General features: G+C 66.7%; 52 protein-coding genes (2 of these 52 running past the window's edge). 20 read left to right on the top strand and 32 right to left on the bottom strand.

Annotated features, from left to right (window positions below; genetic code table 11):
- Positions 1-3,333, bottom strand: partial view of a type VII secretion protein EccC gene (locus tag GS4_RS15905; protein ID WP_007622336.1) — the 5' portion only. The gene continues 726 nt to the left of window position 1, outside the view; 3,333 of the gene's 4,059 nt are visible here — the first part of the coding sequence; it begins with the start codon at positions 3,331-3,333; its stop codon lies beyond the left edge, outside the window.
- Positions 3,334-3,461: 128 nt separating this feature from the next.
- Between GS4_RS15905 and eccD the strand changes: the two genes are divergently transcribed.
- Complete coding sequence (gene eccD, locus GS4_RS15900; protein ID WP_007622334.1) at positions 3,462-4,949, top strand: type VII secretion integral membrane protein EccD; 1,488 nt, start codon at positions 3,462-3,464, stop codon at positions 4,947-4,949.
- Positions 4,949-6,334 carry a type VII secretion-associated serine protease mycosin gene (gene mycP, locus GS4_RS15895; protein WP_007622333.1) on the top strand — a complete coding sequence of 462 codons (1,386 nt, stop codon included), beginning with the start codon at positions 4,949-4,951 and terminating at the stop codon, positions 6,332-6,334. Before eccD ends, mycP begins: the two co-directional genes overlap by 1 nt.
- A 16-nt stretch (positions 6,335-6,350) precedes the next feature.
- Here mycP and GS4_RS15890 read toward each other — a convergent pair whose 3' ends face one another.
- Complete coding sequence (locus GS4_RS15890) at positions 6,351-6,863, bottom strand: YbaB/EbfC family nucleoid-associated protein (protein ID WP_007622331.1); 513 nt, start codon at positions 6,861-6,863, stop codon at positions 6,351-6,353.
- Positions 6,864-6,870: 7 nt separating this feature from the next.
- Positions 6,871-7,665 carry a hypothetical protein gene (locus tag GS4_RS15885; RefSeq protein WP_007622329.1) on the bottom strand — a complete coding sequence of 265 codons (795 nt, stop codon included), beginning with the start codon at positions 7,663-7,665 and terminating at the stop codon, positions 6,871-6,873.
- 76 nt (positions 7,666-7,741) lie between these two features.
- On the opposite strand from GS4_RS15885, the gene GS4_RS24855 reads away from it, so the two are divergent.
- A complete protein-coding gene (locus GS4_RS24855) occupies positions 7,742-8,410 on the top strand; it encodes a hypothetical protein (RefSeq protein WP_007622326.1) in 669 nt (222 codons plus the stop codon).
- A gap of 12 nt (positions 8,411-8,422) precedes the next feature.
- Positions 8,423-9,499 carry a 3-oxoacyl-[acyl-carrier-protein] synthase III C-terminal domain-containing protein gene (locus tag GS4_RS15875; protein ID WP_007622325.1) on the top strand — a complete coding sequence of 359 codons (1,077 nt, stop codon included), beginning with the start codon at positions 8,423-8,425 and terminating at the stop codon, positions 9,497-9,499.
- 40 nt (positions 9,500-9,539) lie between these two features.
- Here the strand turns inward: GS4_RS15875 and GS4_RS15870 are convergent, their stop codons facing one another.
- The 3 genes from GS4_RS15870 to GS4_RS15860 all read right to left on the bottom strand — a co-directional run bounded on the left by GS4_RS15870 (position 9,540) and on the right by GS4_RS15860 (position 11,729).
- Positions 9,540-10,040, bottom strand: coding sequence for a hypothetical protein (locus GS4_RS15870; RefSeq protein ID WP_007622323.1), 501 nt, complete (start codon positions 10,038-10,040; stop codon positions 9,540-9,542).
- A gap of 67 nt (positions 10,041-10,107) precedes the next feature.
- Positions 10,108-10,830: a DUF3558 domain-containing protein gene (locus GS4_RS15865; protein WP_157226642.1), complete on the bottom strand. Its 723-nt coding sequence runs from the start codon at positions 10,828-10,830 to the stop codon at positions 10,108-10,110.
- Positions 10,831-10,952: 122 nt separating this feature from the next.
- Positions 10,953-11,729, bottom strand: a complete 777-nt coding sequence (locus tag GS4_RS15860; RefSeq protein WP_007622320.1) for a hypothetical protein — start codon at positions 11,727-11,729, stop codon at positions 10,953-10,955.
- A gap of 111 nt (positions 11,730-11,840) precedes the next feature.
- On the opposite strand from GS4_RS15860, the gene GS4_RS25645 reads away from it, so the two are divergent.
- A complete protein-coding gene (locus GS4_RS25645) occupies positions 11,841-13,385 on the top strand; it encodes a hypothetical protein (RefSeq protein WP_007622316.1) in 1,545 nt (514 codons plus the stop codon).
- A 112-nt stretch (positions 13,386-13,497) separates the two neighbouring features.
- Here GS4_RS25645 and eccB read toward each other — a convergent pair whose 3' ends face one another.
- Entirely contained in the window at positions 13,498-14,976 is a 1,479-nt protein-coding gene (gene eccB, locus GS4_RS15850; RefSeq protein WP_007622314.1) for a type VII secretion protein EccB, read from the bottom strand.
- 87 nt (positions 14,977-15,063) lie between these two features.
- Between eccB and eccE the strand changes: the two genes are divergently transcribed.
- Positions 15,064-16,764 carry a type VII secretion protein EccE gene (eccE, locus tag GS4_RS15845; protein WP_040510766.1) on the top strand — a complete coding sequence of 567 codons (1,701 nt, stop codon included), beginning with the start codon at positions 15,064-15,066 and terminating at the stop codon, positions 16,762-16,764.
- Positions 16,765-16,883: 119 nt separating this feature from the next.
- On the opposite strand, the gene GS4_RS15840 is transcribed toward eccE, so the two are convergent.
- From GS4_RS15840 to GS4_RS15800, 9 genes are all read right to left on the bottom strand, one after another.
- On the bottom strand, positions 16,884-17,180 hold the full coding sequence (locus tag GS4_RS15840) for a WXG100 family type VII secretion target (protein WP_007622310.1): 297 nt from the start codon (positions 17,178-17,180) through the stop codon (positions 16,884-16,886).
- A 28-nt stretch (positions 17,181-17,208) separates the two neighbouring features.
- The gene (locus GS4_RS15835) at positions 17,209-17,544 is read right to left on the bottom strand and encodes a WXG100 family type VII secretion target (protein WP_007622308.1); all 336 of its coding nucleotides are present in this window, start codon (positions 17,542-17,544) and stop codon (positions 17,209-17,211) included.
- 80 nt (positions 17,545-17,624) lie between these two features.
- Positions 17,625-18,419 (bottom strand): ESX secretion-associated protein EspG, encoded by a 795-nt coding sequence (locus GS4_RS15830; RefSeq protein WP_245555702.1) that lies wholly within the window; start codon positions 18,417-18,419, stop codon positions 17,625-17,627.
- 11 nt (positions 18,420-18,430) lie between these two features.
- Positions 18,431-19,528 carry a PPE domain-containing protein gene (locus tag GS4_RS15825; protein WP_007622305.1) on the bottom strand — a complete coding sequence of 366 codons (1,098 nt, stop codon included), beginning with the start codon at positions 19,526-19,528 and terminating at the stop codon, positions 18,431-18,433.
- A 35-nt stretch (positions 19,529-19,563) separates the two neighbouring features.
- On the bottom strand, positions 19,564-19,869 hold the full coding sequence (locus GS4_RS15820; protein WP_007622303.1) for a PE family protein: 306 nt from the start codon (positions 19,867-19,869) through the stop codon (positions 19,564-19,566).
- An 84-nt stretch (positions 19,870-19,953) separates the two neighbouring features.
- Positions 19,954-21,327, bottom strand: coding sequence for a hypothetical protein (locus GS4_RS25935; protein WP_040510704.1), 1,374 nt, complete (start codon positions 21,325-21,327; stop codon positions 19,954-19,956).
- A 29-nt stretch (positions 21,328-21,356) separates the two neighbouring features.
- Positions 21,357-21,674 (bottom strand): hypothetical protein, encoded by a 318-nt coding sequence (locus tag GS4_RS15810; RefSeq protein WP_007622297.1) that lies wholly within the window; start codon positions 21,672-21,674, stop codon positions 21,357-21,359.
- A 167-nt stretch (positions 21,675-21,841) separates the two neighbouring features.
- Positions 21,842-22,186: a YbaB/EbfC family nucleoid-associated protein gene (locus GS4_RS15805; RefSeq protein WP_051989742.1), complete on the bottom strand. Its 345-nt coding sequence runs from the start codon at positions 22,184-22,186 to the stop codon at positions 21,842-21,844.
- An 8-nt stretch (positions 22,187-22,194) separates the two neighbouring features.
- Positions 22,195-22,509 carry a YbaB/EbfC family nucleoid-associated protein gene (locus tag GS4_RS15800; protein WP_007622293.1) on the bottom strand — a complete coding sequence of 105 codons (315 nt, stop codon included), beginning with the start codon at positions 22,507-22,509 and terminating at the stop codon, positions 22,195-22,197.
- A gap of 179 nt (positions 22,510-22,688) precedes the next feature.
- Between GS4_RS15800 and GS4_RS25975 the strand changes: the two genes are divergently transcribed.
- Both GS4_RS25975 and eccA read left to right on the top strand, forming a co-directional pair.
- Entirely contained in the window at positions 22,689-24,398 is a 1,710-nt protein-coding gene (locus tag GS4_RS25975) for a MinD/ParA family ATP-binding protein (RefSeq protein ID WP_007622291.1), read from the top strand.
- A gap of 8 nt (positions 24,399-24,406) precedes the next feature.
- Complete coding sequence (gene eccA, locus GS4_RS15790; RefSeq protein WP_007622289.1) at positions 24,407-26,179, top strand: type VII secretion AAA-ATPase EccA; 1,773 nt, start codon at positions 24,407-24,409, stop codon at positions 26,177-26,179.
- Between the two features lie 53 nt (positions 26,180-26,232).
- Here the strand turns inward: eccA and GS4_RS15785 are convergent, their stop codons facing one another.
- The gene (locus GS4_RS15785; protein ID WP_007622287.1) at positions 26,233-26,541 is read right to left on the bottom strand and encodes a WXG100 family type VII secretion target; all 309 of its coding nucleotides are present in this window, start codon (positions 26,539-26,541) and stop codon (positions 26,233-26,235) included.
- A 143-nt stretch (positions 26,542-26,684) separates the two neighbouring features.
- On the opposite strand from GS4_RS15785, the gene GS4_RS24845 reads away from it, so the two are divergent.
- Positions 26,685-27,917, top strand: a complete 1,233-nt coding sequence (locus GS4_RS24845; protein WP_157226641.1) for a hypothetical protein — start codon at positions 26,685-26,687, stop codon at positions 27,915-27,917.
- Here GS4_RS24845 and GS4_RS15775 read toward each other — a convergent pair.
- Positions 27,905-28,816 carry a type 1 glutamine amidotransferase family protein gene (locus GS4_RS15775; RefSeq protein WP_157226640.1) on the bottom strand — a complete coding sequence of 304 codons (912 nt, stop codon included), beginning with the start codon at positions 28,814-28,816 and terminating at the stop codon, positions 27,905-27,907. The genes GS4_RS24845 and GS4_RS15775 overlap by 13 nt on opposite strands.
- A gap of 139 nt (positions 28,817-28,955) precedes the next feature.
- Here GS4_RS15775 and GS4_RS15770 point away from each other — a divergent pair, with 139 nt between their 5' ends.
- From GS4_RS15770 to GS4_RS15750, 5 genes are read left to right on the top strand one after another with little or no spacing between them, the layout of a single operon-like run.
- Positions 28,956-29,798 (top strand): hypothetical protein, encoded by an 843-nt coding sequence (locus GS4_RS15770; protein WP_007622281.1) that lies wholly within the window; start codon positions 28,956-28,958, stop codon positions 29,796-29,798.
- A complete protein-coding gene (locus GS4_RS15765) occupies positions 29,798-30,670 on the top strand; it encodes a hypothetical protein (protein WP_007622279.1) in 873 nt (290 codons plus the stop codon). The genes GS4_RS15770 and GS4_RS15765 overlap by 1 nt, the downstream gene beginning before the upstream one ends.
- A 2-nt stretch (positions 30,671-30,672) precedes the next feature.
- Positions 30,673-31,527, top strand: coding sequence for a hypothetical protein (locus tag GS4_RS15760; protein WP_007622277.1), 855 nt, complete (start codon positions 30,673-30,675; stop codon positions 31,525-31,527).
- Positions 31,524-37,244, top strand: a complete 5,721-nt coding sequence (locus GS4_RS15755; protein WP_007622275.1) for an alpha/beta hydrolase — start codon at positions 31,524-31,526, stop codon at positions 37,242-37,244. The genes GS4_RS15760 and GS4_RS15755 overlap by 4 nt, the downstream gene beginning before the upstream one ends.
- Positions 37,245-39,431, top strand: coding sequence for a hypothetical protein (locus GS4_RS15750; RefSeq protein WP_007622273.1), 2,187 nt, complete (start codon positions 37,245-37,247; stop codon positions 39,429-39,431).
- A 105-nt stretch (positions 39,432-39,536) separates the two neighbouring features.
- Here the strand turns inward: GS4_RS15750 and GS4_RS15745 are convergent, their stop codons facing one another.
- The 6 genes from GS4_RS15745 to GS4_RS15720 form a co-directional block, all read right to left on the bottom strand.
- Positions 39,537-40,193 carry a hypothetical protein gene (locus GS4_RS15745; protein ID WP_051989741.1) on the bottom strand — a complete coding sequence of 219 codons (657 nt, stop codon included), beginning with the start codon at positions 40,191-40,193 and terminating at the stop codon, positions 39,537-39,539.
- Positions 40,194-40,199: 6 nt separating this feature from the next.
- Positions 40,200-41,186, bottom strand: coding sequence for a DUF5926 family protein (locus GS4_RS15740; protein ID WP_007622269.1), 987 nt, complete (start codon positions 41,184-41,186; stop codon positions 40,200-40,202).
- 42 nt (positions 41,187-41,228) lie between these two features.
- The gene (locus GS4_RS15735; RefSeq protein WP_007622267.1) at positions 41,229-42,020 is read right to left on the bottom strand and encodes a glycerophosphodiester phosphodiesterase family protein; all 792 of its coding nucleotides are present in this window, start codon (positions 42,018-42,020) and stop codon (positions 41,229-41,231) included.
- Between the two features lie 120 nt (positions 42,021-42,140).
- Positions 42,141-43,028 carry a DUF4328 domain-containing protein gene (locus tag GS4_RS15730; RefSeq protein ID WP_369403312.1) on the bottom strand — a complete coding sequence of 296 codons (888 nt, stop codon included), beginning with the start codon at positions 43,026-43,028 and terminating at the stop codon, positions 42,141-42,143.
- Between the two features lie 83 nt (positions 43,029-43,111).
- A complete protein-coding gene (locus GS4_RS15725; RefSeq protein WP_007622248.1) occupies positions 43,112-43,444 on the bottom strand; it encodes a rhodanese-like domain-containing protein in 333 nt (110 codons plus the stop codon).
- 413 nt (positions 43,445-43,857) lie between these two features.
- Positions 43,858-44,733, bottom strand: a complete 876-nt coding sequence (locus tag GS4_RS15720; RefSeq protein WP_007622247.1) for a S49 family peptidase — start codon at positions 44,731-44,733, stop codon at positions 43,858-43,860.
- A gap of 121 nt (positions 44,734-44,854) precedes the next feature.
- Here GS4_RS15720 and GS4_RS15715 point away from each other — a divergent pair, with 121 nt between their 5' ends.
- The 3 genes from GS4_RS15715 to GS4_RS15705 all read left to right on the top strand — a co-directional run bounded on the left by GS4_RS15715 (position 44,855) and on the right by GS4_RS15705 (position 47,779).
- Positions 44,855-45,610, top strand: coding sequence for a VOC family protein (locus GS4_RS15715; RefSeq protein WP_007622246.1), 756 nt, complete (start codon positions 44,855-44,857; stop codon positions 45,608-45,610).
- A 47-nt stretch (positions 45,611-45,657) separates the two neighbouring features.
- A complete protein-coding gene (locus GS4_RS24840) occupies positions 45,658-46,512 on the top strand; it encodes an aminoglycoside phosphotransferase family protein (protein ID WP_051989740.1) in 855 nt (284 codons plus the stop codon).
- A 619-nt stretch (positions 46,513-47,131) separates the two neighbouring features.
- Entirely contained in the window at positions 47,132-47,779 is a 648-nt protein-coding gene (locus GS4_RS15705; protein ID WP_007622244.1) for a pentapeptide repeat-containing protein, read from the top strand.
- Between the two features lie 21 nt (positions 47,780-47,800).
- Here the strand turns inward: GS4_RS15705 and GS4_RS15700 are convergent, their stop codons facing one another.
- The 5 genes from GS4_RS15700 to GS4_RS15680 form a co-directional block, all read right to left on the bottom strand.
- A complete protein-coding gene (locus GS4_RS15700) occupies positions 47,801-48,205 on the bottom strand; it encodes a nuclear transport factor 2 family protein (RefSeq protein ID WP_007622243.1) in 405 nt (134 codons plus the stop codon).
- The gene (locus tag GS4_RS15695) at positions 48,202-49,272 is read right to left on the bottom strand and encodes a winged helix DNA-binding domain-containing protein (protein WP_007622242.1); all 1,071 of its coding nucleotides are present in this window, start codon (positions 49,270-49,272) and stop codon (positions 48,202-48,204) included. The genes GS4_RS15700 and GS4_RS15695 overlap by 4 nt, the downstream gene beginning before the upstream one ends.
- Positions 49,273-49,295: 23 nt before the next feature.
- Positions 49,296-50,000 carry a peptide-methionine (S)-S-oxide reductase MsrA gene (msrA, locus tag GS4_RS15690; protein ID WP_040510693.1) on the bottom strand — a complete coding sequence of 235 codons (705 nt, stop codon included), beginning with the start codon at positions 49,998-50,000 and terminating at the stop codon, positions 49,296-49,298.
- A gap of 107 nt (positions 50,001-50,107) precedes the next feature.
- Positions 50,108-50,578: a DUF5994 family protein gene (locus GS4_RS15685; RefSeq protein WP_007622240.1), complete on the bottom strand. Its 471-nt coding sequence runs from the start codon at positions 50,576-50,578 to the stop codon at positions 50,108-50,110.
- 118 nt (positions 50,579-50,696) lie between these two features.
- The gene (locus tag GS4_RS15680) at positions 50,697-51,023 is read right to left on the bottom strand and encodes a hypothetical protein (protein WP_245555698.1); all 327 of its coding nucleotides are present in this window, start codon (positions 51,021-51,023) and stop codon (positions 50,697-50,699) included.
- Positions 51,024-51,947: 924 nt separating this feature from the next.
- On the opposite strand from GS4_RS15680, the gene GS4_RS15675 reads away from it, so the two are divergent.
- On the top strand, positions 51,948-52,577 hold the full coding sequence (locus tag GS4_RS15675; protein WP_007622232.1) for a superoxide dismutase: 630 nt from the start codon (positions 51,948-51,950) through the stop codon (positions 52,575-52,577).
- 76 nt (positions 52,578-52,653) lie between these two features.
- Here GS4_RS15675 and GS4_RS15670 read toward each other — a convergent pair whose 3' ends face one another.
- From GS4_RS15670 to GS4_RS15660, 3 genes are all read right to left on the bottom strand, one after another.
- Positions 52,654-53,502: an LLM class F420-dependent oxidoreductase gene (locus GS4_RS15670; RefSeq protein WP_007622231.1), complete on the bottom strand. Its 849-nt coding sequence runs from the start codon at positions 53,500-53,502 to the stop codon at positions 52,654-52,656.
- A 157-nt stretch (positions 53,503-53,659) separates the two neighbouring features.
- Complete coding sequence (locus tag GS4_RS15665; protein WP_007622230.1) at positions 53,660-54,409, bottom strand: energy-coupling factor transporter transmembrane component T family protein; 750 nt, start codon at positions 54,407-54,409, stop codon at positions 53,660-53,662.
- Entirely contained in the window at positions 54,406-56,517 is a 2,112-nt protein-coding gene (locus GS4_RS15660; protein WP_245555696.1) for an ABC transporter ATP-binding protein, read from the bottom strand. Before GS4_RS15660 ends, GS4_RS15665 begins: the two co-directional genes overlap by 4 nt.
- Positions 56,518-56,682: 165 nt before the next feature.
- Between GS4_RS15660 and GS4_RS15655 the strand changes: the two genes are divergently transcribed.
- Together GS4_RS15655 and GS4_RS15650 are read left to right on the top strand one after the other, a co-directional pair.
- Positions 56,683-57,204, top strand: a complete 522-nt coding sequence (locus tag GS4_RS15655; protein WP_007622228.1) for a hypothetical protein — start codon at positions 56,683-56,685, stop codon at positions 57,202-57,204.
- A 112-nt stretch (positions 57,205-57,316) separates the two neighbouring features.
- Positions 57,317-57,671 carry the 5' end (the start) of a TMEM165/GDT1 family protein gene (locus tag GS4_RS15650; protein WP_007622227.1) on the top strand. Its footprint extends 374 nt past the window's final position, so 355 of the gene's 729 nt are visible here — the first part of the coding sequence; it begins with the start codon at positions 57,317-57,319; the stop codon falls past the right edge of the window.

Here is a 57,671-nt window from a genome sequence, read left to right as displayed (position 1 = left end):
CTGTGCCTGCGCGAACATCTCGGATCGGTCGAGTTCCAGGCTCAGCTTGCGCACCTTGCGTGCCGATCGTCCCTGATAGATCTCCTGGAGCTGACCGACCGACCACGCGACCGCCTCGGTCAACGTCTCCGGGTCGCTGTCGCCGTCCAGCCGCGGGAGTCCGACCAGCAGATGCAGCGCCTCGGCAGTGATGCCGCGCCCCGGGCGGTTCGTGGGGACCAGGGCGGCGATCTTACGAGCCATGTCGGATTCCATCGGGTCTCCGAGCCGCAGCTCCAGTCGTGAACCGATCAGATCCTTGATGGCCGGGCGGATCTCACCCCATCGCGATGCCGTCAACACGACGTGGATGCCATAGGTCAACCCCTGGTTGATCAGGGTCGTGACCGTCATCTCGAGCGGCTCGAAGTCCGCGCGGAACGCCGCCCAGCCGTCGATGACCAGGAAGACGTCACCGAAGGGATCGGCCGCGATCGGGTCGTCCGATGTCGGTCGGGCACCGGCGAACAGGGATGCCTTGCGCTTGCGGAAGTCCCGCATGCTCTCCAACCCGAGTGCCCGGAACCGCTCCTCACGCTCCCGAAGGAGGGTGGCGAGTTCGGCGACCGTGCGTCGGACTCCGTCGGCGTCGGAGCGGGTGGCGACCGAACCGACGTGCGGGAGGTCGGAGAGGCCGGCGAGTGTTCCGCCGCCGAGGTCGAGACAGTAGAACTGCACCTGCTCCGGCGTGTGGGTGGCGGCCGACGCCATGATCAGGGTCCGCACCGACGTCGACTTGCCCGACTGCGGGCCACCGACCACCGCGACATTGCCGGCCGCTCCCGCGACATCGAGCACCAACACGTCGCGGCGCTGGTCGTACGGTCGATCGACCACACCCAGCGGGATGTGCAGGTTTCCCAGGGTGTTCACGCTCTCGCGCCATCCCGCACCGGGCACCAGCATGTCGACGGTCGGCGACTCCTCCAGCGGCGGCAACCACACCTCGTGGGCGGCCCGACCGTGACCGGCGAGCTTGGAGACCACCACGTCGAGAAGCGTCGGACCGACCGACGGCTTCATCGGCGCCTCGAGCTCTTCCAGCGACGGCAGTCCGGCCAACACCGACGATCCGGCACCGTCCGGCTCGATCGGGTCCCGATCGACCGCGACCCGACCCGCGGTGAAGACCTTCATCCCGCTCTGCCCGTGCCGGGCGACGACCGTCGGTTCGACCGTGTCGGGCGTCGTGTACTTGCCCGACACGTAGCTGCCGTTGAATCGGATCGGGTCGGCCGAGTCGCATTTGAGGTAGGCCGAACCCGGGACACTGGGCAGGTGGTATGCGTCGGGCACACCGAGGACCGTGCGGGACTCGTTGGCCGAGAACGTCTTCAGACCGATACGATAGGAGAGGTGGCTGTCGAGACCACGGAGTTTGCCCTCCTCGAGGCGCTGCGACGCGAGGAGCAGATGCATGTGCAGCGATCGCCCGAGTCGCCCGATCGCCACGAAGAGTTCCGCGAAATCGGGTTTCTGCGAGAGCAGTTCGGAGAACTCGTCGACGACGATGAACAGCGCCGGGAGCGGATCCAGTGGCTGACCGGCCGCACGGGCGCGTTCATAGTCGCCGACGTTCGCGAAGTTGCCTGCCGAACGCAGCAGCTCCTGGCGCCGGTTCATCTCACCCGACAGCGCGTCCTTCATACGGTCGACCATCGAGAGTTCGTCCTCGAGGTTGGTGATGACCGCGGCGACGTGTGGCGCGTCGTCGAGACCGAGGAACGTTGCACCACCTTTGAAGTCGACGAGCACGAGGTTGAGGGCGTCGGGCGAGTGCGTGGCGACCAGCGACAGTACGAGCGTCCGCAGGAACTCTGACTTGCCCGAACCGGTGGCACCGATGCACAGGCCGTGCGGCCCCATGCCGTTCTCCGCGGCTTCCTTCAGATCGAGCTCGACCGGGTTCCCGTTCTGCGAGATGCCGACCGGCACACGCAGTCGTTCGCGCGGCGTCCGCGGACGCCACACCACGGCCGGATCGATGCGGTTGGCATCGGGGATCTTCAGCAGTGCCATGAGACCGGGGTCGACCGGAGAGCTGTCCTGCTCGAGGCTGACGATCTGGGCGGCGGTGGCGATCCGGTACCGAGACATCGCGCGACCGAACGCCTCCGCATCCGGCACCGAGACCGTGTCGATGTCGGCGAACGTCTCCACACCCATCGCACTGCGGGCGGCGATGGTCCCGTCGGACACCACCAGCTGGAGACCGCGACGGGCGGCGAGGCCGTCGGGGGCGGCGGTGAGATCGATGACCGAGACCCCGTCCATCCCGGCGTCGCTGATCAGCCGTTCGTCGCCGTTCACGTAACCGTCGTCGATGATCAGCACGTAGTGGACTCGACCTGGTGTCGGCGGCGTGGTCCGGGAGAAGCGGCCGCGATCGAGGAGATCGCCTGCGATGGCCTCCTCGAGTTCGGCGACCGATCCGTAGAGCATGCGCTCGGGGGCGACGGCATCGCGACGAGTCGGATGGTGGATGTGCGGTATCCATTTGGTCCACGACCAGGATTCGGACTCGGGGTCGGCGCACACGATCGCCACACGCAGGTGGTCGGGACCGTGGAATGCGCAGAGCTCCATCACCATCGAGCGAGCCAGGGACCGGGTCTCCTGGCGCATCCCCTCGACGCTGATGGCCGGGAAGCCGCGCAACGAGACCGCGGTGGGAAGTCGGTGCACCACCGAATAGGTGCGGACGAAACGCCGCAGCGCGACAGTCGAGACGGGCTCGAGGTCCTCGAGCGGTCCGGTCTCCGGAGGCATCAGCCGCGAGGCGAGGCGCTGACTACCGACCCCGACGCGGACGTGACCGAAGTCGTGATCACCTGGTCGGCGCTCCCACATCCGTCGACTGCCGATCACGCTCTGCAACGACTTCGGCTCGGGATGACTCCATTCCAGCGCCCGACGCTGCGCGGTCCCCGTTGCGGTGACGTCGTCGCGGAGCTGCGCGAGGTAGCGGAAGTAGTCCTTGCGTTCCTCGTTCAGTTCGGCGGACTTCTTGCCACCCGACCGACCGCCGCCCATGAACATGCCGACCGTGGAGAGGATCATGATCATCGGGAACATCATCATCATCGGGTTGGTCAGCAACGAGCGCCCACCGACGGTGAACATCACCGCGATCATGCCGATCACCGCCAGGATCATGATGACCGGCAACATCTTCATCATGATGCTGCCGGGGATGACCCGAGGGACGTCCGGCGGCGGCTGGACCGCGACCTCACCGCCTGGAGCACGCGGCGGAGAGATCCTCGGCTTGCGCACGAACCCGGTGGTCGCCATGTTCCCCCTTACGTCACCGGCGGCTCTACCTACCGCTGGGATGCTAGTCAGAATCCGGTAGATTGCCTACACGACCGGGGTCGGGGACCACGCCCCACGGATGCGCGCACCTTGGGGGTGAGGAGCACATGACGATCGAGGATCCACTCGCCGAACTCGATCAAGAAGCACGTACCGGCGAACCCGATCTGACACGGATATCGGTCATCGGCGGCAACACTCAGGTCGACGTCGCGTTGCCGTCGTCGACACCGCTGGCTGCCCTCCTCCCTGACCTGGTGCGATTGGTCGAATCCCGTACGCCGCGCCGGCCCGACGACGAGTCGTCCGACGAGGACAAGCGCGAGCACTGGACGCTGAGCAAGGTCGGCCAGGACCCGATCGACTCCCATCGCACCCTCAACGAGGCGCAGATCCTCGACGGCGATCTCCTCGTCCTGAAGTCGGTGGTCTCACGAGAGACGCCTGCGTTGTTCGACGATGTCCTCGATGCTGTCGGTCGATTGAATGAATCTCGTTTCGTCACCTGGTCTCCGCGCGCCGCCCGCGTGATGGGACATGTGGTGGCGATGATCGCGACCACCGTGGCCGCCGGGGTGCTGGCGACCTCCCGCCTCGAGTTCGACTCGTGGATTCCCGGTGCGGTCAGTGCACTGCTGGCGGTCGGGTTCGTGGTCGCCGCAGCAATCGTGGCGCGCTCCTACGACGACACCTCGACCGCCACCGTGCTGGCGTTCTGCGCCCAGCCGCTCGTCTTCGCCGGCGCGCTACTGCTGACACCGCACGGTTTCGGCGCCCCGCACCTCACCTTCGCCTGCGCGGCATCACTGGTGACGGCAGTGATCGTCTACCGGTTGACCGCAGTCGGCCCCCTGGTGCACAGCGCGGTCATCTTCGCCTCACTCGGCGGCGTGATCGCAGCCGGTGTCGTGACGATCTGGGGCAGCGACGTCGCCGATGTCGGTGCCGCGCTGGCCGCGATCGCCACCCTGTGCGTGCTCCTGGCGCCGCGTTTCACCATCGCACTGGCGCGGCTGCCCCTACCGCCGGTGCCGACATCTGGCGGGCCGATCGACCCCGTCGACGCCGACGTCCGGCCGACGATCGAGGGCATCGGTGCCATCGGCGCGATGGCATTGCCGTCCGCCGCGGCGCTCGAGCGTCGCGCCTACACCGCAAACCAGTACCTGACCGGCATCGTGCTCGGTACCGCGTCACTCGCAGTGGTGGGTGCCCTGCTCGCCGCAGCTCCGCTGAGCGGATTCGACTGGCGCAGTAGTGCCCTCGCCATCATCATTGCCGTCGTCCTCGCACTGCGTGGGCGTGCGCACAGCGACATCGCGCAGACCGGGACCCTCGTCGGTGCGGGCGCCGTGCTGTTCACCGCTCTGATGGCCGGTCTCGCCATCGACGACGGGGTGTGGGTGTTCATCGCGTTCGGCACCATCCTCGGGCTGGCCGTCCTCGCGCTGCTGTGTGGCGTCGTCGCACCGAGACAGGACTTCTCCCCGGTCATCAAGCGCACCGGCGAGATCCTCGAGTACCTGCTCGTCGGGATCATCGCCCCGTTGACGTTCTGGGTGATGGACGTCTACAGCACGGTGCGCAACCTCTGATGCGCCTCGGGCGCAGCACGGCGGTCGTGGCGACGATCTGCGCGCTCTGGGCTTCCGCGGGGCCGGCTGCAGCCGTGCAACCGCCCGCCCCCCGCCCGTCCGATCTGGTGCTCGACTTCCGAACCGCACCCCCACAGGCCACCGAGCAGACCGTCGAATGCGGTGTGCCGTCGGCATCCAGCGCCGCCGACGTCCGCGATCCGTCGGCAGCACAACAGTTGATGGACGTCGAGGCCGCGTGGCGGTACAGCACCGGTAAGGGGGTGACCGTCGCGGTCATCGACACCGGTGTGCAGCCATCGAAACGGTTCGCGCGCGTAATCGGCGGCGGCGACTTCGTCAGCACCGGCGACGGGTTGAGGGACTGCGACGGCCACGGCACCATGGTGGCCGGCATCATCGCGGGACGGCCCGGCCCCGACGACGGATTCGCCGGGGTGGCACCGGATGCCACCATCCTGTCGATCCGCCAGACCTCACTGTCGTACGACGTCAAGGACCGCAAGGACAAGGCCGGTGGCGGGGCCGCCGACATCGCCCTCAGCAGTTACGGCGACGTGCAGACCCTGGCCCATGCGGTGGTCACGGCGGTGCGCCGCGGTGCGGGCGTCATCAACATCTCCGAGATCGCCTGCGCATCGGCGGGCACCGACCTCCGCGACCGAGCCCTCGGTGCCGCGCTGCAGTACGCCCGCAGTCGCAACGTGGTCGTCGTCGCGGCCGCCGGCAACCTCGTCGACTCCTGCAAGGTGCAGAACACCGGGGTCAATCCCGCGAATCCCACCGCAGGCGGCTGGGATTCGCTCAACACCGTGGTGAGTCCGGCCTGGTACTCGCAGTACGTCCTCACCGTCGGGGGTGTCGACTCGACCAACGGCACCCCCTGGGCCAACAGCATCCACGGCCCTTGGGTGTCGGTGGCGGCACCGGCCACCGAGCTCGTCAGTGTCGGACTCCGCGGGCAGGCGGTCAACCGCCAAGAGGGCAAGGACGGACCGAACGCGTTGTACGGGACGAGTTTCGCCGCACCGTACGTCGCAGGTCTCGCCGCGCTGATCAAGTCGCGCTACCGCGGCATCTCGGCCGACGACGTCATCCGCCGGATCACCGCGACCGCGCACGGACCGGGTTCCGGTCGCGACGACGCGATCGGCTACGGCGTCATCGATCCGGTTGCGGCGCTGAGCGACACGGTGACCACGGCACAGCAGAGTTCGTCGGCGACCGCACGGGCCATCGCACCGCCGTCCGACGACCGCGCCGACACCACCGCTCGGACGGTGGCATTGAGCGGAGCCGGTGTATGCCTGCTCGTCGCAACGGTCTGGTGGTTGGTGACCATGCCTCGGCGTCGGTTGCGCAAGCTGGGCGAGGACGACTACTGACAGTCGGCCGGTCAGCTCACCAGGCCTGGTCCCAGGTACTCCTCCGGCCCGACCGTGGCTCCTCGACGTTCTCGTAGTGTTCCTCGCCGTCGGTCGCACCCGACGGTGACCGATCCGGCGAATCCGGTGGCGCGGTGGATGGTTCGACCGGCTGGGGGATGAAGTCGTCGATGGCCGGCAGTCCGGGGAAGATCTCCGCCATCTGCGGGAGCCCCTGCACCCGTTCCTTCGTGGGCGCCATGATCTCGTCCACCTGCGCCTGTGCCAGCTGGGCGGCTTTCTGCGTCGCCTCGGTGACGTGCCGACCCAGCCCGTCGAGTCCGCCGGCCCGCTCGACTGCCTCCGGGTGGAACTTCAACTGGATCAGGATGCCCTTCGTGTTGACCCACGCGGTGACGAGATCGTTGCTGGAGTTGGCGCTGGCCATGACCTCGGAGAGACGCTGTTGCAGCGTCGACATCTCGGTCTTCTGCTCCTCGAGTTCCGTCATCAGGTTCGCGAGCAGCTCTTTGATCTCATCGTTCGCCATCTGCGCCTCAGATCCGGAAGTGGACGTCGTCGGTGGCGGCGGTGGCGGCCGCCGGTTCTGCGGATGTCGATGCATCCGTTGCGGAAGCGATGCCGTCGACGGACTCTTCGGTTGTCGGCGAGACGTATGCGGCGGCCGGGACGACCGGTGCGGACTCGGTGTCTTCCGCCTCCAGACGGGCGACGGCGCTTGCGGCGACGACCAGGGCACGATGCTCGGGATCGACGAGACCCGGTGTCCAGAGCAGGGTCTCGAGGGTGTTCACGAGGTTCGCGACCTGTTCGTCGGTGCCTGCGCACCGATGCACCGCGGGCAGCAACAGGCTCAGGGCGCCGACGCGATCGGTGGAGACCAAGGCCTCGATGAGGGTGCCGAGATCCTCGGAGACGCCGCGCGGGACGAAGCCGGAGGCGACCAGGCCGGTGGTGATGGCCGCCCAGTCCGCTCCCCGCACCGGAGTCCCGGCCGACTCCAACGCGTCGGCGGTGTCGGCTGCTGTCAGGAAGTGTCGCTGCGCCGTCGCGTCGTCCCCCGCGCGGCGATAGGCATCGGCCAGCGTCGTGTACAAAGTCACCAGCTGATCCCGAACGGTTGCGTAGTCGGCATCAGACGCTGCGGCGACCGCCTGCCGGGCCCAGTCCAACCGTTCATCGTCGTCGGTCGAGAGGTCGGCCAGAGCGAGGGCGATCCGGGATCGATCTGCGGGCCCGGTCGAGGACTCCCACGCGGCAGCAGCGGCGGCACGATCGGCCCCGCGGTCCCCCGGCACCTGCGCCGCGGTGGGTGCGGCATCTCCGGACATGGTCCCCCCGCTTCGTCGTCGTCGCGTGGATAGACTACCGGCCAAGCGAGTCCGGGACGCGAGGGACGGGGCCAGAGTGGATCGATCCGATGACGTCGCCGCGTTGGTGGCGGACGGTGTGGAGGCCGAGCGTGTCGGCCTGTTCGCCGATGCCGAATCGGCCTATCGGGCCGCATGGGAAGCTGCCGAGGCAGCTCACGAACGTTGCATCGCCGCGCATCATCTGGCGCGGGCGCAACCCGATCCCGACACCCGGCTGGGATGGGACCGCGAGGCCCTCCGATGGGCCGCCGACTCCGACCGGGAACTGGTCGCCGACTTCCTGCCCACCGCACTGGTCGCGGCTGCGGCGTCGGCTCGGGCAGCCGACGATCCGCTCGCCGCCCGCGATTGGTACATCGATGCGGCACAACACATCCGCGCTGCAGATTCCTCTGGTGACCACGACGACGCGCTCCGGGCGGCCATTGCCGACGGGCTCATCGCCACCGCTGAGCCGACCACACTGACCGAGGCTCTCCGTTCCCTCGGCCGAGCCCGAAGGTACGCGGCACTCACCTCCGTGCTCCCCCGCTACATCGACTGGGTGCTCGACGACGACGTGACCGGGCTCGTCGAGGCAATCGACGCCGCGCTGGCGACCGACGGCATCAGCGCCGCTGACCACCGCGCGCTGGTGGCGGCATTGCCGACGCACGCCACAAATGACGTCGCCGGTGCCGACGATGTCGCCTTCCAGCTCTGACGACTCGTATCGATGCGCTACGCGGATGTGTACATCGACGGCCTGGGCGTCTACCTGCCGCGCAGCCGGGCACTGACCGAGGCGGTGTCGGTCGGTCAGCTGTCATCCGATGAGATGAATTCTTGGGGCTGGACCGGCGTCGCCGAAGCCGGCGACATCGCTCCCGCGGACATGGCCGTGGCGGCCGGTCGAGCCGCGATCGCGATGAGTTCCACCGACGCACGAACGATCGGCTCCGTCGTCCATGCGGCGGGATCGGTGCAGGGCAGCATCATGTGGCCGGGACACCACTATGTGCAGCGGCACACCATCGGCGACCACGGAAGTGCTTTCGAACTCCGCCAGGCCTGCAGCGGCGGGCTCGCCGCGCTCGGAGTCGCCGCCTCGACGGTGTCCGGCCGATCCGAGCCGACTGCAGTTCTCGTCACCGGCGCCGACAACCACTACTGGTACGACCGATTCGAATGGGTCCGCCATCATCTGGCGGCAGTCCGCGCGATGCCGCTACCCGGAGATGCCGGACATGCATTGGTGGTCAACAACTCCGGCGGTTTCGCCCGGGTCGATGCCGTGGTCTCTGCGGCGGTGCCCGAGTTCGAGGAGGCGTTCCGGCTGCCCGGCAGGCCCTTCCCCGTGCCGCTGTCGGTGCCGACGGTCGAGGAGGTGCATGCGATCACCGGTGCGGTTGCCGAGCACGCCCAGTGGTTGCGAGCACTGAGCTTTCAGATGGTGCGCACCGCGTTGCGCACCGCGACAGCGGCACTCGACGAGGCACACGTCTCGCCCGAGGACATCACCTGGTTCCTGCCGGGGTTCTCGACGACCCCGACTGCGGCGACGTTCATCACCAAGCATCTGCAGCTGGAGATCCCGGAGGATGTCGACACCTTCGGACGCTCGACCGGCCATCTGTCGGTGAGCGACCACGCCGCCGGCCTCGCCTACCTCGCGACACAGGGGCGGCTGAAGGTCGGCGACCGAATCCTGGTCGGCGCCACCGGACTTGCCGCGTCGCTCTGCTATGCGGTCGTCACGATCGTCGACGAGGTGCCCGAGGTCGGGCTGGATCGGGTGGAGAGGGTCGGCTAGATCTACAGATCGGCCTGTGAACTGGCCTGACCGGCCATCGTCAGGACCCGCTGGGTGCGGGAGCGACCACCGGGATGAAATTCCCCGATGGCTGGCCTGTCGTCGGGTCGACGGTTTGCACCGTCAAATTGTTGAAATCGATGGCGTCGAAATGCTTCTTGCCGTCGAAGTCGGTGTCCTGGTAGGCCTTTCCAGCCGCGATGTACAGGTCGCGGAGTGCCGTGATCGAGGCGATGTGCTCATCGAGAATCTTCTCGAGTGACCCCGGGCCCCCATGTGCCTTCTTCTCCAGTCGTTCAGTCCGGAGGCGCCGGTCCGAGTCATAGCCGTTGAGTCCAGGGATCTGAGAGATCCGATCGATGTTTCGCTTGGCTGCCTGAAGTGAATGGAGCAGAAGAGCGCTCGCCTTCGCCGCGTTGGCGGCGGCGTCGGGTTCGAGACGCAGGTCGCCGTCACGAGCGGCACCGGCCGCAGAGTTTGCCGCGTCGTTGATCTGCGTGAACTGGCTCGCCGAGTGGTCAGGCCTCTCGATGGTCGTCATGGTTCGGCTCCTGTCTGGTGGTCAGAGATGAAGAGTTTCGACGAGTCTGTTCAAGCGGCGGTGCTGATCATTTGGGGGCGTTTCGATACACCAGCCTCGCCCACTTCTCGACGAGGCCGCAGTTGTCGATCGCTCCGCTCACCGAACTCGATCTGGCTATCGTGACCCAGATCGACCCGAAGCTGGTGCCCCACGCGATGTCACACCGCTCGACGAAACCTTTGCCGACGGGGGTGTACTTCACTGCCCGTCGCCCGTCGACCACAGTGTCGGAGAAATCGGTGAAGTTGGGCATCCGGCGTACCTCGTCCAGCGAATAGCGGGTCGAATAGACATAGCCACCGTAACCGGCCGGCGCGGTCGGCACAGTCCCCCAGTCGCATGACCTCACTCCTGCCAGGAAGTCACAACGCTCGGTGACACGTCGCGCGAACTGCATCTCCGAGAAAACAGAGTCTGGTAGCTGACTGGGATTCCACAGTTGGTCCGCAGGCAGCGGATTCTGACTAGCTGGAACGGTGAGGGTCCCCTCGGGACCGAGTAGCGATGGCGAGGAACCAGATGCTGTGTCGGACTCGGAACCATCGGAGGCCGCGACAACCATGGCGACGACCGCCACGACGACGACCACGACGACAACACCGGCTAGAACAAACCAAGCCCAGCGGCGGCGCGGTGGCTCCGAGCTGCCTCCACCCCGCTGGTGAGGAACGTTCGGCTGCTGGAACGGACCGGCCGCGCTATCCGGCGGCGGGAAATACGGCCCTGGCGGCGGGGGCGGCCCGGTCACGACCCTGGCTCCCCCACCCGCACCCTTCCCGACTCTGGCTGCATACGACGACCGTACCCGCCCGCAGTTCGCGCTACCAGACGAGGATCGGTCGGGTGGGCGTGGCGGTCGACTCCGTGACGTCATCCACCGCGTCGTTGTCGAATCGCTTGAACCCGCTCGCCGATCATCGCGTCGATCAGACGCTTCAGTTCAGCGTCATCCACGGCGGTCATGCCTTGTCCTGTCAACACATATCGTCCGTGCTCGGCGAAATCGGCCCACAACAGGCGCGGAACACCTACGTCGAGGTGGCGTTCGGCGTCTCGACCGTCACGCACCTGCAGGAACCCCGAATGCAGTCCACGCGCGCCGTCCAGGGGAGACCTCCACGGGGGCGGCGACGGTGTGTCGTCGAGCACCGACCGCGATCTCGGGTCGACGGACGGTGGATTCACGTCCGCCAACGGCTTGCTCACGGCGACTTTCGGCAGCACGTCCACGATTGCACGACCCAGGTCCACGGCCTGCATCTGCCGAACCGTGATGTCGCTCGACTCGTCAGCAGACTCGTCGTACCGCTGAGTGGCAAGGAACCCGAAATCGTTCCGCCGCACAGCGTTGATGAGTAGGCCGGATTGGTTGTCTCCTGCCGGGTTCACATCGATGACCATCGCTTCGACCCGCAGGTCAGGCAGGATCGAAGTTCTGGCCCACTCCTCGAATACCAACGGCGGGAACGACTCGAAGCGATTCCTGATGTCGATTCGGCGGCGCTGCAGGGACTCGGTGGACACCCTGCGAGCAAGCGCCTCCAGCGGGTACGGCATCCACGGCTGCCCCCACATCTCGCAGAAGACCGAGACCTGTTGGGCTGTCACCGTGCCCAGTACGTCTGCGCGCCATCTCGAGTCGTTCATCGCGATTCACCTTCTCGAACGATCCCGGCCTACGGAAGTTGAAGTACTCTAACCTGCGAGCGAACTCTGTCCCGAAGACCAATATAAGCGACTCGCCCGGGGGGAAATGACGTGAGCGGTGGCGACGACATCAGCAGCGACGAGGCCGTCGCACAGAATCCGTTCAACCCTGAGCGCAGGGACCCACCACGGCGCACCCCTCAACAGATCCCGCAGGGGGTCAACCTCGACGATGGTCGCGTCCTCGATGTGCTCGATCCATGGGACGGCAAGAAGTGGTTCTGGATCTACGACAACTCGCTGGCCCTCGATCCGGGAAATGTCGGCGCTGTCGGCGAGGCGTGGGACACGATCCGGCGCGAGATGGACGCGGGTTTCAAAGGCATGCAGAACGGGATGGCGACCGTCCTGGCAAACCAATGGAGCGGGTCGGGCGCAGCGGCTGCGGATCAGGTGACCAAAGCGTATGTCGCCAAGGGCGAATCGCTGAACGCAGCGATAAGCACGATGAAGTCGAATCTTGCAGGTCTGTCGAGCACACTCGACAGCACCAAGTTCAGCCTGCCGACGCCGGAGGAAGTCCGCAAGTACGTCGAGGACATCATGAACAACCAGGACATCGACGGGACAGCATCCAACAAGCACGTGACCGTTACGTTGAACGGCGAGCACGGCAAGAACGGGCTCACCTGGCAGGTGGACACACGGACCGGGACACGCGCCGGGGTCTACTCGAGCGTGGACAGCAGTGAGGCGACACGAACGTTCTACGAGGGCATCTTCACGGCGGCAGAGAAAGCGGCTGATGAGCGGACCCAAGGCGTGATGAAGCAGACGTTCGACCCTGGCATCCAAGAGTCGGACCGGAACGTGCCGTTCTTCGTCGGTGCCAACGATCCAGCGCCGTCACTCCCACCCGGCGCTCCCGGTGGCGCCGGTCCGGGAGGTGGCGGAGGCGGCGGTGGCGCTCCCGGCGGCGGTGGCGGAGGTTCGTTCGGTGGGGCCAGCGGCGGCAGCGGCGCGGGAAAGGTCCCCGACATCGGCCAGTTCGCGGCGATGCCGGTGAAGGCCGGCGGTCAGTCGGCGGGCGGTGGCAGCAACCCCCTCGGCAACGCCGCATCGCAAGGCATGCAGCAGGTGTCAGGCCTCGGCCAGAGTGCGCTCTCGCAAGCGCAGAATGCCGCCAAGCAGGCCCAGAAGTCGATCACCGACGCGCAGAAGCGTGCACTGAGCAACAAGCCGGCCGGCCTCACGTCACTCCAGAAGGCAGTCGAGGACGCCAAGAAGAAAGCAGGCAACCTCGGTAAGGGTGGCGGCGGCGGAGGTGCAGGCGGGGGCGCCAAGGGTGGCGGCGGAGGCGGCGCGAGCGGTGGTTCCTCCCCACTCGGCGCCCGGGCCACCGAGTCCCTCGCCGGTCGCGAGACCTCGCTTGCCAAGGGCCTCAAGGAGGCCGGCGCACTGGAGCGCGCGATGGCCGGTCGTGGCGCTTCGGCGTCGTCGGGCATGCCGATGGGTGGCGGCGGCGCCGGCGGTGGACGCGGGGCCGGTGGCGAGGACAAGGAGCACAAGGCCAACAAGTTCCTGCAGACCACACGGAACGGTGAGGCGATCCTGGGCGTCCCGGTCAAGGCGGCGCCGGTCGTCATCAAGGAGTGACCCCGATCGTTGCACGTCACGATCAGCCGACCGCCTCGCGGCGATACCGCGACCTCATCTCCTTCCCGCGACCTCGACTGAGGTCGCGTCTTCGAGATGACGTCGCGTGAGATCAGCCGCCGGGTTGCTCCACCTGGATCACCGCACCCCGCTGATCCGACACCACCGAATCCCGCTCGACCAATGCATTGTGCTGTGAGAGTTCGGGTCCGGTGGGCAACAGGCCGACGATCGGCCACGGCGCGACCTGCGGCGACTCCCCCAGACCCAGCGCCTTGCCGGTCGAGGGATCGATGACGGCGTAGCGCACCCCCGCATCGCTGATGTACATCAGTGATGCCCGCCTCGGCGACGACGGATCACTACCCGTCGTGGTCACGTAGCTGCCGCTGCTCGGGGGGATGTACGCCTCGTCGACGCCCGGCCCGGAGCCGTCGCTGGTCGCGAGCGCGACCGGCTCCCGGTCATCGGGTAGCGGCAAAGCGGTCCCGGCCAGTACACGCAGCTTCGCCGGCTCGTTCTCCGCGCCCTTGTCCCACGCCAGACAGCCGACCGGTGCCGATTGCTGGCCGATGATCGTCGGGGCCACCGCCGGGAAATCGCGGACCGGAAGCACATCTCGCTGCGCGATGTCGTTGATGACGGCAGGCGCGACCGACCGTGTCTCGCCGCCCCCCGCCGTGTCCGAGTACCGGATCACGTCGGCCGCCAACTGGGTCACCGGCTGTATTCCGTCGCGCAGCACCACGTACAAGGTCGGGGCCGAATCGCCCACTCCCGGAACCTGGATGATCGATCCGATGGCGCCGAGTCCGGTTGTCGAGGTCGCACCGCGGCCGCTGATCTCCGGGGTCGTCAGCTCGTCCGCCTCAGGGAACGCGTTGAGCATTCCGGTACTCACCGGCCGCTCGTCGGCCTCTGAGAGTCCCAGCGCGCGGGTGACGGCCACATCGTCGGTGTCGACCAGGTACCGCCGTCCGTCGTCCAGCAGGTAGGTGGATTCACCACTGCGCACCAGGAGCCCCTCGGCCGCAGACAGCGCGCGGCTGCCGGTTCCGGTGTCCGGTTCGGTCGCCGACACCGCGGTCCGGACGCCACCCGCCAGCGAGCTGGAGCCGCTGGTGACCACCACCGTGTCACAGACCGTCCAGTACGAGTGGCCCGAGTCGGCTGGGCCCGGGAGACTCTGGGGCGCACCCGGAATGCCGACGAGCGGTCCGCGCTTGTACGACGAGAGCTTGCCGTCCGAGACCGATGTCGGCTTCTCGGGGCTGCCGATGATGAGGCGGGCGGATGCCAGATTCAGGACGGGGTGGAGGGTGTCGTCGATGAGCACGAACAGCCCACCGGAATCCTTGCCGACGATGATGTGGCCGTCACCGACCGACCCTGCGGGCTTGATCAGTCCGTAGACGGCGCATCCGCCCGTCAGCAAGAGCGACAGGGCGATTCCGACGATCACTGCGCGGAAGTGCGATCGCATCGGATCATGCAGCATCCGGACGTCGCGACGCATCAGCGCGTGCTCGAGTCGGCGCAACAGGAAGCGGTAGCCACTGACCTGCTGGCGAGTAGTCAACTGGGCCGGCACCACGACCTCCCCTCAGCCCGTGTCCTCGTGGTGCACGGTACCGTACTCATGGTCAACGCCGTCGATGCGTACGGGGGGAAACGCGCAGTGACACAGCCGGCAGCATTTCGCGTCCGCACTCCCGACACCTTCTGGGCCAACCGATGGATGCCCGTTCCCGCACTGGTCACCGCGGAGCTCGTGGTCCTCGTTGCCACGGTGGTGGCCGCGGTCTTCGGCAAACCCTGGTGGATCGGCGTCATCGTCGGTGCCGTACTCGCGGTCCCAGCGCTTGCGCGCCGGTCCGGAATGTCATTCGTTCGACTGACAGGCGCGCGAACCGGATATCTGCTTCGCAGGCTCCGCACACCGGAACTCGTGTTCGAGCCACCGTTCGACGTCCCCCTCGCCGAAGGTGGCAGTTGCGGCCTGCGATGGGATGGCGACCGCGTCATCACGATGATCCGGATCGAGTCGAATCCGCGTGCACTGACGCGATTCGCCCCCGGCCGGACCATCACCGACGACGTCGTCCCACTCGATCTGATCGCCGAATGCCTGCATCAGTTCGACATCGCGTTGGAGTCGGCCGACATCGTCAGTCACGGGTCGCGTGCGTACGGCACCAGCAACATCGCGCGCATCTACGGCAACATCCTGGGGCCACTACCGGCGACTGCGTTCCGTTCGGTGACAGTCGTTCTCCGCCTCGATCCGCTCGCCAACGCCGACGCCATCGAGCGGCGCGGCAGCGGGTCGACAGGCGTCATCAAGACCGCGGTGGTCGCCACCCGTCGGATCGCCAACCGACTGTCGGCCAAGGGGCATGCCGCCACCATCCTGACTGCGGCGGAGATCAACTCCGTGTTCGGTTCGTTGATGGAGGGCACCCAGCCCGGATCTCTCGCGGAGTCGTGGGATCACGTGGACGCGGGTCCGACGACCGCCCGGGTGTTCCGTCTCGATGCCGCGGCGCTCGCCGAGCCGGGACTGGGCGCACCATGGACGGTCCCGAGTCTGAGTACCTCGCTGACTCTCCACATCCGGCCTGCAGCAGGCGATACCGAAGACGTACACGTGAGCGGCCTCGCCCGTTTCACCACACTGTCGACCGACGAGGTGCCCGTACCGGACGGCTTCCATCCGTGCAACGGCCGCCAACTGGATGCTTTCCTCGCGGGCCTGCCGTTGGCCGACCCGTTCGCCGACCGAGCTTTCCTGGAGTACCTCACCGACCGTGATTCGTTGGCCACTCTGGCACTTCCGGCTGCAGGCTGTGGTCAGCTGATCGGTGCCGACGATCAAGGCCGGGCGGTGGCGCTCTCTCTGGTGGGATCCAACGTCCGAACGGTCGAGATCGCCGGGACACTGCATCTCTCCCAGCAGGTGGTGCTCCGGGCGATCGCGCTCGGGGCACGAGTGATGGTCTACACGGACCGTCCTGCGCACTGGATGCCGATGGCCCATTCGATCGGCGATCCCCAGGTGCTGTCGGTCGCCGGCGCAGCAGCGGGGTCCCAGATCGCCGGTAGACGCCAAGGCTATTCGGTACTGGTACACGACGGCGTCGCCAGTGAAGGTGTCAGCGCGGAGGTCACGATCATCACGGTCACCGCGGCAGGCCTGGCCACCACCCCGGGCGCCGACGTCTCCTTGATCCAGAACGCCGACGCCGGCCCGAGGGTCACGGTGCGCAGCGGCAGCGAGACCGATCAGATCGTGATGGTCGCGACCGAGGACGAGATGCAGTACATCGGTGCGTCTCTCAACGCTCCGGACCGTGTGCTCCGCGTCGCCCGCCGGCGCTGACACGCGGGCGCTGCAGGGTCAGCGTCTGTCCCAACCGCTCGTCACCATCACCCCGAGACGACGATGCGCCCGCCGACCTCGTGGTCGGCGGGCGCACCGGGCGTGACGAGACCTGTCGATCAGGCCGACTGGATGGCGTTGGCGTTCTGGCCATCCACGGTCTGCATGTGGTTGCCACCGTCACGGACGGCGGTGGCGATGCGGTGCAGGATGTCCTGGGTGTCGGACATCTCCGACTTCCATGCGGCGATCTTCGCGTCGTACGCCGCCTGAGCACCACCGGTGAAGGTGCCGCTCAGCTGCTTGACCGCGGACTCCAGGGTCTCGGTCTGGGTGATGAGGTTCTTGCCGTTCTGCTCGAGCGCATCGGCGAGCGCTGCGATCTGGGCGAAGCCGTACTGAATCGGTGCAGACATGTCGACGTCCTTTCTGGTTGGTGCGAGATCAGAGGTTCAGGCCACCGGCGTGGATGCCGGCGAAGCTGCTCGCGATGTCCTGGTTGGCCGAGTCCGAGCCCTTGAACACGGTGCCGCTCAGCGTCTCCCCGAGTTCGTTGAGCTTCTGATTGAGGCGGGTCGCCTCGCTGTCCCACTCGACCGAGGTGGAGTGGAACGAGGAGAACGCATCGCCCTTCCAGGACGCCTTGGCGGTCTCGACCTCGTTGGTGATGGTCCGGAGCGTCGACCGCAGCGAGTCGATGATCTCCGAGACCGTGTCGGTGTGCTTGTAACCGGCATCGAGATCGAGTTCGAAGTTGCTGCCGCCACCTGCATCTGACATCTTCATTCCTCCATCGTTCTAGTTGGTGTCTCCAGCCGCGCGACGCGACCGCAGTTGTGTTCCTCTTCCCCCGCCCACGGTCACGGCATCCACCGTCGGTTCGGCAAGGTTTCCACCAGCAGACCGATGGCCTGCTTGATGCGGTGCGCCGAACCTGCAGACAACGTGGTCCACATCTGCCCATCCGGCGACCAACTGGGACTGGCCACCACTCGACCGCGGACGGTCTCGTAGACGGCGACAGAACCAGACGACTGTTGGGTGCGCCCCTCGACGAACTCGGAGGCGACTATCTCGGCATAACCGTGACGCTCGGCGAATGCTGCGCCGTAGACGACCGCCTCCCGGCGATCGACACCGATCGCCGACAAGGTGTCGGCGAACTCTCCAGCGTCGGTGCAACTGTCGAGACGAGAGGCGAGTTCTGCGGTCGGCGCGCTCACCGCACCGACGTCCGCAGGTTCAGCCGGACCGAGACACGCGGCGATGCGCGCGGCCAGCGTTGCGGTGCCGTCGATCGAGACCGTCTCGATGGTGATCGACTCGTCCTTCCGGAGCACCAGAACATGGTCGAGTCCGCGTCGCGTGAGTGAGACCCGACGGATGCCATCCGCCCCGAAGATGCGTGCTTCACACTGGGATTCAGGATCGGCGACCGTGCGGACCGCCAGGGTCAGCGCATCGTCGACCGCGCCGTGGCGAACGAGTCCGGCGGCAGCGAGTTCCTGTTCGGCCCGGGTCGCGGCCGCATGATGGGCCTCGACGGTGTCGTGTCGGGCACGGAGATCCAGGACCGCCGGCCAGGTCTGGACGTCGAGCAACTCCCCGACCCGCCACAATGCGTCCACCGACAGTGCTGCTCGGACATCGGACATGGTGCCGTACATCATGATCCGCCGTCCCGGTCTGGAGCACCGAGCACAGCCGGGACGACGCGGTCGGCGTCGAGGTTGAGCACACCCTCGCCGGCGAGCATGGCCGGTTCGCCCGGAGTGGAGCCGTAACGACCCGCCACGTCGGCCCAGGTGACCTCGGAGTCCTGCTGACCGGCCTCCACCCATCCTGCGGGGAGGTTCACGTCACTGGCCGACGCTCCACTCGCCGTCGGCTCGGTGCGCCGGCGAGGCGCCTCGTCGTCACCATGCGCCCCCGCGGCGGCTCCGGCCGCGCCTGCGGCCGGTGCCATCGGGATGGTCGTCGACGGTCGCGTCGGCTCGACTACTCCGTTGCTGACCACCGAGGGCTGTTGTGACACACCGGCGAGGCCGGTGGTCGCGTACTTCGACTTCTCACGCGGCGCCACAGCGCCGCCGAAACCGCCGAGCCCGGTCATCGGGACCATTCCCGCCGATGCACCGGTGGAACCGCCGGGCTTGGCAGCAGCCTTCTCCGCTGCTTCCTTCGCTGCTGCCTCCTCCGCGCGCAGTGCGGCCGGCGAGACGATCTTCGGTGGAGCAGCGTGCTTCCACGGCGTCGACACCGGCGTGGTGGCCCGCTCGTAACTCTCCATCACCCGAGAGGCTCGCTGCATCTGATCCTGCTGCGCGCGTTCGGTGTTGGCGGCCGCCGCGACGAGCGGCGAACCGGCGGCGATGTGCACCTTCGACAGCGCCTCGCTCACATCCTTGGTCGCCTGGATCTCAATCGGATTGGGCATCGCGGTCAGCGCAACCGTGGTCGCCGCCGCCTGCTGTTCGGCGCGTGCCGCAGTCTGCACGGCGTGACCGGCGGCATCGGCGAACCAGGGCACCAGCTGGGTGAGCTTCTCGAACGCGTGGTTGTAGGTCGGCGAGTCCCAGTGCACACCCAGGCCGGCCAGGATCTTGCCGTACTCGACACCGACCTCGGCGATCTCGGCGGCCACAGTGCCCCAGGCCAAACCACTCTCGGCCAGTTGCACGGGCCCCCGGCCGTCATGCAGGTCATGCGCGAGCCGCTCAGCGGTTCGCGCCTCCCAGATGACACCGGTGAAACCGACGATCATGTCCTACTCCCCAACCCGTTCGTCCGGCTGCGTCCTCAGGCGAGGAACGTCTCCGTGTTCGAATCCTCGGCGCGCCCGTAGTTGGCGGCCTGCAGGCGCAGCACCGCCGCGATCTTGCGCAGTTCCTGCGCCGCCTGGCCGCCGTCGGCGGTGAAGTCGCCGGCGACTGCATTGAAGCTGTCCGCAGCCCGCACCGACACCTCATCGGTGCCCGAGGCGGTCACCGTGAGATTGTGCGACTGGTTGGCCAGGGTCGTCTCGAGCCGATGTGCCAGTGCATCGAGTTTAGCTGCCGACGAACGCAGTTCGCCCGGTTCGACCGATAGCTGGTTCTCACTCATCGTCGTGCCCTCCGTGGTGTCGTTGACGTCGATCGTTTCGTGTCGTGGCCGTCGTGTCACGCTGTTGTCCGCCGAACGGATGAGTCAGAGCCGCAGGTCCACGTCCGGTGGATCGCCATCCGACGTCACCCGTGTGTCCTCGCCGAGAACGGCCGGAGCCGTCCCCGGCATCTCCCCGACGACTTCGCTTCCGTGGTCGGCGGTGACCAGGAAGTCCGGTGATCCGTGTCCGTCGTCGATGCCGGCACCACGCGCGGCCCCGGCAGCTCCGGCGGCTCCCGCGCCCATCGGCATCATGCCGCCACTCGACGTCGAGGTCGCGCGTCCACCGTTTCCGGAGGACTGCGGCGACGAAGCGGACGTGGGTTCCGCCGAGGCCACATTGAGACCTGCGACCGCAGATCGTGGTTGCAACGGAGTCGACGAGCCGCCGAAACCTCCGCCTCCACCGCCGCCGGCTCCTCCGCCGCCACCGCCCTTGGCGCCGCCGCCACCACTGTGTTTGGCGTCGCCCTTGCCGCCGTGCGCGCCTCCGTGAGCGCCGGGGCCGATCGCAGGCGAATCCTTCGAGCCGTGATGTGCGCCCGGCGTGTTGCCGGCAGCCGCGGTGAGCTGCTTGGTCATCGTCCCCATCATCGAGAGCCCCTGCCCGGCAAAGCTGCTGAGCGGCTGGCCGACTGCCTGCAGGACCTGCGTGGCGACACCGAACGGCGACGGACTGGTCGGCGCGCCCGTGATCGGGATCTGTTGACCGTTGACACCTTGCTTCACCGTCTCCGGCGCGAGGGCGGCCTTGGTGTCGGTGATCACCGTGATCGCCTCCGCCAATGCGGTTGTCGCGGCAGCGATCAGGGCGCCTTGCCCGATGGGGGTCCAGATGCCGGCCATGGCGGCACTGGCCGACGCGATGAACTTGGCGATCACCGCTTCCATTGCGGTATTACCGGTCATCACCACGCCCGCACCGATCTGGGTGTTGAGTGCGATGTCGGCGGACTTCGCACCGACTGCCGCCCCCTCGGCCGCGACCGTCGTCGACTTCGCCGTGTTCGCAGTCGCTGCCTGGCCCTGCCACATCTGGTCCGCGGCGCTGAGCGCACCTGTGGCCATCTGGATGCTCATCTGCATGATCTGCGACAGACCGCTGAAGAGTTGGGTGGGATCGAACCCACTCGCCGCGAGGTTGCCGCTGCCCAGCGAATTGGCCAGATCCGCAAGCGGTTTGAACAGATCCTCGATGTTGATTGCCGGAAAAGGCGGCAATCCGGGCATAGGCGGCATCGGCGGTGGCGGCTGCGGCAACGGTGGCAGGTTCATCCGATCCAGCACCTGGCTGACCGGCGTGTCCAGGATCGGCCCCAGGGGCGAGTTCTGGAGCATGTCGATCAACGATTGGTCGATCGGTGCGGGCACCAGCGAATTGGTGCTCTCGAACGGAGGGCTACCGGATTCAGACATCGGGATGCGCTACGTGCGGAGCGACCACGTCAGAGGTTGAGGCCGATGGCGCCGAACTCGGCCGCGTCGCCGAGGTCGGTTGCGGTGTAGGCAGCGGCGGATCCGTATGCGGCTGCCGCCTGACCGGCGTGCACTGCGGAGACCTGACCCGTCTCGAACAGATTGGTCGACATCGCGATCAAGGTCGCGATCAGATGTTCGGTGCCGAGGGCCCCGAACACAGGGGTCAAGATCCCGGCGACCGCCGCGACATTGATCCCGCCCGCACTTGCGATCTGAGCTGCAACCGCCGCCTCGGTACTTCCGTATGCCGAGATCCCGGCTGCATCTGCAACAACGTTACTCATGAAGCCCCCGTTCGTTCATGGCCTGACCGAACCGAACCGTATCCCACGATTCGACCACATCGCTCGGGCTGTCATTCGAACGAGCGACACGGATTGTCAACCACGGGACGGCTTCGCGATCCCCACGAACCCGGATCACCATCCCGGTGCGTTGCCGAGAGATGACCTTACCCCTCAGCGCCTTCCGCCGCAGAGTGGTTGTGGCCGGTTCCGGGCGGCGCGACCAAGCCGGCGAATTCCTCGGTGAATTCTTGGAGAATTCGTGCGCGCTCGGTGAAGGCTTTCTGACACGCCACATTGGCGGTTGCGATCACCAGTTGCGAGACCTGCTTGCCGGACAACCGGGAGAGCCGATCGGAAAAGGTGAGGTCGACCAGCGCGCCGTTCCCGTCGACCTCGGCCGTGACCTCCCCGTCAGGTGAGGTCTCCGACACCCGAATCCCGCTGAGTCTTTCGTTGACATCGGACAGCTTGTCGAGCTGCCGCCGCGCACGGGCTTCCAGCTCGTCCATCGCCCAACTCATGACGACCTCATCCAGCTGCCGGTCTCGTAGTCGTCCTCGACTTCGCCGACGATCTCCTCGCGCGCGACGTCCTCCGGGGTCGGCAGTCCGAACAGATCGATGACATGCGTGGGAACCCCGTCTGCGACCATCTGCGCGCGTCGTTCCAGACCGGCACGCTGCGCAGCCTGACGGCACAGTTTCAGGACGTCCCTGGCCAGGATCGCGGGATCCCGACGGAGCTGGGAGTCGTCGATAGTCAACGACGTCGGCAGTCCTTGTTCGGTCGTGACCACCTTCAATGCGCCGTCCCTGCTGGCAGCAGTCGTCACCTCGTCCCCCTCCAGCGGTCACCAGTCGGTCGACCGCGATGCTCGCACATCGTTACCGCGCAATGGTAGGTGCGTCGTAGCATCGGGTCCGTCGTTCGACCAGCGGAATCGCCATTGAGCCCCACGTCGGGCACAGTTGTAGGGTCTGGTTCGTAGACAGGGGAGATGCGAGGACAGCCGTGACGTTTGACAAGAACCGATTGCCGGCCACCCCGCCGTGGCTCGCGGGGGGCAATGTCCCGTCGGCGCCGAGTGCAGGTGACGAGCCGGACGAGTCGTCACGGCGCCCGGAACAGGACGAGAGCCGCGCGCCTTCCGAAACCGGGCGTCCCGAAACCGGGCGTCGCCCGCTCCACGTGGTGCCTGGGCGGCCGGACGTCACGTCCCCACCTGACGTCGAGGCCGCACCTCCGTCCGGCGGTCACCGGGCTGCCGAGAACCCGACCGAGCTGATCACCCCCGTCGGCTACCCCGGAGCCGGGGTACCGCCGTCTCCCCTCGGTGGCGCATCCGCCCCGCCGCAGACGCCGGCGGACGAGCAGTCGTCGCCATCGGTCCCGGAGACCGCCGGTCGGCACTCGGACACCGATGACGAGCTCGACACCCCGGCGTCCGGTTTCGCCGACCCGGGTTCGCCCCCGTCGCAACCGGTCCAGGGCCCTCCACCGGGTCAGCCGCCCTATCCGCCGCGCCCGTTCGCACCGCCGCAGTCGCCACCGGGACAGTTCCCGCCCGGGCCGCCGCCGGCCAACTACCCTCCGCCCCAGCAATATCCCGCGCAGCAGTATCCCCCGCAGCAGTACCCACCCCAGGGATACCCGCAGGGCGGTCCGCCGCCGGGTCGCTATCCGGCCCCTGGCCCCCACCCCGGTCAGCGGCCCGACGCTCCCAACCAGCACTTCGGCCCCGGGCCCGGACGTCCTCAGTTCGGCCCACCGGGTTTCGGTCCTCCGCAGCCGGGCAACACACTCGACTCGGCAGCTCTCGTCCGCAAGGCGCGTCGCGCACCGCAGGCGGGCTGGCGCCGCACCGTACATCGCATCTCCGGTGGCGTGATCAACCCGGGCGAGTCGCAGAAGACCGTCTACTACGACGAGCTCGTCCGGCAGTTGAACGCACCGGTCCGCGGCGATTTCCGGATCGCGGTGCTGTCGTTGAAAGGTGGTGTCGGGAAGACCACCACCACAGTCGGTCTCGGCTCCACCTTCGCCGATCTCCGGGGTGATCGGGTGATCGCGGTGGATGCCAATCCCGATCTCGGCACACTCTCGCAACGAGTCCGGTTGCAGACGGCATCGACGGTCCGTGACGTGTTGCTCGACGATTCCATCTTCCGGTATTCCGACATCCGCAGGCACACCTCGCAGGCCACCAGCCGACTCGAAGTCCTCGCCTCCGAGCGTGATCCGGCCACCGCCGAGACCTTCGGCGAGCAGGACTACCGCAGCGTCATGCGAATCCTGCAGCGGTACTACAACATCATCCTCACCGACTGCGGTACCGGTCTGTCCCATTCGGCCATGGACGGCGTTCTCGACCTCGCCCAGTCGTTGATCCTGGTGTCGACGGTCGCACTCGACGGCGCCCGCAGCGCCAGCGCGACGCTGGACTGGCTCGAGGCTCACGGCTACGGCCACCTTGTCTCTCGCGCCGTCGTCGTCCTGACGGCGCCCCGTCGCGGCGGTGCGAACATCGACATCGAGCAGTTGGCACAGCACTTCCTCGCCCGCACCCGCGCGGTCCAGGTGGTTCCGTACGACGACCACCTGGCCGAGGGTGCCGAGGTCGACCTCGCGTTGATGGACCGGCTGACCCGTCGGTCCTTCGTCGAACTCGCCGCGACCGTGGCCGAGGACTTCGCGATCACCACCGACCAGCCGAACCAGTAGAGGCGACGATGGCTGACATCATGCAGGCGCGACGCGTTTTCGATGCCGGCGTGCTCGCCTGGGGCATCCCGGTCGACGGCCAGGAGACGACACGCGACCAGCGGTACGCGTCTCTGGCGTTCAAGCGCGCCACGGAGTTCGCACCCATGATGGCCGACGCGTGGCTCGGCCGCTTGGCGACCGGCGACAACTCGTCCGAGGTGCTGTTCAACATCTACAAATATCGCGACATGCTGTTCACCGAGCAGCGTCGTCTCGGTCTGCCACCGCGCACCCTGTTCGGCCGGGTTCCGACCGGCCTCTACATCGACTACCCCGTCTCCGATCCGGTCGAGGCCGCAGCCGCCTACGCGTGCAGCATGATCGCCGAGGGAGACCACGCCGGCGCGGAGCTGGCGCTGGACTCTGTCGATGCCGCCGGGGTGCCACCGATCGTCGCGTACGCGCGGGGTCTGCTCCACTTCCGGACCAAGCGGTGGCCGGATGTGTTGACCTCCTTGCGATCCACGACCGGCTGGTCGGACGAGTACATGCTCGCAGCGGGCAACGTCATGGTCGGTACCGCCTGCGCCCAGCTCGGCCTGTTCGGAGAGGCCGTCAAACGCCTCGAAGCTGCAGAGGAGGGGCCGATACCCGCGGCGGCCACCGCGGCCATGTACACGCGTGGCCTCTGCCTGCGTGAGATGGGCAAGGAGTCGGAGGCCCGGGCGGTGTTCGAGACCGTCTATTCGCTCCAACCCGACTTCACGGACAACGCAAAGGCGTTGAACGATCCCAAGTTCCGTATCCAGGTGGTGACCCGCGAGGAGATCGACTCGCGGACCGACAAATGGGATCCGGAGTCGGTGCCGAAGACGGCTCCGGTCGACGAGGAGAGCAACACGGCTCTCCTCGACGAGGCACGCGCCGAACTCGCCCAGCAGATCGGCCTCGAGTCGGTCAAGGAGCAGGTCGCCAAGCTCCAGTCGGCGGCAGCGCTCGCCAAGGTCCGCGCCGATCGCGGGCTGTCCAGCGCCGCGCGCAGCCAGCATCTCGCCTTCACCGGGCCGCCCGGTACCGGCAAGACCACCATCGCACGCGTGGTGGCCAAGATCTATTGCGGCCTGGGGATTCTCAAGACCGATGCCGTCGTCGAGGCGAGTCGGCGTGATTTCGTCGGCGAGCACCTCGGCTCGACGGCCATCAAGACCGGCGCTCTCATCGACCGGGCAATGGACGGCGTCCTGTTCGTCGACGAGGCCTACACGCTGATCCAATCCGGACTGTCCGGCGGCGATGCGTTCGGCCGCGAGGCCGTCGACACGTTGCTCGCGCGGATGGAAAACGATCGCGATCGGCTGGTCGTGATCATCGCAGGGTACGACGGCGAGATCGATCGTTTCCTGGCCTCCAACGACGGCCTCGCGTCCCGCTTCTCCAAGCGCGTGCGATTCGATTCGTACGCTCCCGACGAGCTGGCCGCCATCGGGAGACTGATGGCGAAGCGTCGCGATTCGGTGATCTCCGACGCGGCATACGACGCCCTCGTCAGCCGGATGACACCGCTGTACGAATCGACCCAGGCCGATCAGAGCGGTCAGGTGCGGCGGGCGATCGACCTGGCGGGTAACGGACGTTTCATCCGGAACGTGATCGAGTCGGCCGAGGAGGAGCGCGAATACCGGCTCAGCACAGGCGAAGTCGACATCGACGAGCTCGACGAGGAAGCGTTGATGCGGATCGAGGTCGGCGATGTCAACTCAGCACTGGACAATGTTCTCGGCATGCTGCAGCGCCAGTGAAGCGACCGTTGCGGATTCGCATCGGCAGGTGAGCCCTGAGGCGTCCGATCCGTTCAGGCCCGGTAGGTCTGCGAGTTGGCGTCTTCCCGGTTGAAGAAGTTGGTGGCCGCCCCCTCGATCGCGTCTGCGTAGCTCGCCGTGGCCTCGAAGCGGTCCTCGACGCCGTCGAGGTTCTTCTGGGTCTGCTCGTCGTATCCGACGCTGTGTGTGGAACCCGGCTTGTCGGTACCCCACGCCTGTCCCTCGGCGGCCAACGCCGACTGCAACTCGGACTTGATCTCGTCGATCCGATCCGACGCGGATTTGAGGCTTCGCGCACCCGATCGCAGTTGTTCGAAGTTGACGCTCGTCGTACCGGACATGTCTTCCCCTCGACCATCGAAACCGTCATGTACAGACCCCACGCATCGTCCATGATGTTCGCTGCCGGTCCGTTCCGCAACGCGATGTCATCCGACCGGACGACCGGTTGCGTGCCTCGACGCGGCATGGCTAGCCTCACGGCGTGAACCAACCACGTGGTGGGCGAGACGAACGTGCCTTCATGGACCAGTTCAAGCAGGCTTTCGAGCAGGCGAGCGACACCCCTGACGTACCGTTCACCATCGATCCCGCACCGGCTCCCGCGGTTCCGGATCAGTCGGAGCGATTGTCGGCGCTGAACGCGCAGATCGCCCAGCTCCTCGCGCAACGCGCACCCGCAGGATGGCGGCACCTGGGCGCGGTGATCGCGTTGACTCCCACTCATCGGGCCTCCCGGCTCGCCTTCGACGTGGACGGCCAGGCTGTACGTGTCCCGGTTCCCGACGAGGTCTGGCCACTGCTAGCCGAACAGCGCGACATCGCCGCCACCGTCCCGGCCGGTCCGTGGCTGCGCCTGCTCGTCGACCTGACGCCGCAGGGCCAGCTCTCGGTGAGCTATGACTACGGCGACGAACCGTACGGCGAGGAGTTCCTGTTCCCCGCCGAGGCGTATCGCGCCGATCTCCAGCGCTATGGCGATCGCCGCCTCCCGTTGTGGTTGGCGGCCCACACCTTTCAGGAAGGTCGTCAGCTCCGGACCCCGCAGGTCGCGGCAGAGCGCGCACGCATCGACTCGGCGAGAGGAGTGTCGCCCACCTCCGGCGACGACGACTTCCCGCCGCTGCACGATGTGTGGACCCGTTGGGCCGCGATCTCGTCCGTCTTCGTCGCCCTGCAGAGCCCTTCGGGGCCTCGCATCCTGCCTGCGACCGGATGGTTCGAGGGCAACCAGCGCAGCGGCGCGACACTCGTCCGACTGCCCGGCGATCGAGCGATCCTCTCGGGAGGCGTCTGGGATGCACGGGAACTCGCCGACGCCTACCTCTCCGGCGGTTCGCTGCCGGACCTCTATCGTGGCGCGCCGGCGTGGGTCACCAACGTGACCCTGAACAATCGGATCGAGGGTGGTCTCCTCACCTTCTGCTACTGGTACTCCGACGGCCACTGGTTCAAGGGTGACTCACCCCCGTCGGACGAATGCGCTGATGCGGTGCCGGCGTTCTGGGCAGCCGACGTCACCGCCGACGTGATCGCCCGGGTACTGGCGGACAACCCGTCGGAGACGCTGACCGTGACCGCCAACGCCTTTGTATCGGCATGCGAATCCGGGACGGTGACAAGGACTCTGGTCGAGTCCCTGTTCGCGCCGGCCGATCGGTTCGACATCGATTGGGCGCTCAACCAGCTGAGCATGGCCGGCTGCTACCGGGAGTGAGCCCTCCGGCAGAGGTCAGCGAACGCCTGCGGTTGCTCCGGCAGGATGGCCCGTATCCGGGTCGACTCGATCAGCTCACCCGAATGGGTGATGTAGAAGCTGATCCTGTCGAAGTTGGCGCCGAAACCGGATCGGACCGGATTCGTGATGTGCCAGCCGAATTCGAGTGGATCAGCCGACAAGTTCTCCGGCGGGTAGTCGGAGAGATCCAGGGCAGAGCGGGCGAGCCAGTCCCGCACCGCGGCCAACGCAGCCGCCTCGCTGATGCCGTCGACACCCGGGACGTCCACTCCCGGAGCATCACCCAGCACACCCGCAGCGGCCAGGACCGCGATCCCGCGGTCGGAGTCGGCAGCGACTCGGGATACGACGTCACGGAGTCGATAGGGCGTGACGGCACGGGTCTCGCAGCGTCGGACCAATCCGAAGACCGCATCCCGCCCATCCTGATGGTCGGGTTCGCCGATCAACGTGAAGATCTGTTGCGCTGCTTGAGTTGTGGACCACCCCGGTGGCACACTCCCGGCAACCTGACCGTCGGTACACGTCTGACCGAGGTCGTGCCACTCACCGTCCCACGACCAGCACCAGCCGATCCGGCCCCGTCGCAGACGATGGTCGACACCTGCGCGGATCTGGGGCGCGAGGTCGGCTGTGAAGTCTGCCGAATCGCCGGTCGAATGCGGTCCGACGACACCCGAGAAGACACTGACGTGGTCGCCGAGCACCAGGGTGCCACCGACATCGTCGCCGCCGGTGCTCATGCGGTTCCCGGCGATGGCGATCGCCTCGTGGCCCAATGCGGCGGCCACCGCCCCGACAGCAGCCCATCGAGCCCATTGCAGGTAGGGAGCGGGCACCCCGATCAGACGCGGGGTCCCCGACGATCCAGACGTCATGCGGACATAGTACGAAGCCTCGACCACGAGGGCATCCGACTGGATGAGGTCGTAGACTCCAGGCGCAGGACAACGTACTCGGGTGAGGGTCGGTCGTGAGAGTCGTCGGGGGACGCCAGCGATGAGGATGCTGTGGTTTGTGCCGCACGCGATCCGTCGTGTCCCACCGAACCCGACCACCGACTACCGCGGCGGATGGGTCTCCACCGTCACCCCGCTGAATACGGTCAAAGCCGACGCCATCGTGGCCACCCAATTATTCGAGGCCACCAAGTGGGCGGCATTGTTCGAGGGGATGGGGCTGGAGTTCGTCGGTGGCGGTAGTCAGTGGAGACCAACCGCGGCCACCGTCGAGGGCTTCAATCCATTCGACTTCAGCGGGAAGAAGAACGGGTCTGCGTGCAGCTTGACCTGGCGATGGCGATGCGACGGAAGGGACGCAACCGCAACTCTGAAGAGGTTGCAGATACCGGTCGAGTGTCTGACCGTAGGCGCCGACGAGGTCTTCCTACCGGGTCGCTTACACCGGATCGAGGTGCGCGATGGGCCAGGTTCCCCGGATGGTCCGAGCACCGAACTCACTTATTGGAATTCGACGTCGCCATACTTCTATCGGTGGGCATCCCGCCAGAAGATCACCGACGAGAGTCTCGGCACCGTCCGCGACGTCTATCGCTTCAATGCTCGCGCGGTTGGCACGGACCAGATCGGCTACGCGCATCCCTTCCGCCTCGTTTGGCGACTCCGCGACGCCGACATCCTCGAGCGCACCTGGTACTTCACCCTCGGGCAGGGCCACCGTCACCCCACAGACGCGCTCGCAATCGGCACCAGGTCAGCACACGGGACCATCGTCACAAGCCCGCACACCGGCGACTACCACTGCGCCGACGACGGCAAGGTGACACCACTCGACGCCACTACAGTCCGTGACTGCGACAGTGCGTTTGACGATCGGCACGACTCGACGGTGGCCATCTGATGAGAATGTTCTCCTTCATCCCCCACGCCCGACGCCGAGTCCCACCCAACCCCACCACCGACTACCGCGGCGGATGGGTCACCACCACCAACCCGCTGAATCCGACCAAAGCCGACGCCATCGTGGCCACCCAATTGTTCGAGGCCACCAGATGGGCGGCCTTGTTCGAAGGAATGGGGCTCGAGTTCGAACGAGGATCGCACTCGTGGGAGCCGCGATCTGCGACAGGCGAGGGGCTCAACCCACTCGAGTGGCACGCCAGACACAACGGAGCAGTGTTGGCGATTTCGTGGAACTGGCGACTACCGGCGGTTGAATGGGAGCGGGATCTCCATGCTGAGTTCCGGACTCTGCCCATCGACTCGATCGTGAGCGTTCGCGAGTACGGGCCGACGATGGATGGGCTCGCACACCGGCTGAACATTGCACCGGTCACCGAGACGATGCGTGAGCGCCGACGACTACTTCGGTACACCCTCCGTACAACTTCGTTCTTCTATCGCTGGGAGGGCCGACAGACAGTTGTAAACAGTGCAGGCGTTCAAGTCTCAGACATTTACAAGTTCCTGGACCAGGCAGTCGGACGTTCGTCGAACCCCGACCCACATCCCTATCCGTTGACGTGGACCCTCAATGACCGCGACATCCTCGAACGCACCTGGTTTTTCACGCTCGGGCAGGGCCACCGTCATCCAATAGACGCGCTCGCAATCGGCACCAGGTCGGCACACGGGACCATCGTCACAAGCCCGCACACCGGTGACTACCACTGCGCCGACGACGGCAAGGTGACACCACTCGACGCCACCACAGTTCGGGAGTGCGACAGCACTTTCGATGAGCGGCACGAATCGACGGTGAGCATCGGATGAGAATGTTCTCCTTCATCCCCCACGCCCGACGCCGAGTCCCACCCAACCCCACCACCGACTACCGCGGCGGATGGGTCACCACCACCAACCCGTTGAATCCGACCAAAGCCGACGCCATAGCAGCAACCCAATTGTTTGAGGCCACCAAATGGGCGGCATTGTTCGAGGGGCTAGATCTCGAATTCAGTGAGGGTGGGAGTCTGTGGTCGCTGGCGGCGGCGGCGACAGAGGGCTTCAACCCATTCGAGCACGCCGCGCAATACAACGGTGTGGCGTTCGACATCGAGTGGTCGTGGGTAGGCCAGCCCAGTAACTCAGCATCCGAGGTTCTCCAACGGTTTGGTTCGATCCCTGCGACAGAGGATGTGCGAATCGGTCGCGATGAAGTCGTCCTGCCAGGACACCCGCACCGTATCGAGGTAAGTCCCGGGACAGTTCGAGACGGAAGCGCCGGCCCGTCAGTCCGCTACTGGAGCCGCACCGAACCGTACTTCTATCAATGGCTGTCGCGACAGGCTGTGCCACGTGCCGGAGGCGGCACCAGGCCGGATGTTGCTCGATTCAGAGACGCTGCGGTCGGCGAAGCGGTACACCGCGATCGGAATCCGTACCGATTGATTTGGCGTCTCGCAGATCGCGACATCCTCGAACGCACCTGGTACTTCACCCTCGGCCAGGGCCACCGTCACCCCATCGACGCGCTCGCAATCGGCACCAGGTCAGCACACGGGACCATCGTCACAAGCCCGCACACCGGCGACTACCACTGCGCCGACGACGGCAAGGTGACACCACTCGACGCCACCACAGTCCGTGACTGCGACAGTGCGTTTGACGATCGGCACGGTCCGCGATGACCATCGGATTCCCGCACGAGCTCGCCTGGCTCGGCTACATCATCGGGATGGAGTGGCCCGAGGGCGACGAAGATGCGATGCGACGGATCGCGGACGCCTGGGAGAACGCGGCCGGCCAACTCGACGGCGTGGGACCAGACATGGATGCGTCCGCACGGATGGTCATGGACTCCCTCGAAGGCGCGACAAGCGAAGCCCTGCAACAGGTCTTCAACGACCTCGTGTACGGCGACCTCTCTGTGGAGAAGCTCGCCGAGGCGGCGCGCGCAGCAGGCGAGATGTCAGATGCCTCCGCCACCAACATCGAGTACACCAAGATCGCCTTCTACAGCACTCTGGTGCTCACCGCCGCACAGATCGCGTGGGCAATCGCCGCTGCGTTCGGAACCTTCGGCGGTTCGCTGAGCTCCATCCCGGTGTTCCAGGCCATCGCACGAACCGCCGTCAGCATCGGGTTGAAGGAATTGCTGTCGGCCATCGCGTCCACGGTCTCCAAGCAAGCCCTCGTGGCGATGGCGAAGCGCGCAGCGATGGGCGCATTGGTCAACACGGCGCTCGCCGCCGGCCAGGACGCCGGCATCCAGGCGTACCAGTTGGCGACCGGCGGTCGAAAGACCTTCGACGGCGGACAGTTCCTCGAGACCGCCGGGACGAGTGTGATCGCCGGTGCGGCCGGGGGCGCCGCTGGTGGGGCCGCGAGCCACGCACTCGGCAAAGTCATGCGCCCGGCGATGACCGACATCGGCATGGCGGCCAACAGGTGGGCCGACAGCATCGTCTCCGGTGTCGCCGATGGCACCACCAACGGCCTCGTCGGCGCGACCACGAGTGCGATCACCGGAAACGGGTTCACCTGGCAGGCGGTGACCGCCGGCGCGGTCGGTGGCGCATTCAATCCGCCGGGTAGGGGTGGATCCAACGTCGGCACGCACGACGGGTCGGCTCCGCCATCGGGGGTCGACGCTCTCGGTCGTCCCGCAGGTGACGCGTCCGCTTCCGGTGACGGCGCCGGTCATGGGACCGGTGACGGCGGAAGCAGCGGAGCGCGCGACGGGGCGACCGACTCAACCGGCTCGCCGGAGTCAGCACCACCTGGCTCGGAGCGCGGCGCCACGACATCAGGCGACGACAGCGGTTCGGCAGCCGGCGGCTCCAACAACAGCGGTCGCAGTGGGGGAGACTCCGAATCGTCCGGCGCTACAGCCTCTTCGAGCGGTCGTGACGGGTCGGATCACGGAACTCAGGCCGCACAGTCGGAGTCCGCAGCCCCGACCGCGACCAACAATGAGGCGAGCACCCCCGGCCCTGACTCCGGTGAGACAGCGCAACCGAGCACCACGAACGACGCAGGCGGACCACCTCCCAACGCCGAGAACGCCTCGCCTGCCGAGACGGTGCGCACAGATTCCTCGGATTCACCTCCGCCGGACACCGCCTCCCCGACACACGACGCCCCTCCATCGGCTCCCCCTGCCGAGCACGCACCTCACGCCCAAGGTGACGACACCGGGCCCGGAAACAGCGCACCCACCGAGCACGCAACTCCGGAGTCATCCCGCCCGCCGGACAACTCCACGGTGCCTGACTCCGCGCGGTCGCCAGATCACGCTGACACGCAAAATGTTTCGCGCACGACAGAGCCCTCCGCCACTGCTGGTGATCGCGCTGCCGACTCGACGGCATCCACGTCACCGACCTCCACTCGATCGTTCGATTCGACCACTCCCCTGTCGGACTCACCGCGCGCGGCGGGCGGCGACAACGTCCAGCCGTCGGTCGGGCCGACGCACCACTCGCCCGGCACTGCGGCGCCCGCCGATCGGGCAGCGCCGACCGGTGGGGCCGACCGCAGTACGGCCACCCCAGACCGGACAGCTCCGACAGCCGAGGGCAACCGCGCTGCACCGGTGAACAGTTCGCCCGATGCGGGCCGGTCCACAGATTCGTCGCGCCCGGCGGACACACCACGTTCGGCGCAGGCAGGGCCACGCACCCCCACCCTGCCCACGGATGGAGCGCGAGCCGGCGTCGACCGGACATCCTCCCCCCGGGTCGACGCCGACGGCGTGCCGACTGCACGCGAGTCCGCTGAGCCCGCACTCGGCGATGGTGTCACCGGAGACCTCACGGTCGCGGCAGCCGCGGCATCGATCGTCACCGCCGATGCGGCGTCTCGCTCGTCGGTCGCCGACCCCGCAGCCCGGCCGCGGTCCGATCGATTCGGCTCCCATCTCGACGGTCCCAACGCGCGTGGCCGCACGTCTGACGGTTCCGACCCGGCTGGCCCCGGCGGCCCTCCCGACCGTCCCAACGGCCCGGGCCGACCAGATGGGATCGGCCCGGACGACCACGGCCCCCACCGGTCGGATGAGCGATCCTTGTCCGGCAGCCGGGACCACCCTGCTACCGACGCCGAACGCGCGCGTGCCGCGGAAGCGCTGGCGCAGCGTGATCTCACGCCGGACCGCGTCGGCGAACTCATGCCGCCTGACAGAGCCGGCGACCACGTCGCCGCTGCACGCGAGCTGGCCGACGCGAACGCGCGCTGGTGGAACGATCTCTCGCCGATGGAGCGCGATGCCCTGATCCGAACACACCCACACGAGATCGGAAACGCGGACGGAATCGCGGCCCGCGACAAGGACCTTGCGAATCGGATCTCGGTCGACCGGAGTATGGCCGAGCTGGCCGCTGAGAATCCGAAACGAGGGATCAGCCGGTTCATCGATCAGCTCTTGAACGGCCTCGACACACCGAGCGCTCAGCTTCGACATCTCGAGAAGATCGACAGTGCCGTCCGCGCGGCGGAACTCGAGCTCGCGAGCCGGGCAGCGCGAACCGATAGCATGGCGCCACCTCTCCACCTACTTGGGCTCGACCCACGCGCGTTCGACGGTCAGGGCAGAATCATCGCCGCTGTCGGCGACATCGACTCTGCAACTTCCGTCTCCTGGCACGTTCCCGGACTCACCACGATGATTCGTAGTCTGGGTACGAACCTCGACAACGCCGGGAACCACTACTTTCGAACGACAGCGGAACTGGGCGGTGAGGGTTCGGCGGCATCGATTGCTTGGATCGGCTACGACGCGCCCAGCGGGCGAGGCTCTGCTGCCGTGGCCAATACGGCTCTGGCTGAGGCCGGAGGCCATCTTCTGGCGCGCGATGTCGCGGCCTTCAACGCCGGCCGCGCAGTCGGTGACATCGGCCCTGCCGACAATCACATTTTCGGCCACAGCTATGGATCCGTTGCCAGCAGCTACGCGGGCGCGGAAGGCAGGCTCGCATCGGATGTCCAGACCATCACACTGCTCGGGTCACCAGGCGCCGGACCTGTCACCCACGCCTCGCAGTTCGGTATCGGTGACAACGTCTACGCCGCGTCGTCCGGGAGAGATTTCGTCACCTGGCTCGGCGCCAGCGACACTACACAGGTCGGCCGTGTGTTCAACACCGGACTTGGGATCGATCCGTCGATCGAACCGTTTGGCGCCCAACGAATAGCGGCCCAGTCGCGATTCAGCTTCCCGCTGGACAATCTGATGTCCCACACTGGATATTACGAGCTCGGTTCCGAGTCGCTGCGGAACTTCGGTCGCATCGCAGCCGGAGAAGATCCTGTCGCAGCACCGCATCGAGGGGGTACGGACGGGCCCGATTCTGGCCCTCGGACGGGCCCGCGCGAACCGGAGAAGTTCCGGCGCCCGATTGACACCCTGGACGGGCACGCTCCACGTTCCCGTGACGCGGACTCGCAAATCGGCAGCCGTCCGCCTGGTCATGATGAATCGGTCACTCGGACTGCGGGATCTGATGATCGATCACGGTTCGATGATGGTGCACGAGATCAGACTTCCCCGGACCGTGACCCAGCCAAGTACGCGGGCGATCGTCGGCTGGCCGACGATCGCAATTCCGACCATTCTGCTGGCGATCGCGACACGAGTGCGGGTGCCCGTCACGATCGTGACGGGGAATCGCCCGGCGATCGCTTCGGCGAGGCCCCCACGGATCGGTCCGCCGACGACGGACGTGCGCGGTCAGAAGAGAACGGCACACCAGACCACTCGGCCGACCGGGCGGACGACAGCGGTATCGGCGACCGGACGGACGCGAATCGTCCCGGGGACGGACCGACGTCGTTCCGCGATATCGATCCCACCGCGCAGAACATTGCGGACTGGTTGCCGCTCATCAACAGTCGGTGGGGCGAGCCCGGCTTCCTCAACAACTGTGTGCAATCCGTTCACGCCTTCTTCGAGACCCTGCGCGGCAACCCGACACATGCTGAGCCCCACCCGGACCCCACGTCGCCCGGATCGCGACTGAGCGACCTCGAGGACGCCGCCGGCGGACGTTCAGAAGCTGCGACATTCGACCAGATCGGTGCGCATCTCCTCGACCGCGGCGACGGTGCGATGGCCGTGATAGGGACCAGCTACCTCGACGGTGCCGGAAAGCCTTCAGGCGGCCACGCCTATGTGGCGCGCAACATGGACGGCACCATCCGGGTCATCGACATGCAGAGTGGACGGATCACCGGCTGGCCCCCGGAGTTCAGTCGACGGCATCACGACGTCAACGACGTCATCTACGTCAACCGTGATCTCTCCGCCGAACGTCCGCTCACCAGAGACAACGATGTCTCACCGGCCGCCGATCGCTCTGCGGAGGATCGTGGGAACACGAGGCGCGACGATGACGCCCATGGGGACGATCGCCGGTTCGGCGAGAGTGAGGACTCCGCTCCGGTTCGTCGGGAAGATCGCCCGTTCGACTCTGAGTTCCCCCAGACCAGGCTCTCCGAGAACACCGATCGGATCGCAGACCAGGCGAGCCAGAGCGAGCCCAATCCAGGAGTTGCGGACCGGGTCCGAGACGTGCAAGCGAGCGGTCGTTTCGCCGGGGACGCAAGTTACTCGCAACACGATCGCGGCATCGAGGTTCCGATTCGCGCAGAAGCATTCAGCCACGCCAACCATGAACCAGTTGTGATGTCACAAAGAGAGTTCAAGGCGTACATACGGAACAGCGGCGTGAGCCTCAACGGCGACTCCCCGCTCTTCGCCTCGAACACGTGGTACCAGGTGGAGGGCGCGGGGTCGTTCTACACGCGTGACGACGGCACCATCGCCGGCATCGCGATGGTGCCGCAGCAGAACTTCACCAACCCGTTGGTTTCGCACCGATGGAACAACGTCTCGGTGGTCACTGATCGTGGCTTCTACCATCGTGATTCGAATGGCGCGCTCGTAGCGTACGACGGCTCAGCGGAGGTCACCGGAGAGTCAGAGAGGTATCGTCGCGATCATCTCCAGCGCAAGTCGAAGGAAGTCGAACTCACCAGCGAGGTGCTCGCACAGATCAATGCAGAGCTACCGCCCGGCACACCCGACCTCAGGCGAATCGATTTCAATGCCGGGCACTCCAGTCGAAACGAGTGGGGCGCCCCGAGCGAGATCTTCTTCTACTCGATGGAGTTCCATGACACCAACCAGAGTTGGTCCGAAGAGCATGACCGTAACGGAATGGGCTACCTGGTCGAGGACCTGTTCACCGGGATGGCCGACGAACACGACCGACCCGGCATCTGGCGACGCGAGGAGGTCTTCGGCGATCCGCCAGGAGCCTATCCGGAGAGCTATATCGTTGAGATGTCCTTCGACGGAGGCCAGACAGTTCACAGATTCGAGTTCGCGAACCGACGGGGGCGCTAGATGACAGACCCGATCCGGGAAACCCAGGCGTTGCTGAGCGAGATCGTCCGCCAGATCACCGCCGGCGTCGAGAGCTACGACTCGTTCACGTTCCTGTGGACCTATGTCGGCGACCGGCTGATCGGTGACGGTCGCTTCTATCGGGCTGGTTCTGTGGTGGAAAGCCGCAGTGTTGCCGCTCGAACCATGCCCGAATGTCGCGCGCAGTTCGATCGGCTCCGAGAACTCGAATACACACCGGAAACCGGAGCATTGCTCTACTTCCGCATCGCCGGCGATCGTCCCGATCGATACTCGTTCACGAGCAAGACATTTCAGAACGAACCCGCGGAAGGCGTGTGGTTGCACCGACCCGGTGACTACCGCCGGGAACTTGCTCGATACCCACGCAGGATCGTCCCGGAGTGGATGGCATCGCGACTTCGCGGAGTGGACGATCAAACAGCTGCGCTCTCGGGGCCTCGAGAAGGCGCACCCGCGGCGGTCGATCTGTTCCGGCGTCGCGAGGACCGACCCGTCACGCTGAGGAATCGGCTGTTGCTGGCCGCTATGTTCGGAGCTCTGACCAGAGCGCTCGGCGCGGGTTTCTCGGTGGAAGTCGATCGCGACGTGACGAAGGTGCGCATCTCGTCGCCCGACACCCAATCGCTCTCGTACACCATCACACTCGTCGACGAATCGCGGGCTGTGTTGTCCGGGCGCGCTCGTATCCCAGACCTGGAGCCGAACCAGATCGGTACAGCTGCCGACCACGGACGTCGGCCCGGAGTCGATCTCTTCTCGGCGGCCCCGGACTGGCTCACCATCGAACACCTCGATCCAGCCGTATTCGACAATGCTCTGGAGTTCTGCGTATGGCATGACGAAGACTCATGGTGGAGTTCGCCGGCAGCAGCCGACCAGGCGACAAGGGCCATCCGAATCGCAGCTCTGGAGTTGGAGTCGCCGAGCGACTACGCCTTCGTCGTAGCATGCGCAACGGTCGGCAACAGCAAGGCGCTGACCGACGCAGAGATCCGGAAGTTCGCCGTCGACGAAGCCAGTGAATGGGTCATCGCGCGCAACGAGCACACCTTCAAACCCATACCGGTCGATTCCTACGTTCGAGTCGTCGAACTGGCACACCGTTTCCCCGACAACACCCAACGCCGCCGTCCCAGCATCGACTACCTATCCGGCTGGGAGATCCTGCACCACATCGGCGTCACCACCGGGGACGGGCCCGCCGGCCTCATCCGTGACGAGATCCTCGCGATCCAACACTCCCTCGTCGCCGGCAACAACAGTGTCGACGTCGCCATCGCCGCCAACACCTCCACCATCCGCTGGCAGAGCCCACCCCCACGCGATGTCGCCGACAGCATCATCGGCCACCTCCACCGACTACGCGAACTGCACTACCGCGCCGACACCGGCACCTGGTGGTACGCCCGCATCACCGCCACCACAGCCGACTTCGGCGACCCCACCACACCCCCACCACCACACCTACAACTCGCGCCGGACGCCTACCACCGCGACCTCCAGCACTACCCCCGCCCCACACCCGACTGGCTCATCAACCTCTGGCACAGCCAAGCCGCCACCCTGCACACCCCCGCCATCGGGCCCGCACTCCCCATCCCGCCGATGCCTCCGTTCCCGATCGTGGCCGGACGCTGGGCAGCCATCGCCAACCTCGTCTACGCATTCGCACTCCCCGAAGAACGCGCCGACGGTTCACTACCCATCCGCGTCACCCCCGATGGCCTCTACTGCAACGGCCGCGAAGGCTACGACCTACGACTGACCGCACTACCCGACGGCCGCGCCGTCCTCTCCGGAATCGGCCTGCCCTGGACCAGCCCCACACCCGCCGACCCCACCGTCATCACCACCGACACCCCCGACTGGCTACCGGTGACCGCCCTGCATCCCGCCATCGACCACAGCGCCCTCACCATCTGCTGGTGGTGGACCGGCACCCACTGGGAACACTCACCCACCGCACCCCAGACCCCACCCGAACAACTCCCCATCAGCTGGGCCATCGACCGCCAGATCACCCTGCGCACCCTCACCCAGATCATCACCAGCACCGGCCGACAGATCCCACCACAACAGATCGACCACTTCCTCACCACCAACGAAACCAACCCCCAAGCCGCCCAACCACTCCTACGCGCCATCGTCGAAGGCGGACGCTAGCGGCCGACGGCCAGCAGGCTGGACTCGCGCGACCTCATCTCGCCGAAGCGACCTCGACTGGGGTCGCGGGAACGAGATCAGGTCGCGGGAGCGGTTCGGTTTCGGTCAGCGCAGGAGATCGGGGCGGTGGTACCGCAGCCATGCTCCTACGACACCGTTGGTCCACACGGCTTCGTACTCGGCGGGAAAGATCACCGCGTTGGGCGTGACGCTCGACTGTCCGTCGAGCAGCCGACTACCCGTCCGCCGATCGTGTTGGCGGAGGAAGCCGCTCGGCGCACCCGGAACCGGTGAGATCATTCCCTCACCGATGATCGCCAGTGACACATCACGTTTGGTCGCATTCGCAGCGGCTGCGGTCAACATTCCGGCCATCCCGACGCCCCCCGTGGAGACTGCCGAGTTCTGATCACGGATCGTGTGGATACGATCCCACCGCATCTCGACTCGGATGCAGTCGTCGGCCCGCACCAGCCCCTCCCGTGAAAGCACGAGGGTCTGACCGGTGAACCTCGCGCGCAGCGTGTTCCGTTTGCGCACGTAGATGATCGGCAGCGCGATCGCAGTACACACCGCAGCACCGGCGTATCCGATGTAGCCGTTCATCGTCGCGACGCCGATGACGATCATCGTGATGAAGTAGATGCCGACACCGGACAGGATCAACAGACCCCACCCCTTGCTCCGCATGTAGGCATCGGCGTCCCGGACGCCCGTCAGCACCACTGGCTGTTCGGGCGGGGGCGGAAGGTGTGGGTTCATCCGCCGCTACCGGATGGTGATCTGCCGCCCGCGGATGCCGTCGCGAGAGCGACGCTGCTCCGATGTGAGATCGGATGTATCCCCCAGCGCGTCGGTGAGATACCGGTCGAACTCGTCGAGCCCCGGGTACCACTCCTCGTGATGACGCTCGTTGTCGAGGTCGAAGACCGGTACGAGCAAGCCGTGGGTCCGGAAGGAACCGACGAACCGCGAACCCTCACCCAACGTGAGGCGTCCGTCGGCGTGCAGGCGTGCCAGAGCTGTCATCAGGTCGTCCTCGGGTTCTGATCGGACCCACCGAAGATGCGCCCGGTCCCCGGCATCAACCCACCACGGCGCGCCGTTCCCGCTGGCCGGCGAGAGCCGTGCGGTCGGCATGACCGTGTCGTTCGCCCGCTCGAGCATGTGCGCGATCTCGTGCGGCACCTCTTCCGACGAGGTGAACCACCACGAGAAGTCCTCGTGCACAACGATGTCCAACTGCGACTCCGGGGTGAGCAAATCCAGTAGTGAAGCTGACCCGTCCCCCGGTGCGTACTCCTCCCCCGGCTGTGCATGTGCCGACCACCGGATGGCGTCGGCGACCGACGCCGCCAGATCCGCCGGCTCGGGATCTGTCTGCAACCCGACCAAACCCTGTGGCGCGCCCGAGCTCTCACGCACCAGCGCGGGAATGGCGCCGGGCAGGATGGTCGCCACTGTGACAGAGTTCCGGGTGCCTGGCTCGACCGGCGCCGCGGGCTGCTCCTCCTCCTGCGGCACCACCGATGTCAGGACGGGATCGGCGGGACCGGGCTCGACGAGGTCGAGAAGGGCCGTCGCCGATGCGACGAACGATCGGAGCGCGACCAGGTCGCACTCTGCGGCGAGGCCGTCGAAAGGTCGTGGCGGCGGTGCCATCGCGGCCGCCTGGCGCGCCTTGCGTGCGGCGACCCGTTCGGCGCGATCACTCCCCGGACGTGGGCCACTGCCTCGCTTGCTCTTCTTCGCCATGCGTCCACCCTCTCATGTCGGGGCGAAAGGATGGTCGGAGGTTCAGTCGACGGTGACGAGCCAGTCGCGGACCCTGGCCGGGTGGTTGGTGGCCACCCACCGGACCCCGAGGTCGGCGCAGAGTTGGACGTCGACCTGCTCGTCGACCGTCCAGCAGTAGGTGACGCGCCCCGCCGCCGCAGCGCGGTCGACCAGATCGGGGTAGAGCCGCAAGCTCTCCACCGACGGTCCGATCCCGGTAGCACCGACCGCCGTTGCGGCGCTGCCTCCGAGCAGTCGCGCGGTGTCGCCCAACAGAATGGTCGGGAGCATCGGCGCATGTCGGCGAATGCGCCAGACTCCAGCCGAGGAGAACGAGATCACCACGGCTCGACTGTGATCCGCCGACGGTGGGGTCGCCACGCCGAACTCCTGCAATTCCTCGAGGAGTCGCTGCTCGACCAGACTGCCGAACCGCACCGGATGTTTGGTCTCGATGAACAGCCGCACCGGGCGATGCCAGTCCAGGGTCAGCGTGAGCAACTCACGCAAGGTGAGCACGCTCGCCGACCGGCCGTCCGTGTGCCACGACCCGAAGTCGTGTTCCTTCAGCTCGGCGAGCGACATCTCGCTCACCACTCCGGTGCCGTCGGACGTGCGGTCGATTGTCCGGTCGTGGATGCAGACGAGCTGGTGATCACTGGTGAGGCGGACGTCGCACTCGAGGCCATCGGCGCCCTGCTCGAGCGCGAGTTCGTAGGCGGCGAGGGTGTGCTCGGCGGTCTCACCAGACGCGCCGCGGTGTGCGACGACCGCGGGCTTTCCCGAGCGGGAGATCTGATCGTGTGCGCTCATCGTGACATTGGTGCCTTTGTCGTGGGACGGATCAAGGGGGCGGCGACGACCCGGTGGGCGGACCGGGAGCGGGCGGCACTCGCCGCGCTACGCGATTCCATCATGGCGTCCGCCGCCATCTCACGCGACCGCGACCCACCGACGGGCCGGGACGGTCGGGGTCTGGTCCGCGGTGAAGACCGCGTCGATGCGTGCGGCCAACCAGTACGCGAACGCCGACGACACGACCGCACTCACGATCACGAGTGCGAGTGCGCTGGCCGCGGTCTGGATCGATCCGGACTGGAGAGCGACCAGTCGGGTGACGATCCCGACCACGGCGAACGCGTTCACGATCGCCCATCCGACCCAGATCTTGGTGAGGCGGCGGTGCGTGCGGACGGTGTCGAGGTCGTCGCGGAGAGCTGCGACCTCATGCAGGAGGACACCGAGGCCGACGAGATTCACGATGGGGACACCCGCGAACAGGATCAGCTGCCAGAGCGGGCGCGGATCGAGCCGGTCGTGTCGGCGGTAGGCGTCGACGCGGAGCGCACGTACCCAGCGAACGGCGACCACGGTGGCGAAGACGAAGGTCGCCAGGGCGAACAGTCCGACGAAAACGACGAGCCACGCGGTCGCCGTGTCGAGCCAGCCGGGGATGGGGGACGTCCGGTTCACCACCAGCACGATGTAGCGGATCAGGTGCACGATTGCCGAAATGGCGAGCGTGCCGCCCACCAGGCGCAAGGCCGCTCGGACATCGGCGACCTCGATCCGACGGTCGTCCGCCACGGCATCCGAGTGCGGCGTATCGCGAAGACCCCAGAGGGGGAGGTAGGTGTAGCGCGGGATGACGCGGGTACGCGGGTGCGCCCGTGGTGCGGGCGCGGGTATCGCCTCCGGTGGCCGGCGGGCGACCCATCTGACGTGACGACTGCGGTAGACCCGTCCCGCGTCGATCCGGTTCCCGGACGGCGCAACCGACGCTTGCCGGGCAGGGGTCGCGGTTGCTGCGGAATCGACCACACGCAACGGTCCGCCACACCGGGGGCACCGCTCACGGCCGGGTCGATGCGGCGCCTGGATGCGGCACCGCGGACACAGATCGATCATCGGGTCCCGGCACCGGTCTCGACCGGCTTGCCGCTCTGCACCCAGTCGACCATTCCGCCACGCACGCACACGCCCTCGTAGCCGATCTGGTCCAGGTACTGCAGCACCCGCATCGCCCGACCGCTGGAATGACAGACGACGAGCAGTTCGGCATCGGGATCGATCTCGTCGATGCGGGCGGGCACGTCGCCGAGCGGGATGTGCAACGCGCCGCGGATGTGCCCGGCAGCCCACTCGTCGTCTTCTCGGACGTCGAGCATGACCCGGCCCGTCTCCTCGCTGAAATCGTCGGGAAGATCGGTCACCGGCACCTGCGGGATGTCGCCCATGCTCACGAATCCATGGTGGCACAGCCACCGCTCCGCCTGCCGCTCACCGACATCGGAAGACGGGTTCAATCGATCGGATGACTCCGCTTCGATCGAGTTGACACCGACCTCATCCGCATGGGTTGTCGACTATGTAGGTCGACATATATCTATCCACATGCGGATTTGCACGACCGTACGACTGTGTGCTTTACGACCGTCAAGTTGTGGATGAGACTGTGGATACTGTGGAGAATCGGCGTCGTGACCAGCGATTCTTGTGATGGGGGTCACGGGTTCAGCCGCACGAAAGTTCAGAGACTTCGCTATCTCGAAGATCCGCCGTTCGATCGAAGAAATTTCGCTTCTCAGCACTTCCTGTGGATAACTTGGGGACAGTTGGGGAGAAACTGTGTCGACTGGCTCCGAGGTGACTAATGGAAACGCAGAGCGCCAGTCTGCCGTACCGCGCCGATGGTGCCGGCGACGACATCCTCGGTCATCGCGCCCAGGCTCAACTGACCGCCGGTCAGTCGGGCGAGTAGGGGTTTCGGAGCCTCGACGACGCGTACCTCGGCATCGGGGTATCGCTCGGCGACGACCGACCGCATGACACCGACCCCGTCCACGAGGCCGATGTCGGCCGCGGTGGCGCCTACCCATACGTCCCCGTTGAACAACTCCGCGTCGGAGGCGGTCAACTTCTTGCCCCGCCGCTGACGAACCCAACGAATGAACTGTTGATGCAGTTCTTCCTGGAGGGACTCGATCCACGCGACGTCTTCTGTTCGTAGGGGCGAGAAGGTGTCCAGACGCGCCTTGTTCTCCCCGGCCGTGTAGAGCCGGCGCTCCACCCCGAAACGGTCGAGCACGTCCGCCAGCCCGAAGCCCGAGGAGACGACCCCGATCGACCCGACCAGTGAGGTGTGGGCGGCGTAGATCTCGTCGGCGGCACAGGCAATCCAGTAGCCGCCCGACGCGACGACGTCCTCGCAGAACGCGAGAACGGCAACGCCCTTCTCGGAGGAGAGCTGGCGGATGCGCTCGGCGATGTACTCCGATTGGGCCGGAGAACCGCCCGGGGAGTTGATCACCACGACCACGGCTTCGAGATCCTCGGTGTCGAACGCGCGGCGCAACACCGGTTCCAGGGTGTCGGTCGTCAGTCCAGGGCGGCCGGTCTGCGTCGACCCGATGTGACCGTCGAGACGGACCACTGCCACCTGCGCCGGTCGTGATCGCCCCAGCGCACGCCGAATGCGCGACCTCGTCCGATTCTTCCGCCCCCCAGCGGTGGCTCCAGCGCTCATCACGCCGAGTGTAGTGGGCGCACACCGTTCCTCCCGGCATGTCGCTCAGCGGGATCTCGACCGGCGGGATCTCGACTACGAGTCCCGCCGCGGGCCGAGGACACCCCCTACACTGTGCGGCGTGCGCATCCGCTGGCTGACGGCGTTCCTCGACTTCCCGACAGAACAGTTCGGCGACGAGGTCACGTTCTGGCGCGCGATCGCCGGCAGCACCGTGTCGCCACCACGCGGCGCCAATCGCGAGTTCGCGTCACTCGAGCCCTTCAACGGTGACCCGCACCTACGAGTGCAGCGGGTCGAGGAGGGTTCGGGCGGCATCCACCTCGACTTCCATGTCGACGATCCCCGGGCGGCCGCCGGCGCCGCGACCGCCCTCGGCGCCGAGGTCGACCGCGAGGTCTCCGGCGATCCCGGCTATCTCGTCCTGCGTTCGCCTGCCGGCTTCGCCTTCTGCGTCGTCCCCTGGGCGGGCGAATCCGAGCGATCACGCCCGATCCGATGGCCGGGCGACACGATCAGCATCATCGACCAGGTGTGCATCGACGTCCCGGCAAACGACTTCGACGCCGAGGTGGAGTTCTGGCATCGGCTGACGGGGTGGGATGTGCAGCAGACCGCACACCCCGAGATGGTGCGCCTACGACGCGATCCCGCGCTCGCGGTCGGAATCCTCGTGCAGCGTCTCGACGCCGCCGACGACGGCACCACGGCTCGCGCCCACCTCGACATCGCCGCCACCGCGGTGGTCGACGAAGTGGCACGACACGAGGGCTGGGGCGCGCGCCAGATCGCCCGATTCGACGACTGGACGGTGATGGCCGATCCGGTGGGCCGGCAGTACTGCATCACCGCACGCAATCCACGGACCGGGCTGTGAGGCCGACTGTCACGGTCACCGATCGGCTCGAACACGTTGTGGGGCGCATGTTCCCGGCTTGGCTCGGTCGACTGACCGAGATCGTCGGTGAGCACGCCGACCTGTGGGAACTGGAGGTCGGCGACCCGTTCGAGCCAGGCGGAGAGGCCGCGTGGGTCGGGGCAGCTCGTACCGCGGACGGACGCGACGCAGTCCTCAAGATCGCCCCGCGATTGCCGGAGAACCGAGATGAGGCAATCGGCTTGGAACTGCTGGCCACGATCGGCGCCGCGGCGGTTCTGCACAGCAGGGCAACCGGCGCTCCGGTCACCGAGCACGACGGCCCCGACGCTGGCACCATCGCACTTCTGATCGAACGAGTCCATCCGGGAACACCGTTGGCACAACGGCTTCCCGAGATCGAACAAGACGTTGTGGTCGCCGAGTTGCTCGCCGGAATCTGGACAACGCCTGTCGGCGACGCCGACCTCCGCCATCTGTCGGAGCTCACCGCGCTGTGGACCGTCGACTTCGAGCGAGAGGCCGCGGCGGTCGCCGAACATCTCGACCCTGCCCTCGCGTCCCGCGGTGTCGAGATGTTCCGAACCCTGGCCGACACCGCCGACGACAAGGTCCTCCTGGTCACCGACCTCCACGCCGAGAACATCCTGGATGGTAGCGATCGCTGGCGCCTGATCGACCCGAAACCCTATGTGGGCGATCGCTGTTACGACGTACTCCAGCACCTGCTCAACTGTCGGCGCTTCGACCACGATCCGATCGCGTTGGTCGATCGGATGGCTGCGCTCACAGGGGTCGACCGCGACCGCCTGCGGGCGTGGGCATTCGCGCGGTGCGTCATCGAATCGGTGTGGGACACCGACCGGGTTCACGCCGCGAGGGTGCTGTCGGGTGTGGTGTGAGGGGTGCGGGGTTTGGGTGGGGCCGGGGGCCGGGCGGTAGGCCGGGGGCCGGGCCGGTACGAAATCTGTACGTGAGCGTCGAGCCATTAACGATATGTCAACGGCCCGGCGCTGGTGTACAGATTTCGTGCGAGCGACGCGGGGACGCGCCGGCGCGGGAGCGCCCTCGGGCTGATGACCACAAACTGCCGTCCAGCGGGAAGTCGCGTGGATATTGCACGCCCCACCCGGCTGAGCGGCAGACTGTGGTTACGGATCTACTGAAAACAGATCTACTGAAATCTGCCGCCCCGGCCCCGAGATCCGACCGAGAGGGACTCGCGGATGCCGATGCGGCTCCGACTTCGCACTGACGGGCGGATCTCGGTCGGGTCCGGGGGGTTCTCAGGGGAAGGCCCGGCCCCCGGCACGAAATCTGTACGAGAGCGCGGAGCCGTTGACGATATGTCGATGGCCCGGCCGTGGCGTACAGATTTTGCGCGGGCACGTCGGCGCGACCACCCCGGATCCACTTCACCGAGCGCACACGAGAACACTCTCGATCTGATTGACTAACGATGGTGGCCGGCAGGGATCGGCCGGTGTCGGGGCAGTCGCAGATCGAACGATGGGAAACCGGATGTCCCGGACCGCACAGCGCGTCGGCCTCGCGCGAACGTTGGCCAGACTTCTCGTATCGACCATGGCCGTCGGTGCGGCCGTGCTCGCAACCGCCGGATCACTCGCAGCACCGTCCGCCCGCGCTGCCGACAACGGTGATGACAGTTGCCTGTACTTCACCGAATACTCGTGTGCAGGCAAGGATCTCACCCGACTTTCGGTGGCCCGGAAAGTCGCGCCCGACCGCGACTTCACCAGCGCCGACCTTTCCTACTCGTTCTTCTACTCGCCGATGCCGGGATCGAATTTCTCCAACGCGACCATCCGTGGTTCATTTCTGGAGAACATCAATCTGTCGAGGTCGAACTTTTCCAACGCACACGCCGGGGAGACGTCGTTCAAGGGTGCGAACCTCCGGAACTCGAACTTCACCGGTACGAATCTCCTTTACGCGAGGCTCATCGACGCCGACCTGACGGGGTCCGATCTGACCGGGGTCAAGTTCTCCGGGACCATCGTCTACGGTGCGGACTTCAGCCGAGTGGTCGGACTCACTCGGCAACAGTTCGACGAGATGGACACGATCGGAACCCCGGAGGTGTACCCGCCATCTGCGCCCGAACAGGGGTCACCAGGGCTCGGTTCAGCATCGTTCGGCAGCAGCTGACCCGCACGGGACGTCGCCGACTCATTCAGTGACGAGTGTCCCCTGGTGGTACAGGATGGTCCACTGCCCGCACGTCCGCTGCCACACGGTCAGGCGCCGTGTCACTCGCTCGGACATCATCAACGTGTAGGTCAGCAAATAGGTCTCGTCGGCGACCTCGCGCACCTGGAACTCGTCGGCCGACCAGATCTCGTCCCCACCCTCGGCCTGTCGTCGTTCGACTGTCTCCCAGACGAACTCGCGGCTGTAGCGGCGTCCAGAGGCGCCGGTCTCCCAGAACCCGCCCGCCACCAGATCGTCGAACGTCTCGAGGTCGACCGGACCGTCGAACCGATGGAACACCGGCTCCAACTCGACGAGCTCGGCGAGAACGCCGGCCAACTCCGGCGGCGTGGTGAGATCGGGCTCGTGGGATCGGTCGGTCATCGGTCGCAGAACTCCTGCAGGCGTTCGACTTCCGCATCGACCTCACGGCGGGCACGCGGACTCACCTCGGCACGGTAGTCGACGATGACCCGACCGTCGCCGTCGAGCGACCAGATGCCCGCGAGCCGACCGTCGACCAGTACGAATCCCGGGAAGCGACCGTTGGCGGTGAGCGTCGATCGATAGATGTCGGTGTCGGCGATCCGGATCCGGTCAGCCTGAGAGACGATGGCGTTGTCGTACGGCGCAAGCAGGCGAACCGGAGCGGGCTCGTCGGGGTCGGCCAATGCGAGCCCGTCGAGATCGAACAGTTCTTCACCGTGTGGTCCGGTTCGGATGACGAGTTCCCAGTCCTTCTCCATCGCCGTGACGATCGGCCGCAGCCGGGTCAGGCCCGACCACGACTGGATGCCCTTGACGGTCGAGGGTCCGAAACCTCGGAGGTAGAGGCGCACCAGGTCTTTTCGCGCTTCATCTGCACGGACGGCCGGCTCTCCGGGACCGATCCAGTCATCGAGCAGCGCATACGTCGGCGCTCCGCGGCCATTCCACAGCCCTCGGGGCGGGACCTGGACCAGCGGCAGGAGGCATCGGGCGACCGCCGTCAGAGTGCTCGGATTCTCGTCGACGAACTGCTCCGCCAGCAGAGCTCCGAGGTCTGCACCGCTACGGGTCTGGCCATCGAGCAGGTCGCGGGCGGCACGCGCGACGTCGTCGGCGTCGGCACGGATGAACGTGCTCGCGTGGTTGCGCCGCGCTTCGGTGTCGATGATCGGCTGCGCCAGCGGCCGCAGCCACCGCGCATCCTCTCCGTCGACGAGGAAGACCGTGCTGCGCAGCAACGCGATCCGGATGACCTCACGTTCGGTGAGCAGTCCGTCCAACTCGGCCGGATCGAAATCGGCTACGCGCGACCACAGACCGAAGAAGGCAGCACGAGGATCCTGGGACTGGATCCCGACGATGCGGTCGAGCACTTCCACGGCATCGTCATCGACACGTTCGAGCAGATGTTGCCGCTGCAGGAACGTGCGATTCCATTGGTCGAGACCGATCTGATCGGGCACCGTGTCGTCGGCTGATCAGTACGTCAGGCCGGGTACTTCAGCCCGGTCGCCGCATGGCACCGATACCCGTTGGGATTCTTCGCCAGGTACTGCTGGTGATAGTCCTCGGCGTAGTAGAAGTGACCGTCGCCGGCCTGCGTCAGCGGCGCGATCTCGGTGGCAACCGGTCCTCGTCCGGCCTCGGCGAGGACCGTGCCGAACTTCTCGGCCGACCGTCGGGCGAGAACCGCGTCGGCCTCCGACAGCGTGTAGACGGCAGACCGGTACTGGGTGCCGACGTCGTTGCCCTGGCGCATCTCCTGAGTCGGGTCGTGGGTCTCCCAGAAGACCGCGAGCACCGCCTCGAGGTCGATGACCGTGGGGTCGAAGACGACCAGCACGGACTCGGTGTGACCGGTACGCGCCGTGCACACCTCTTCATAGGAGGGGTTGGCGGTGTAGCCACCGGCATACCCGACGGCCGTCGTGTACACCCCGGGGATCTGCCAGTAGATCTCCTCGACGCCCCAGAAACACCCGCCGGCCAGCACCACCGCGTTCAGTCCATCCGGGAAGGCCCCTATCCCGGTGGAATCGTCGGTCCCCACGCTTCCACGCATCGGGTGGCGCAACAGGAGGTGTTCGGCAGCCACCGGCACCTCGGTGTCGCGGCCGGGCAACGCATCGTCGGCGTCGACGAGCTGCTGCTTGGAGAGCTGTCCCTGGATCAGACGATCAAGCCATGACATGCCCAAATGCTACTCGACCTTCGAGTAGTGGCTGGTAGCACAAGTGCGGCCAACGCCATCGGCGGCCATACCTTCGCACGCCGGTGAGTCGACGCGACGTGATCGGGTCACCCCACCGGGACTCGATCACGATTATCGGCCTTCCGGCCAGATTCACCCGAGGTCCGACCGATCAATGCCTGTGCTGATTGCACATTCGCGCGGTCGGCTGCACGGCGCATGATGTCGTGTGCGGCCTCGTAATCGGTCGCAGGCCTGAGGAGTGCAACGGTGAGCGATCGGTTCGGTCCGACGAAGCGGACCGTCGACGGTACCCAGATGTTGAAGCCTTCCAACCTGATTCGCTGACCGTTAACCACGACCTGGCGCTCATGTAAGGAATCCCAATCGCCGATGTGATATCCGGCGCGCTCCACGACTACCAGATGCGCGGTGAGGATCTCGGCGATCGCCGTCAATTCATCGGCGAGGTCGCGAGTTCGGGGCCACCACGCGCCGTCGACCAAGCCCCGCCTCGATTGGGCAGGCTTGAGTTGGATACGACCGCCTCGCGGCTGATCGGACCTTCGAGTGTTCATGCTGCGATTTCCTGAAACCTTGAGATGCCCCAGCGGAGGAGGCGGAGAACGCAACTCTCGCCGCGAGGCCGTCGAAGTTGAATCGGCGGAGCGACCACGACATCTCCACGCGCGGGCATCATCGATCCGCTGCGTCGGATTCCATCAACACATCCGACAACGTTCCACCACGCTCGACTGACAGCATGACTCGACGCCACACATCACACGCGTTCACGAACGGCACGTCGCGCGCGATCAGGATCACGGGGTGCGAATCTCCGCCGAGAACGCTCGCCATCGAGAAGCGGGATCGGCGGAACGCACGGCGGGCGACCACGTCCCCGTGAGTCGCACCTGCCGCGGTCGCGGGGTGGAACACGATGTCCCACTCTGCCAGGAGATCGCCGGGGACGTCGGCGGCGTGCTCTTCACGGATACCGATGACGATGGTCCGCGGTTGCACAGAGTGGCCCGGGCGCGAACGGTGATACTCGCGTACGTGTCCGTACAACCGGCTCCGGGGCTCACCTTTGAGAATTCGAGAAGCAGTGATCATTGATTCGCTCGCCTGACTGACCACATCGATGGTGGCCATTCGATGCCGGAGACGCTGACAGAGACCCGTCAGATTGTTAGAACCAGCTGGTTCCTACCGTACGCCTGCGCACCGTGTTGCATCGGCGTCGTCAGGCGGCCTCAGCTTGTTTCTCGTGGTGGGGACCACGGTGCGGCCGCGGTGAATGTCGGCTTCACAGGGCGTGCGGTTCCTTGCGGTTCGGTATCGAACGCGGCTCTCGCTTGAGACCGACCGTGCGCTCTGCTTATGATGACGAACGTATCCAGATGTGATGCCGCTCACTCCACGGCAGCCTGCATCGTGAGTTCGGGTCAGTACAGCTCAGCCCGCGACGATGCGCCGTGAGACCGGTGCCCGGCATGACGACACCGGACCACGAAGGGCGACAATGGCGACGCACGCGGGCTCAGACTTCAGACATGCACTGACCCGACCGTCGGCCCAACCCCGCGCCTCATACGATGTGCGATCGGCATGCATCGGGACCGCCGCCAGCATCGTCGGTCTGCTCGCGGTGCTCATCGTCCTCATCATGATCTGAATCCGCCTCCCCGACGCCGCCACACCCCCTCATCGGGACCCCGACTGCGCGCACCTATGCCCTAAATGATTGGGATGCAACCCATCTCATCACCCGAACCTAACTATTCCCATACGACAGACTTCAACCGCGCTTGAACTGGACTGGTTCAGATTTGTTGCATTCGCCCAATCTCTGCGTAAGGGTGGAAGCATCCCGCGCGGTTGGCCCCGTAGTGCTCCGACCGCTCGAGACACGAGTAATCGAGCAGTACCTCAGAGAGGAATACCGTGGCTGAATACACCTTGCCGGATCTCGACTACGACTACGCGGCCCTGGAGCCGCACATCTCCGGCAGGATCAACGAACTCCATCACTCCAAGCATCACGCGACCTACGTCAAGGGTGCCAACACGACGCTGGAGAAGCTGGCTGCTGCCCGCGAAGACGGCACGATCGCCGACAAGATCTTCGGTCTCTCGGCGAATCTCGCTTTCCACCTCGGCGGACACACCAACCATTCCATCTGGTGGAAGAACCTGTCGCCGGACGGTGGCGACAAGCCCGAGGGTGAGCTCGCCGCAGCAATCGACGAGTTCTTCGGCAGCTTCGACAAGTTCCAGGCGCACTTCACCGCTGCGGCCACGACGCTGCAGGGATCGGGTTGGGCCATCCTGGGTTATGACACCATCGGTCAGCGCCTCGTGATCGAGCAGCTGTACGACCAGCACAGCAACACCTCGCTGGGCCTGATCCCCGTCGTCGTCCTCGACGTGTGGGAGCACGCCTTCTACCTCGACTACCAGAACGTGAAGCCGGACTACGTCAAGGCATGGTGGAACGTCGTCAACTGGGCCGACGCCGCCGAGCGTTTCGCCAAGGCGCAGAGCCAGGGCAGTGGACTGATCGTCCCCGCCTGATCCGAGCGGATCCACCGCCGACGGCGGCCGCCCTCCACAGGGTGGTCGCCGTCGTCGCGTATCAGGGGTCGGTCGATCAGTCGGCGAGTCCGCCGCTCAGCTCGGCGAGCCGATCGAGTTCGACCAAGGTCGCATCGTGTGGGCGGACCGGGACGATGCCCAACAGGGTCCGGTGGATGCCCGCCTCTGCGAGCCGGCCTAGCTCGGCGCGGGTCGGGTCGAAGACCGTCGCGATGACCGGAACCGGTCCCTTGCCCTCTTCCCGAGCCAGTGCCTGCAGTTCATCGACACCGCGTCTCAGCTCATCGACCGGGATGCCGACCGGCGCGAGCCAGCCGTCGGCGTGGTCGAGGATTCGCTCGTGGGTGGTCGGCCCCCAACCGCCCAGCCAGATCGGCGGACGCGGTCGTCCGATCGGCTTGGGCCACGAATAGAGCGGGTCGAAATCGACGTGGTCCCCGTGGAATTCGGCCTGTTCATCACTCCAGATAGCGTCCATGGCGCGGAGCCGCTCGGTTTGCAACGCCACCCGCGTCCGCGGGTCGGTGCCATGGTTGCGCATCTCCTCGCGTAGCCACCCCACACCGGCGCCGAGTTCGAAGCGACCCCCCGATGCGCGATCCAGACTGGCGATCTCCTTGGCGAGCAGGATCGGATCGCGCTGCACCACGAGAGCCACCGCGGTCCCGATCCGCAGATGCTGCGTCGCCGCGGCCGCGAAGGACAACGAGATGAACGGGTCGAAGTTGCGGTGATAGTCATGGGGGATCTCGCCCCCACCGGGGATCTCGGTCGTGATGGTGACCGGGATATGGGAGTGTTCGGCGACGAAGAGCGACTCGAACCCACGCTGCTCGACCGCGCGCCCGAGTTCTGCGGGGCCGATGCTCTCGTCGGTGACCCCGGTGAAGATACCGATGTGCATGTGCCCGACGCTAGAGGTTCACGCCAGCGTCAAGGTCAAGTCCGACAGCCGATCCCGCCCCCGGACGGCTGCCACTAGTACTCGATCAACGAGTTCGAGTGCACGATCGACGGATTCGAGCGCACGGTCGACGGTTCCGAGTGCACGATCGGCGAGATCAGAGGATGACGGTCAGGGCGATCGCGATTGCACAGGTGACCGCGATGATCGTGAGCGCGACCCAATCCCGGCGCCCGGGACCGGATGGATACGCAGCCAGCCGACCGGTGCCGCCTCGCGCAGTGATCGCCTCCGCCATCTCCGCACTCCGACGCAGTGCGCTCGACATCGCGGCAGTGATCAGGTCGACGAGTCCCATCTCGGCCGACGGGTGCCCCGAACGGGCCGGCGCACCCGGGCGTAGCCGATGGGCTGCACGCAGGATCCTCAGTTCGTCGATCAGCAGTGGTAGACCCCGCAGACACAGGGCGATGGTCACCGCCCATTCGTCCACCGGCGCCCGCAACCATCGGAGCGGGCGCATCAGCTTGGCCAGCGCGGGCGCGACCTCTGCCATCGGCGTCGTCCAGATGACCAGGATCGAACTGGCGACCAGCACCAATCCCAGCGTCAGCGCCCGCAAGAAGACCAGCAGGGCGGCCAGACCGAAAGTGAGGTTGATAGCGGCGCCGAGCGCGATGAGACCCCAGAACCACCACGGCGGTCTGGGCAACGCGCCCAAGGGTATTCCGGCGATCAGGGCTGTGATGACGACGACCGCCGCAACCAGGCCGAGCGCAGGCCAGGATGGCAGCACCCAGGTCATCAGGCCGAGCGCGAGTACGATCAGCAGTTTGGTCCCGGCCCAGAGTCGGTGTACGACAGAGTCTCCCGGCACCTGCCGCAACGGGACGTGATGCATCGTCATGCCGGACCACCTTCCGTCCACAGTCGGGGGTCGGTCACCGGCGCCTGCGCGATCGAACGTCCGGGCTCCACCCGGCCCGCATCCGCCGCCACGGCGAGGGTGCCGTCGACCAGCGTGATCCTTCTGGGGCACACGGAGTTCAGCGCTCCGAAGTCGTGCGAGATGACCACGATGGTCAGCCCCGACTCGCGGAGACGAGCCAGCAATGCGACGATCTCGTCACGCGCATCCGGATCGAGTCCGGCCAGGGGCTCGTCGAGGATCAGCACCTCGGGTCGGTGTGCGATGAGTCCGGCGAGCACGACCCGTCGCATCTGACCACCACTGAGGGAGTCGACCGGTCGGGACGCCATCATCCGCGGTAGGCCCACCTGTTCGAGCACGCGCGCGACCTCCGCCGTGCCGACACGCACGCCGCCGGCGGCCATGATCTCGTCGCCGACCGTCGCCTTCTGCAGCTGCAGCCGGGCATGCTGGAAGGAGAGGCCGACGCGGCCGACCTGCTCGGAGATCGGCGCACCGTCGAGCAGGCACCGCCCCTCGGTCGGGGTGAGCAGACCCGCCAGCGCCCAGGCGAGGGTCGTCTTGCCGGAGCCGTTGCCGCCGACGACCAGCAGACCGTCGCCCCGACGCACGGTGAACGACACGTCGTGGAGGGCCCGCACGGCCCATGGCGAACCGCCGAGATAGGTGTAACCGAGCCCGTCGACGTCGAGGACGACCGGACTGTCGACTCCGGAGAACCGTGGGCGAGGTGCCGGGATCGTCGACGAACCGACCTCGGACGATGCACCCGCCCGCGGCACCCAGTCGGGAGCGTGGGGCACCAACCGTCCTGCCGACAGGTGGATGATCCGGTCCGCGGCGGCCGCCTCCGCGCCCCGATGGGTGACGAGGACGACGGTGATCCCCCGACGTCGGGGCAGAGTGGAGAGCAGTTGGAGCAGTTCGGCCCGACCGTCCGGATCGACCATCGAGGTGACCTCGTCGGCGATCAACACCGCCGGATCACGGGCGAGCGCCGCCGCGATGGCCAGGCGCTGCTGCTGTCCTCCGGAGAGGTCCGCGGTCTCCCGACCCCCGAGGCCGGCGAGACCGACCTCGGACAACAGTGCGTCGACGTCGACGGTGATGTCCGCGGGGAGGCCCCACACCACGTCGTCGGCGACCCGCGCGCCCAACATCTGGGTCTCCGGGCGCTGCAGCACCATCGCGGTCCCACCACGGCGGCCGAGTCCGGCGGGTCCGGGCCGGTCGACGACGCCGACCGTCGGTGCGCGCCCGGCCAGGACCTTCGCGAGCGTCGACTTGCCGGAACCGTTGGCCCCGACCACGGCGACGAACTCGCCGGCGGAGATGGTCAGGTCGATCCCGGTCAAGACGGCAGGACCGGCAGCGCGATAGGAGAACCCCACGTCGATCAGTCGCAACGGCAGCGCCGCAGGTGCGAGGTCGCCGTCGGCGGTCTGTGCGTCGAGGGTGTCCTCGCTCGGGATGTCGGCCAGCCGGTTGACCACACCGCCGAGCAGCCACCACGCGACGTAGAGCGAGACGATCGTGCCGACCGCACCACCGACCCACATCCACAACCACCACTGGTCGACCATGCTGGTGCCGATCGACCGCACGACATCGGCGGCCGGTTGCAGTGGGGCCCAGGCCTCGAGCCAACGGACCGTTCCGCCGACGGTGTTCTCCAGTGCGCGCAGCACCAGTGTCCGCAACGGCACCAACACCCAGAGCAGCAGAACGGTCAGGAGCCCGACCATCGGGCCGACGATCACCGCGGCAACCGAGATCGTGCCGATCCCGCGTCCCCGACGTTTGGTGTCACCGACGATGCCGCCCACCAACGCCGCACTCAGCACCGCCGTCGCGGCCCCCGTACCCGCCATCGCGAAGCTGACCAGCGTGGTGGTGACGGTTGCCGCAGCGATGGCGCGGGGTCGGGTACGTGCGGCGATCACTGCCAGCGGTACCGGTGCGATCAGGGCGACGGCACCGGCCAGCGGCACGACGGAGGCCACGACGATGGCCGCCACCGTCAGCCCTCCGAAGATCGCCACGGTCGCGATCTCCATCGGACGCAGGGCCGCAGAGTTCTTCACCCGACCAGTGTGCCTGGTCGGGTGCAGCCGGCAACTGCCCTGCTGGGCCGGGCCGTGTGTAAAAGAAGCGTCACAACCGCGTGTTCCGAGTTGTCGGACCGTCTCGGTGGGAGCATTCTCGATCCACCGGTGTCGTCGCCGGTGCTCCGCGGCGAAGGAGTTCTGATGACAGCGATCCCGATCGGGCTCACCCCGTTCCAGGAAGACGGCCGCCTCAACGGCATCCTCATCTCCGGCCGCTGGCCCGAGTCGACGCTCGAGTGGACCCAGACCCTCGTGGCCTCGGTACGCATCGCCTGCCGGCCCGGTTTCCTGCCCACCACCACGATCTTCGGGGTCGTCGAGGAGCGCCCGGGCGACGCCGAGGCCGATGCGGTGGGGATGATGGTCGCGATCGGCAACGTCGTCGATGACACGTTCGTCGAGGCCGGTCGCTTCCTCGGCACACCCCCTGCGTTGGTGATGCTGCATCCACCCTCACGCACCCGACCGTCGCTACCGGAGTGCGCCGACGTCGCGTCCGGCTGCGTTCTGCTGCCCGGTCTTCCAGAGCTGGGACTCGAGCATCGCGCGGGATGGGCCGAGGCGGAGGCCGATGGGACCGTCGTCACACTGCGTAACCAAGTTGGTATAGATCCCAGTTCCGACCCAGATACGGCCGTTCTCGCGATGATTCTGGCGGCCTGACCTGCGGCTGCCGGATCAGGGTTCCCTAACTTTCGATTTTGTGCTCCCTACCTGCGGAAACAGGGCTTGCGATCAGTTGCGGGGACGTATGAGCGCTTTCTAATCTGGCCACATGCTCGCTGCCCTGCTCGTCTCCTTCGGCGTCATCTTCGTCGCCGAACTCGGCGACAAGTCGCAACTCATGGCGATGACCTACGCCCTGCGGTACCGCTGGTGGATCGTCCTTCTCGCCATCACGGTGGCGACGACGGCCGTCCACGCCGTGTCCGTGTTCTTCGGTCACTTCCTCGGACTCTCCCTGCCGACAGCGTTGATGTCGGTGCTGGCCGGCATCGCGATGTTGGTGTTCGGCCTCTGGACCCTGCGCGGTGACTCGCTGACGGAGTCGGAGTCGTCGAAGGCGACCCGCGTCGGCGCCTCGGTGTTCTTCGCCGTCATGTCGGCGTTCTTCCTCGCCGAACTCGGCG

This window comes from Gordonia soli NBRC 108243, from assembly GCF_000334455.1.
Lineage (GTDB): Bacteria > Actinomycetota > Actinomycetes > Mycobacteriales > Mycobacteriaceae > Gordonia > Gordonia soli.
The sequence above is the reverse complement of the archived record's forward strand: the minus strand, read 5'-3'. Positions and strand labels throughout refer to the sequence as shown.

Excerpts from the sequence above, each read along its gene's own strand:
- eccD (WP_007622334.1), top strand. The coding sequence starts at position 3,462 with ATGACGATCGAGGATCCACTCGCCGAACTCGATCAAGAAGCACGTACC.
- mycP (WP_007622333.1), top strand. The coding sequence starts at position 4,949 with ATGCGCCTCGGGCGCAGCACGGCGGTCGTGGCGACGATCTGCGCGCTC.
- GS4_RS15890 (WP_007622331.1), bottom strand. The coding sequence starts at position 6,863 with ATGGCGAACGATGAGATCAAAGAGCTGCTCGCGAACCTGATGACGGAA.
- GS4_RS15885 (WP_007622329.1), bottom strand. The coding sequence starts at position 7,665 with ATGTCCGGAGATGCCGCACCCACCGCGGCGCAGGTGCCGGGGGACCGC.
- GS4_RS15875 (WP_007622325.1), top strand. The coding sequence starts at position 8,423 with ATGCGCTACGCGGATGTGTACATCGACGGCCTGGGCGTCTACCTGCCG.
- GS4_RS15870 (WP_007622323.1), bottom strand. The coding sequence starts at position 10,040 with ATGACGACCATCGAGAGGCCTGACCACTCGGCGAGCCAGTTCACGCAG.
- GS4_RS15860 (WP_007622320.1), bottom strand. The coding sequence starts at position 11,729 with ATGAACGACTCGAGATGGCGCGCAGACGTACTGGGCACGGTGACAGCC.
- GS4_RS15840 (WP_007622310.1), bottom strand. The coding sequence starts at position 17,180 with ATGTCTGCACCGATTCAGTACGGCTTCGCCCAGATCGCAGCGCTCGCC.
- GS4_RS15835 (WP_007622308.1), bottom strand. The coding sequence starts at position 17,544 with ATGTCAGATGCAGGTGGCGGCAGCAACTTCGAACTCGATCTCGATGCC.
- GS4_RS15830 (WP_245555702.1), bottom strand. The coding sequence starts at position 18,419 with ATGTCCGATGTCCGAGCAGCACTGTCGGTGGACGCATTGTGGCGGGTC.
- GS4_RS15825 (WP_007622305.1), bottom strand. The coding sequence starts at position 19,528 with ATGATCGTCGGTTTCACCGGTGTCATCTGGGAGGCGCGAACCGCTGAG.
- GS4_RS15820 (WP_007622303.1), bottom strand. The coding sequence starts at position 19,869 with ATGAGTGAGAACCAGCTATCGGTCGAACCGGGCGAACTGCGTTCGTCG.
- GS4_RS25935 (WP_040510704.1), bottom strand. The coding sequence starts at position 21,327 with ATGTCTGAATCCGGTAGCCCTCCGTTCGAGAGCACCAATTCGCTGGTG.
- GS4_RS15810 (WP_007622297.1), bottom strand. The coding sequence starts at position 21,674 with ATGAGTAACGTTGTTGCAGATGCAGCCGGGATCTCGGCATACGGAAGT.
- GS4_RS15805 (WP_051989742.1), bottom strand. The coding sequence starts at position 22,186 with ATGGACGAGCTGGAAGCCCGTGCGCGGCGGCAGCTCGACAAGCTGTCC.
- eccA (WP_007622289.1), top strand. The coding sequence starts at position 24,407 with ATGGCTGACATCATGCAGGCGCGACGCGTTTTCGATGCCGGCGTGCTC.
- GS4_RS15785 (WP_007622287.1), bottom strand. The coding sequence starts at position 26,541 with ATGTCCGGTACGACGAGCGTCAACTTCGAACAACTGCGATCGGGTGCG.
- GS4_RS15775 (WP_157226640.1), bottom strand. The coding sequence starts at position 28,816 with ATGACGTCTGGATCGTCGGGGACCCCGCGTCTGATCGGGGTGCCCGCT.
- GS4_RS15765 (WP_007622279.1), top strand. The coding sequence starts at position 29,798 with ATGAGAATGTTCTCCTTCATCCCCCACGCCCGACGCCGAGTCCCACCC.
- GS4_RS15760 (WP_007622277.1), top strand. The coding sequence starts at position 30,673 with ATGTTCTCCTTCATCCCCCACGCCCGACGCCGAGTCCCACCCAACCCC.
- GS4_RS15755 (WP_007622275.1), top strand. The coding sequence starts at position 31,524 with ATGACCATCGGATTCCCGCACGAGCTCGCCTGGCTCGGCTACATCATC.
- GS4_RS15750 (WP_007622273.1), top strand. The coding sequence starts at position 37,245 with ATGACAGACCCGATCCGGGAAACCCAGGCGTTGCTGAGCGAGATCGTC.
- GS4_RS15745 (WP_051989741.1), bottom strand. The coding sequence starts at position 40,193 with ATGAACCCACACCTTCCGCCCCCGCCCGAACAGCCAGTGGTGCTGACG.
- GS4_RS15740 (WP_007622269.1), bottom strand. The coding sequence starts at position 41,186 with ATGGCGAAGAAGAGCAAGCGAGGCAGTGGCCCACGTCCGGGGAGTGAT.
- GS4_RS15735 (WP_007622267.1), bottom strand. The coding sequence starts at position 42,020 with ATGAGCGCACACGATCAGATCTCCCGCTCGGGAAAGCCCGCGGTCGTC.
- GS4_RS15725 (WP_007622248.1), bottom strand. The coding sequence starts at position 43,444 with ATGGGCGACATCCCGCAGGTGCCGGTGACCGATCTTCCCGACGATTTC.
- GS4_RS15720 (WP_007622247.1), bottom strand. The coding sequence starts at position 44,733 with ATGAGCGCTGGAGCCACCGCTGGGGGGCGGAAGAATCGGACGAGGTCG.
- GS4_RS24840 (WP_051989740.1), top strand. The coding sequence starts at position 45,658 with ATGTTCCCGGCTTGGCTCGGTCGACTGACCGAGATCGTCGGTGAGCAC.
- GS4_RS15705 (WP_007622244.1), top strand. The coding sequence starts at position 47,132 with ATGTCCCGGACCGCACAGCGCGTCGGCCTCGCGCGAACGTTGGCCAGA.
- GS4_RS15700 (WP_007622243.1), bottom strand. The coding sequence starts at position 48,205 with ATGACCGACCGATCCCACGAGCCCGATCTCACCACGCCGCCGGAGTTG.
- msrA (WP_040510693.1), bottom strand. The coding sequence starts at position 50,000 with ATGTCATGGCTTGATCGTCTGATCCAGGGACAGCTCTCCAAGCAGCAG.
- GS4_RS15685 (WP_007622240.1), bottom strand. The coding sequence starts at position 50,578 with ATGAACACTCGAAGGTCCGATCAGCCGCGAGGCGGTCGTATCCAACTC.
- GS4_RS15670 (WP_007622231.1), bottom strand. The coding sequence starts at position 53,502 with ATGCACATCGGTATCTTCACCGGGGTCACCGACGAGAGCATCGGCCCC.
- GS4_RS15665 (WP_007622230.1), bottom strand. The coding sequence starts at position 54,409 with ATGACGATGCATCACGTCCCGTTGCGGCAGGTGCCGGGAGACTCTGTC.
- GS4_RS15655 (WP_007622228.1), top strand. The coding sequence starts at position 56,683 with ATGACAGCGATCCCGATCGGGCTCACCCCGTTCCAGGAAGACGGCCGC.